At 53.0% G+C, this 56184-nt stretch carries 63 protein-coding genes and 2 pseudogenes (2 of these 65 running past the window's edge); 17 read left to right on the forward strand and 48 right to left on the reverse strand.

Features of this window, described 5'->3' with window-relative positions; translation table 11 throughout:
• The 10 genes from AC27KL_RS12425 to AC27KL_RS12470 form a co-directional block, all read right to left on the reverse strand.
• A protein-coding gene (locus AC27KL_RS12425) for an alpha-L-fucosidase (RefSeq protein WP_212951593.1) crosses the window boundary here: on the reverse strand, window positions 1–406 show its start. It extends 878 nt beyond the left edge of the window; only the first 406 of its 1284 coding nucleotides appear in the window; the start codon lies at window positions 404–406; its stop codon lies off the left edge, out of view.
• 220 nt (window positions 407–626) lie between these two features.
• Complete coding sequence (locus AC27KL_RS12430; protein WP_487169876.1) at window positions 627–2306, reverse strand: ABC transporter substrate-binding protein; 1680 nt, start codon at window positions 2304–2306, stop codon at window positions 627–629.
• A 36-nt stretch (window positions 2307–2342) separates the two neighbouring features.
• Entirely contained in the window at window positions 2343–3239 is an 897-nt protein-coding gene (locus AC27KL_RS12435; RefSeq protein WP_339321175.1) for a carbohydrate ABC transporter permease, read from the reverse strand.
• A gap of 15 nt (window positions 3240–3254) precedes the next feature.
• Window positions 3255–4127: an ABC transporter permease gene (locus AC27KL_RS12440; protein ID WP_339325175.1), complete on the reverse strand. Its 873-nt coding sequence runs from the start codon at window positions 4125–4127 to the stop codon at window positions 3255–3257.
• A gap of 221 nt (window positions 4128–4348) precedes the next feature.
• Window positions 4349–6670 carry an AraC family transcriptional regulator gene (locus AC27KL_RS12445; RefSeq protein ID WP_487169877.1) on the reverse strand — a complete coding sequence of 774 codons (2322 nt, stop codon included), beginning with the start codon at window positions 6668–6670 and terminating at the stop codon, window positions 4349–4351.
• Window positions 6671–6818: 148 nt separating this feature from the next.
• Window positions 6819–7370: a DUF4269 domain-containing protein gene (locus AC27KL_RS12450; RefSeq protein ID WP_487169878.1), complete on the reverse strand. Its 552-nt coding sequence runs from the start codon at window positions 7368–7370 to the stop codon at window positions 6819–6821.
• A 212-nt stretch (window positions 7371–7582) separates the two neighbouring features.
• The gene (locus AC27KL_RS12455; protein ID WP_487169879.1) at window positions 7583–8164 is read right to left on the reverse strand and encodes a histidine phosphatase family protein; all 582 of its coding nucleotides are present in this window, start codon (window positions 8162–8164) and stop codon (window positions 7583–7585) included.
• A gap of 12 nt (window positions 8165–8176) precedes the next feature.
• Window positions 8177–8668 carry a GNAT family N-acetyltransferase gene (locus AC27KL_RS12460; RefSeq protein WP_487169880.1) on the reverse strand — a complete coding sequence of 164 codons (492 nt, stop codon included), beginning with the start codon at window positions 8666–8668 and terminating at the stop codon, window positions 8177–8179.
• Entirely contained in the window at window positions 8652–9620 is a 969-nt protein-coding gene (locus AC27KL_RS12465) for an aminoglycoside phosphotransferase family protein (RefSeq protein WP_487169881.1), read from the reverse strand. Before AC27KL_RS12465 ends, AC27KL_RS12460 begins: the two co-directional genes overlap by 17 nt.
• 87 nt (window positions 9621–9707) lie before the next feature.
• Complete coding sequence (locus AC27KL_RS12470) at window positions 9708–10166, reverse strand: RidA family protein (RefSeq protein WP_487169882.1); 459 nt, start codon at window positions 10164–10166, stop codon at window positions 9708–9710.
• A gap of 220 nt (window positions 10167–10386) precedes the next feature.
• On the opposite strand from AC27KL_RS12470, the gene AC27KL_RS12475 reads away from it, so the two are divergent.
• The gene (locus AC27KL_RS12475) at window positions 10387–11892 is read left to right on the forward strand and encodes an ATP-binding protein (protein WP_487169883.1); all 1506 of its coding nucleotides are present in this window, start codon (window positions 10387–10389) and stop codon (window positions 11890–11892) included.
• 79 nt (window positions 11893–11971) lie between these two features.
• On the opposite strand, the gene lepB is transcribed toward AC27KL_RS12475, so the two are convergent.
• From lepB to AC27KL_RS12495, 4 genes are all read right to left on the reverse strand, one after another.
• A complete protein-coding gene (gene lepB, locus AC27KL_RS12480) occupies window positions 11972–12643 on the reverse strand; it encodes a signal peptidase I (RefSeq protein ID WP_487169884.1) in 672 nt (223 codons plus the stop codon).
• 51 nt (window positions 12644–12694) lie between these two features.
• The gene (locus AC27KL_RS12485) at window positions 12695–12970 is read right to left on the reverse strand and encodes a hypothetical protein (protein ID WP_487169885.1); all 276 of its coding nucleotides are present in this window, start codon (window positions 12968–12970) and stop codon (window positions 12695–12697) included.
• Between the two features lie 62 nt (window positions 12971–13032).
• Complete coding sequence (locus AC27KL_RS12490; protein ID WP_487169886.1) at window positions 13033–13554, reverse strand: GNAT family N-acetyltransferase; 522 nt, start codon at window positions 13552–13554, stop codon at window positions 13033–13035.
• 92 nt (window positions 13555–13646) lie between these two features.
• Window positions 13647–14156 carry a nucleotidyltransferase domain-containing protein gene (locus tag AC27KL_RS12495; protein ID WP_487169887.1) on the reverse strand — a complete coding sequence of 170 codons (510 nt, stop codon included), beginning with the start codon at window positions 14154–14156 and terminating at the stop codon, window positions 13647–13649.
• Between the two features lie 316 nt (window positions 14157–14472).
• Here AC27KL_RS12495 and AC27KL_RS12500 point away from each other — a divergent pair.
• Together AC27KL_RS12500 and AC27KL_RS12505 are read left to right on the forward strand one after the other, a co-directional pair.
• A pseudogene (locus tag AC27KL_RS12500) lies at window positions 14473–14562 on the forward strand (TetR family transcriptional regulator); the annotation flags it as partial.
• 102 nt (window positions 14563–14664) lie between these two features.
• Entirely contained in the window at window positions 14665–14991 is a 327-nt protein-coding gene (locus AC27KL_RS12505; RefSeq protein WP_487169888.1) for a hypothetical protein, read from the forward strand.
• A 45-nt stretch (window positions 14992–15036) separates the two neighbouring features.
• Here AC27KL_RS12505 and AC27KL_RS12510 read toward each other — a convergent pair whose 3' ends face one another.
• From AC27KL_RS12510 to AC27KL_RS12530, 5 genes are all read right to left on the reverse strand, one after another.
• Complete coding sequence (locus tag AC27KL_RS12510) at window positions 15037–15390, reverse strand: YrdB family protein (protein ID WP_487169889.1); 354 nt, start codon at window positions 15388–15390, stop codon at window positions 15037–15039.
• A 53-nt stretch (window positions 15391–15443) separates the two neighbouring features.
• Complete coding sequence (locus tag AC27KL_RS12515; RefSeq protein ID WP_487169890.1) at window positions 15444–15599, reverse strand: hypothetical protein; 156 nt, start codon at window positions 15597–15599, stop codon at window positions 15444–15446.
• An 89-nt stretch (window positions 15600–15688) separates the two neighbouring features.
• Window positions 15689–15814 (reverse strand): hypothetical protein, encoded by a 126-nt coding sequence (locus AC27KL_RS12520; protein ID WP_487169891.1) that lies wholly within the window; start codon window positions 15812–15814, stop codon window positions 15689–15691.
• Window positions 15815–15958: 144 nt separating this feature from the next.
• Complete coding sequence (locus AC27KL_RS12525; RefSeq protein WP_487169892.1) at window positions 15959–16963, reverse strand: serine hydrolase domain-containing protein; 1005 nt, start codon at window positions 16961–16963, stop codon at window positions 15959–15961.
• Between the two features lie 91 nt (window positions 16964–17054).
• On the reverse strand, window positions 17055–17606 hold the full coding sequence (locus tag AC27KL_RS12530; protein ID WP_487169893.1) for a GNAT family N-acetyltransferase: 552 nt from the start codon (window positions 17604–17606) through the stop codon (window positions 17055–17057).
• Between the two features lie 114 nt (window positions 17607–17720).
• Between AC27KL_RS12530 and AC27KL_RS12535 the strand changes: the two genes are divergently transcribed.
• Window positions 17721–18752, forward strand: a complete 1032-nt coding sequence (locus AC27KL_RS12535; protein WP_487169894.1) for an FUSC family protein — start codon at window positions 17721–17723, stop codon at window positions 18750–18752.
• On the opposite strand, the gene AC27KL_RS12540 is transcribed toward AC27KL_RS12535, so the two are convergent.
• The 14 genes from AC27KL_RS12540 to AC27KL_RS12605 form a co-directional block, all read right to left on the reverse strand.
• Complete coding sequence (locus AC27KL_RS12540; RefSeq protein ID WP_487169895.1) at window positions 18710–19345, reverse strand: nucleotidyltransferase family protein; 636 nt, start codon at window positions 19343–19345, stop codon at window positions 18710–18712. The two genes, AC27KL_RS12535 and AC27KL_RS12540, sit on opposite strands and share 43 nt — an antisense overlap.
• Entirely contained in the window at window positions 19342–20379 is a 1038-nt protein-coding gene (locus tag AC27KL_RS12545) for an XdhC family protein (RefSeq protein WP_487169896.1), read from the reverse strand. Before AC27KL_RS12545 ends, AC27KL_RS12540 begins: the two co-directional genes overlap by 4 nt.
• Entirely contained in the window at window positions 20345–20887 is a 543-nt protein-coding gene (locus AC27KL_RS12550) for a (2Fe-2S)-binding protein (protein WP_487169942.1), read from the reverse strand. The genes AC27KL_RS12545 and AC27KL_RS12550 overlap by 35 nt, the downstream gene beginning before the upstream one ends.
• 14 nt (window positions 20888–20901) lie before the next feature.
• Window positions 20902–21735 carry an FAD binding domain-containing protein gene (locus AC27KL_RS12555; RefSeq protein ID WP_487169897.1) on the reverse strand — a complete coding sequence of 278 codons (834 nt, stop codon included), beginning with the start codon at window positions 21733–21735 and terminating at the stop codon, window positions 20902–20904.
• The gene (locus AC27KL_RS12560) at window positions 21722–24049 is read right to left on the reverse strand and encodes a xanthine dehydrogenase family protein molybdopterin-binding subunit (RefSeq protein WP_487169898.1); all 2328 of its coding nucleotides are present in this window, start codon (window positions 24047–24049) and stop codon (window positions 21722–21724) included. The genes AC27KL_RS12555 and AC27KL_RS12560 overlap by 14 nt, the downstream gene beginning before the upstream one ends.
• Before the next feature lie 130 nt (window positions 24050–24179).
• Complete coding sequence (locus tag AC27KL_RS12565; protein WP_036713617.1) at window positions 24180–24614, reverse strand: GNAT family N-acetyltransferase; 435 nt, start codon at window positions 24612–24614, stop codon at window positions 24180–24182.
• A gap of 74 nt (window positions 24615–24688) precedes the next feature.
• Window positions 24689–25237 (reverse strand): 2'-5' RNA ligase family protein, encoded by a 549-nt coding sequence (locus AC27KL_RS12570; RefSeq protein WP_487169899.1) that lies wholly within the window; start codon window positions 25235–25237, stop codon window positions 24689–24691.
• Window positions 25238–25261: 24 nt separating this feature from the next.
• Window positions 25262–25570 carry a DUF6508 domain-containing protein gene (locus tag AC27KL_RS12575; protein WP_487169900.1) on the reverse strand — a complete coding sequence of 103 codons (309 nt, stop codon included), beginning with the start codon at window positions 25568–25570 and terminating at the stop codon, window positions 25262–25264.
• A gap of 82 nt (window positions 25571–25652) precedes the next feature.
• Window positions 25653–26054 carry a hypothetical protein gene (locus AC27KL_RS12580; RefSeq protein WP_487169901.1) on the reverse strand — a complete coding sequence of 134 codons (402 nt, stop codon included), beginning with the start codon at window positions 26052–26054 and terminating at the stop codon, window positions 25653–25655.
• A 46-nt stretch (window positions 26055–26100) separates the two neighbouring features.
• Window positions 26101–26403 carry a hypothetical protein gene (locus AC27KL_RS12585; protein ID WP_197070034.1) on the reverse strand — a complete coding sequence of 101 codons (303 nt, stop codon included), beginning with the start codon at window positions 26401–26403 and terminating at the stop codon, window positions 26101–26103.
• On the reverse strand, window positions 26394–26978 hold the full coding sequence (locus AC27KL_RS12590; protein ID WP_487169902.1) for a GNAT family N-acetyltransferase: 585 nt from the start codon (window positions 26976–26978) through the stop codon (window positions 26394–26396). The genes AC27KL_RS12585 and AC27KL_RS12590 overlap by 10 nt, the downstream gene beginning before the upstream one ends.
• 13 nt (window positions 26979–26991) lie before the next feature.
• Window positions 26992–27675, reverse strand: a complete 684-nt coding sequence (locus AC27KL_RS12595; RefSeq protein WP_487169903.1) for an HAD family hydrolase — start codon at window positions 27673–27675, stop codon at window positions 26992–26994.
• A 28-nt stretch (window positions 27676–27703) separates the two neighbouring features.
• On the reverse strand, window positions 27704–28108 hold the full coding sequence (locus AC27KL_RS12600; RefSeq protein WP_487169904.1) for a glyoxalase superfamily protein: 405 nt from the start codon (window positions 28106–28108) through the stop codon (window positions 27704–27706).
• A 191-nt stretch (window positions 28109–28299) separates the two neighbouring features.
• Window positions 28300–29439 (reverse strand): MFS transporter, encoded by a 1140-nt coding sequence (locus AC27KL_RS12605; protein WP_487169943.1) that lies wholly within the window; start codon window positions 29437–29439, stop codon window positions 28300–28302.
• A 368-nt stretch (window positions 29440–29807) separates the two neighbouring features.
• Between AC27KL_RS12605 and AC27KL_RS12610 the strand changes: the two genes are divergently transcribed.
• Together AC27KL_RS12610 and AC27KL_RS12615 are read left to right on the forward strand one after the other, a co-directional pair.
• Window positions 29808–30389 (forward strand): TetR/AcrR family transcriptional regulator, encoded by a 582-nt coding sequence (locus tag AC27KL_RS12610; RefSeq protein WP_339325177.1) that lies wholly within the window; start codon window positions 29808–29810, stop codon window positions 30387–30389.
• A 156-nt stretch (window positions 30390–30545) separates the two neighbouring features.
• Window positions 30546–31463 (forward strand): aldo/keto reductase, encoded by a 918-nt coding sequence (locus AC27KL_RS12615; RefSeq protein ID WP_487169905.1) that lies wholly within the window; start codon window positions 30546–30548, stop codon window positions 31461–31463.
• A 191-nt stretch (window positions 31464–31654) separates the two neighbouring features.
• On the opposite strand, the gene AC27KL_RS12620 is transcribed toward AC27KL_RS12615, so the two are convergent.
• Window positions 31655–32227, reverse strand: coding sequence for a TetR/AcrR family transcriptional regulator (locus AC27KL_RS12620; protein WP_487169906.1), 573 nt, complete (start codon window positions 32225–32227; stop codon window positions 31655–31657).
• Window positions 32228–32532: 305 nt separating this feature from the next.
• Between AC27KL_RS12620 and lpdA the strand changes: the two genes are divergently transcribed.
• Complete coding sequence (gene lpdA, locus AC27KL_RS12625) at window positions 32533–33906, forward strand: dihydrolipoyl dehydrogenase (RefSeq protein ID WP_487169907.1); 1374 nt, start codon at window positions 32533–32535, stop codon at window positions 33904–33906.
• 154 nt (window positions 33907–34060) lie between these two features.
• Here the strand turns inward: lpdA and AC27KL_RS12630 are convergent, their stop codons facing one another.
• Window positions 34061–35488, reverse strand: a complete 1428-nt coding sequence (locus AC27KL_RS12630) for an aminotransferase-like domain-containing protein (RefSeq protein WP_487169944.1) — start codon at window positions 35486–35488, stop codon at window positions 34061–34063.
• 113 nt (window positions 35489–35601) lie between these two features.
• Between AC27KL_RS12630 and AC27KL_RS12635 the strand changes: the two genes are divergently transcribed.
• From AC27KL_RS12635 to AC27KL_RS12645, 3 genes are all read left to right on the forward strand, one after another.
• Window positions 35602–36537: a DMT family transporter gene (locus tag AC27KL_RS12635; RefSeq protein WP_339321212.1), complete on the forward strand. Its 936-nt coding sequence runs from the start codon at window positions 35602–35604 to the stop codon at window positions 36535–36537.
• Window positions 36538–36704: 167 nt separating this feature from the next.
• On the forward strand, window positions 36705–37217 hold the full coding sequence (locus tag AC27KL_RS12640; protein ID WP_487169908.1) for a hypothetical protein: 513 nt from the start codon (window positions 36705–36707) through the stop codon (window positions 37215–37217).
• 285 nt (window positions 37218–37502) lie between these two features.
• A complete protein-coding gene (locus tag AC27KL_RS12645) occupies window positions 37503–37994 on the forward strand; it encodes a pyridoxamine 5'-phosphate oxidase family protein (RefSeq protein ID WP_487169909.1) in 492 nt (163 codons plus the stop codon).
• A 97-nt stretch (window positions 37995–38091) separates the two neighbouring features.
• Here AC27KL_RS12645 and AC27KL_RS12650 read toward each other — a convergent pair whose 3' ends face one another.
• Both AC27KL_RS12650 and AC27KL_RS12655 read right to left on the reverse strand, forming a co-directional pair.
• Window positions 38092–38382, reverse strand: a complete 291-nt coding sequence (locus AC27KL_RS12650) for a YfzA family protein (RefSeq protein WP_487169910.1) — start codon at window positions 38380–38382, stop codon at window positions 38092–38094.
• 148 nt (window positions 38383–38530) lie between these two features.
• Window positions 38531–38752 carry a hypothetical protein gene (locus tag AC27KL_RS12655; protein ID WP_487169911.1) on the reverse strand — a complete coding sequence of 74 codons (222 nt, stop codon included), beginning with the start codon at window positions 38750–38752 and terminating at the stop codon, window positions 38531–38533.
• Between the two features lie 262 nt (window positions 38753–39014).
• On the opposite strand from AC27KL_RS12655, the gene AC27KL_RS12660 reads away from it, so the two are divergent.
• Window positions 39015–40703: an RICIN domain-containing protein gene (locus AC27KL_RS12660; RefSeq protein WP_487169945.1), complete on the forward strand. Its 1689-nt coding sequence runs from the start codon at window positions 39015–39017 to the stop codon at window positions 40701–40703.
• A 117-nt stretch (window positions 40704–40820) separates the two neighbouring features.
• On the opposite strand, the gene AC27KL_RS12665 is transcribed toward AC27KL_RS12660, so the two are convergent.
• Complete coding sequence (locus tag AC27KL_RS12665) at window positions 40821–41177, reverse strand: winged helix-turn-helix transcriptional regulator (protein WP_339321215.1); 357 nt, start codon at window positions 41175–41177, stop codon at window positions 40821–40823.
• A 163-nt stretch (window positions 41178–41340) separates the two neighbouring features.
• Here AC27KL_RS12665 and AC27KL_RS12670 point away from each other — a divergent pair, with 163 nt between their 5' ends.
• Window positions 41341–41931 (forward strand): NAD(P)H oxidoreductase, encoded by a 591-nt coding sequence (locus AC27KL_RS12670; RefSeq protein ID WP_487169912.1) that lies wholly within the window; start codon window positions 41341–41343, stop codon window positions 41929–41931.
• A 435-nt stretch (window positions 41932–42366) separates the two neighbouring features.
• Here AC27KL_RS12670 and AC27KL_RS12675 read toward each other — a convergent pair whose 3' ends face one another.
• From AC27KL_RS12675 to AC27KL_RS12710, 8 genes and pseudogenes are all read right to left on the reverse strand, one after another.
• Complete coding sequence (locus AC27KL_RS12675) at window positions 42367–42957, reverse strand: hypothetical protein (protein ID WP_487169913.1); 591 nt, start codon at window positions 42955–42957, stop codon at window positions 42367–42369.
• A gap of 21 nt (window positions 42958–42978) precedes the next feature.
• Window positions 42979–43362 carry a VOC family protein gene (locus AC27KL_RS12680; protein WP_487169914.1) on the reverse strand — a complete coding sequence of 128 codons (384 nt, stop codon included), beginning with the start codon at window positions 43360–43362 and terminating at the stop codon, window positions 42979–42981.
• Between the two features lie 18 nt (window positions 43363–43380).
• Window positions 43381–43899 carry a GrpB family protein gene (locus AC27KL_RS12685; protein ID WP_487169915.1) on the reverse strand — a complete coding sequence of 173 codons (519 nt, stop codon included), beginning with the start codon at window positions 43897–43899 and terminating at the stop codon, window positions 43381–43383.
• Between the two features lie 39 nt (window positions 43900–43938).
• Window positions 43939–44535, reverse strand: coding sequence for a class I SAM-dependent methyltransferase (locus AC27KL_RS12690; protein WP_487169946.1), 597 nt, complete (start codon window positions 44533–44535; stop codon window positions 43939–43941).
• The gene (locus AC27KL_RS12695; RefSeq protein ID WP_487169916.1) at window positions 44535–44993 is read right to left on the reverse strand and encodes an NUDIX hydrolase; all 459 of its coding nucleotides are present in this window, start codon (window positions 44991–44993) and stop codon (window positions 44535–44537) included. The genes AC27KL_RS12690 and AC27KL_RS12695 overlap by 1 nt, the downstream gene beginning before the upstream one ends.
• A gap of 15 nt (window positions 44994–45008) precedes the next feature.
• Window positions 45009–45548, reverse strand: a complete 540-nt coding sequence (locus tag AC27KL_RS12700; RefSeq protein ID WP_487169917.1) for an HAD-IIIA family hydrolase — start codon at window positions 45546–45548, stop codon at window positions 45009–45011.
• A 271-nt stretch (window positions 45549–45819) separates the two neighbouring features.
• A pseudogene (locus tag AC27KL_RS12705) lies at window positions 45820–45915 on the reverse strand (HAD family hydrolase); the annotation flags it as partial.
• 20 nt (window positions 45916–45935) lie between these two features.
• Window positions 45936–46766 carry a helix-turn-helix domain-containing protein gene (locus AC27KL_RS12710; RefSeq protein WP_487169918.1) on the reverse strand — a complete coding sequence of 277 codons (831 nt, stop codon included), beginning with the start codon at window positions 46764–46766 and terminating at the stop codon, window positions 45936–45938.
• Between the two features lie 134 nt (window positions 46767–46900).
• On the opposite strand from AC27KL_RS12710, the gene AC27KL_RS12715 reads away from it, so the two are divergent.
• The 5 genes from AC27KL_RS12715 to AC27KL_RS12735 all read left to right on the forward strand — a co-directional run bounded on the left by AC27KL_RS12715 (window position 46901) and on the right by AC27KL_RS12735 (window position 53388).
• Complete coding sequence (locus AC27KL_RS12715; protein WP_487169919.1) at window positions 46901–48184, forward strand: Gfo/Idh/MocA family oxidoreductase; 1284 nt, start codon at window positions 46901–46903, stop codon at window positions 48182–48184.
• Between the two features lie 163 nt (window positions 48185–48347).
• Complete coding sequence (locus tag AC27KL_RS12720; protein ID WP_487169920.1) at window positions 48348–49946, forward strand: spore germination protein; 1599 nt, start codon at window positions 48348–48350, stop codon at window positions 49944–49946.
• A 30-nt stretch (window positions 49947–49976) separates the two neighbouring features.
• Window positions 49977–51197: a Ger(x)C family spore germination protein gene (locus AC27KL_RS12725; RefSeq protein WP_487169921.1), complete on the forward strand. Its 1221-nt coding sequence runs from the start codon at window positions 49977–49979 to the stop codon at window positions 51195–51197.
• A gap of 23 nt (window positions 51198–51220) precedes the next feature.
• Window positions 51221–52330 (forward strand): GerAB/ArcD/ProY family transporter, encoded by a 1110-nt coding sequence (locus tag AC27KL_RS12730; protein WP_487169922.1) that lies wholly within the window; start codon window positions 51221–51223, stop codon window positions 52328–52330.
• Window positions 52331–52497: 167 nt separating this feature from the next.
• Window positions 52498–53388 carry an AraC family transcriptional regulator gene (locus AC27KL_RS12735; RefSeq protein WP_339321225.1) on the forward strand — a complete coding sequence of 297 codons (891 nt, stop codon included), beginning with the start codon at window positions 52498–52500 and terminating at the stop codon, window positions 53386–53388.
• A 110-nt stretch (window positions 53389–53498) separates the two neighbouring features.
• Here AC27KL_RS12735 and AC27KL_RS12740 read toward each other — a convergent pair whose 3' ends face one another.
• Entirely contained in the window at window positions 53499–55472 is a 1974-nt protein-coding gene (locus AC27KL_RS12740; protein WP_487169923.1) for a glycoside hydrolase family 127 protein, read from the reverse strand.
• A gap of 26 nt (window positions 55473–55498) precedes the next feature.
• Window positions 55499–56184, reverse strand: the end of a protein-coding gene (locus AC27KL_RS12745) for a discoidin domain-containing protein (protein ID WP_487169924.1). The gene runs 3922 nt beyond the window's last position; the window shows 686 of its 4608 coding nt (coding positions 3923–4608); the start codon falls outside the window, past its right edge — the gene reads right to left on this strand; the stop codon is at window positions 55499–55501.

Below are 56184 nucleotides of genomic sequence, written 5' to 3' on the forward strand. Positions count from 1 at the left end.
CCGGATAATCGTCATGATACCAGTCGATCAAGGAATAATAGAAACCGACCTTCAGCCCCTCCTCGCGGAAAGCGTCCACGTATTCCCGAACGAGGTCGCGCCCCGCCGGTGTATTCGTCGCCTTGTAATCGGTCAGCTGGCTGTCGAACAAGCAAAAACCGTCGTGATGTTTCGTCGTAAGCACCGCATATCGCTGTCCGGCAGCTTTGGCCGCTTTGGCCCAGCTCTTCGGATCGTATAGCACCGGATTAAATTCTTCGAAATAAGGCTGGTATTGTTCGTTGGTGATCCGCTCCTGGCTTCGCACCCATTCCCCTCGGGCTGGAATCGCATACAATCCCCAGTGGATAAAAAGGCCGAAACGGTCGTTCATCAGCGGCAGCGTTCGTTCGAAACGCGGATTCATGTCGTATTACCTCCGTTTGTTATATAAGTTGAACCAAATTTTGTGCGGATGAAGGCAGCCGGGTGAAATGTTCTTTCGATCGCTGTTGCTCCCAGATTTCTTTGATTTAACTCATTCATGGTCGAAATCCGCTCACAAAGGCGAACGCTTCGCTTCTTCAGAATCCTTTCCCCCTTTTGCCTATTCCTTGTCACGTTTCTTTAGTTCAACTTATATAGGTTTATTTTTTGTTCTTTTCGTCGTAAGCCGTCTGGTAAATCTCCAGATATCGCTTCAGGTTCATTGCATCGAGCTGGCTGACGTAGCTGTCCCAATCCGCATCCAGGCTGGCGTCGCCAATGACGAAGCGGGCGATCATTTCATCCACGTAGTCATTGATCGTTTTCGCCAGGTCGGCGATTTCGGACGCCTGCTCGTTCGTCAGGAACAGCGGCGGAACCGTGCTGACATCCTTCGGTTTATACGGCTCATATTTATTCTTCGTCTCGTTGTACAGAATTACCTCTAAATCGTCGTCACCTTTTGCGACGGCAGACAATCTGAAATCGTTGGTACGCAGCGCAGGGCCGGTTTGCGCCCAGTTGACGTTTTGCACCGTGCCGTAGGATTTAAGCTCCGACCACACCGCAGGTTTGCCGTTGATGCCGATTTCGCCTTCCTTGGCGTCGCGCCATTCCTGATCCGGACGGCCGTACACGCTCCGCAGCGTCATCTCTTTTTCGTACAGCCCGTCGGCCCAGCGGAGCGCCAGCTCCGGATTTTTGGCTTTTTTGGTGATGATGAAGGCGCCCGGCGTCAAAGCCGTCGTGTCGACGGCGGCATACTGCACGCCTCCCGGTCCTTTTAACGGCGGAACCGCTTTGTATTCCTTCCAGCGTCCGCTGTCTCCCATGAGCTGCGTGAATACGCCTTCATGTCCGCCCGTGGATGCCCCCAAGATGACCGTACCCGGATTTTCCCCCTGCTGAATCAGCTGGTTTTCGTCCTGAGTGAACGATTCCGGCGCGATCAGGCCTTCCTTGTAGAGTTTGTTCAGATACCGCAGGCCCTCGCGCCATTCCGGCTTGTTGAAGGCCACGTCCAGTTTGCCGTCCTTAATGAACATATGCTTGCTGCTTGATCCGTACACCGGATTATAGATAAAAGAGTTCATCAGGAACGCGTCGATGGTCGAACGCCATGATTTTTGCGTGATGGACAGCGGGATTTCGTCCTTTTTCCCGTTGCCGTTCGGATCGTTTTCCTTAAAAGCCTTCAGCACGTTGTAGAGCTCGTCGGTCGTTTTCGGCATCTCGAGCCCCAGTTTCTTGAGCCACGGCTCATAGATCCACATTTTTTGGCTCATCGAGCAGTGGTAGCAATCGTTGACCTCGGGGAGCGCATAAATGTTGCCGTCGATCGCCGTAACCGTTTCTTTGATTTCCGGGTTGTCCGCGAACATTTTTTTCGTCTGGGTGCCCTGCTTTTCGATTAATTCGTTCAAAGGAAGGAACGCGCCTTGGGAGCCGTAAATCATCTGCTGCGTCGGCGAAACGTTCAGGCCCATGATGACGTCCGGATAATCTTCGCTCGCCAGCACGAGGTTCAGCTTTTCCTGCATGCTTTGTTCCGGAACGACCTCCCATTCGATATGGACGTTCGTTTTTTCCTCATACCATTTGGTGAACTCGTTCGTTTCGAAATTTTCCACCAGCGGGTTGCCGCGCACCATGATTTTCAGCGTTGTTTTTTCTTTAACGAGCGGATAAGTCCCCGGCGGCGTCAGCTCCACAGTGCCCGCAGCGGGCGGGTTGCTTCCTTTCATATCCGCGCCCTCCTCTTTTGCGCCCCCGGAGCAGCCTGCGAGCAGCATGCCGGCGGCAATGACGATCCCCGCGATTTTATTCAGCTTTTTATACATAACGCCCCTCCATCGATTTCAATTTTGGCTTCCGTTCTATCCTTTTAATGAACCGATCATGACGCCTTTCACGAAAAACTTCTGCACGAACGGGTACACCACCAGAAGCGGCACGGATGTGACGACGATCAGCGAATATTTGAGCAGCTCCCGCAGTCCCTGGCGCGCAGCGGCCGTTTTGGCGTCCCCGAGCATGTCGATATTGATCTCGTTTTGGACGAGAATGTCCCGAAGAATCAATTGCAGCGGATACAGCTCCGCCCGTTTGAGAAAAATCATCGCGTTAAAATACTGGTTCCAATGCCCCACGGCATAAAACAACGCAATGACCGCCAGAATCGGCCCCGAAAGCGGCAGCACGATCCGGAGCAAAAAACGAAAGTCCGAACAGCCGTCCAGCTGGGAGGCCTCCAGCAATTCTCCGGGGATCGTCGTTTGGAAATAGGTGCGCATGATGATGACGTTCCAGACGGACAGCGCCCCCGGGATCAGCATGGACCACACGGTATCGATCATGCCCAAATCTTTGACGAGCAGGTACGTCGGGATCAGCCCCCCGCTGAACATCATCGTAAATACGAACAGCAGCATGAACATGTTCCGCCCGCGAAAATCGACCCTGGACAGCGGATACGCCGCCAAAACCGTAAACAGCAAATTGATGCCGGTTCCCGCCACCGTATAAAAAATCGTGTTCATGAAGCCGCGCACGACCATCGTGTTTTTGAACACGGCCCGGTAGCCATCCAGCGTCGGTTCGACCGGCCACAACCATACCCGTCCCGACAACACGGCGCTGCTCGAGCTGAATGAAGCGCTTACAACATACACAAGCGGGTACAGCACGATCAGCATGACAAGCGTCAACACGCAATAATTCACGATCGTAAACAGACGGTCAGCGCCGGCTTCTTTTATTTTCATTGCATGCATAGTTCCGCCGCCTTTCTACCATAAGCTTTCCTGCTTCAATTGCTTCGCCGTCTGATTGACGATGATCAGCAGGATGAATCCGATCACCGCTTTGAACAGGCCGATGGCCGTCGCATAAGAGAAATTCATCGCCTGCGAGACAAGCCCAACCTTGTAGACGTATGTGTCGATCACTTCCGAGGTGCGCAGATTAAGCGGGTTTTGCATCAGCAATATTTTCTCGAAGCCCGTCTCCAGCATCTGTCCCGTGTTCAAAATGAGCAAGATGACCGCGATCGGGAGAATCCCGGGCAAATCGATATGACGCATCCGCTGAACCTTGGTCGCGCCGTCCATGACGGCCGCTTCATGCAGCGCCGGGTCGATGCCGGACAGCGCCGCCAAATAAATGATGCAGGCGAACCCCGTGTTTTGCCATACATGCGACCAGACGTAAATCGATTTGAACCACGACGCCTGCGCCATAAAATGGTACGGACCGAGCCCGAACCAACCGAGCAGCGTATTGACGAGCCCCGTCCGCGGATCGAGGAACTGCAGCAGAAGGCCCACCAGCACGACCAGCGAGATAAAATACGGCGCGTACGTGATCATTTGGACCGACTTTTTGAAGCGTTCGTTTTTGACGTAATTGAGACCGAGCGCCAGGATGATCGGGAACGGAAAACTTGCGATCAGCGCGTAAAAGCTGACCACGAGCGTGTTCCGGAGCAGCCTCCAAAATTCATGCGAGTGGAAAAAACGCTCGAACTGCGCGAATCCGACCCACGGGCTGCCGGTGATGCCTTTGGTCACGTTAAAATCCTTAAACGCGATTTGCGCTCCGTACATAGGCACGTATTTAAATACGATGATGTAAATCAGCGGCAAGGCAAACAAAGCGTACAGCTGCCATTTGCGCGTGATGTCTTTCCAAAGATTCAGCTTGGTCACCCCCTTTGTTTTGGATGGAAAAATCCGGCCGGTGACCACAGCTTAATTGAAAGCGCTTCATTGCGTAAATCTGCATGTTTTGCCGGTTATGCCGGGCTTTAGAAAAGGCATTATTCCGTTTTCCCGGCGGTATCCGTTTTTTAAGAAAAGGCTGCGTGCGGCGGCCGTTTGGGCCTTTACGCTTCACGCGGCCGGGAAATTTTGCGGTATTCGGTGGCGCTTACGCCGTTGGCCCGTTTGAACGCCCTGCTGAACGAGTTCAGCGACAAATACCCGGTCCGGACCGCGATTTCGCTGACGGGAATTCCGGTTCCGGCCAGCAGCCGCTTCGCCTCATCCATGCGGACATGCTCCAAATAATCGGAAAAGTTCATTCCGGTCTGCTCTTTGAAAAAATAAGACACGTACGCTTCCGAATTCCGGGCTTCCCTCGCGAGTACCGCAAGGCTTAAATCCGGATCCGGGAAATGGCTGTCGATGTATTCCATCAGCTTGGCAGCCAGCGTATCGTTATGGCTCCGTTTTTGTTCCTCATGCTTGCGGCACAGCTGCATTAGGGCTTGAAAAAGCTTTTGGACGGCTTCATCAGGCGACCATGAGGGATCGGAAACTTCCAGCACCACCTTCATCTCGTCGGTCAACGCATCCCGGTTCGCGAAGGAAGGCTCGCAGCATTTCATCAGCGTTCCGCTCAGCTCCTGGGCCAGCAGCTTATGGGCGACGACGGGCAGCGGACCGCTGCCTTCGTTTTTCTCCCGGATTTCCCCGATCAGCCGGGCCGTCTCCGGCTCGTTACCCGAACGCACCAGCTGGATCAACCGCTGTTCCACGTCGGAAGGGTAAAAATAAACGGGCGGCGGCACTTCCGCTTCCTCATAAAACAATATCGGCTGCCGATCGCTCCAGGCCGCGTTCACTAGAAGAAACTCCGCTTCGCCAAGGGAACGATAAACTTCGGTCAATCTCGTCTGGCACGTGCCCACGGCAATCCAAAGCCCGGAATGGCTGGTTTGCTTCACATGATCATGCAATTGCGCCACCAGCCGTTTGACCCCTTGCATAAAATCGTCCGGCGTCTCGCCTTCCCCGTGAACGAGCAAAGCCAGTTTGTTTTCGCCCAAATCATGCGCCTGAGCCGAGATTTGCACCTCCGGCCCGATCGATGGGATGGCGTCCCGGATGTTCAGTTTCACAATGTCCAGCTCCGTCAGCATCTCCTCGTTGTACGGAGCGTGGTAGCCCCGAATTTGGACGGCGGACACGGCGAAATATCCGCTCCTCAGCTCCATCCGGGCATGCTCCATGGCGGCTTCGACCTCGCCCATGGACGTATACCCGCCCTGAAGCAGACGATCAAAAAACACGCTGCGAAGCAAAGGGACCTGCGCCTCGAGCCTGCTGCTCAGCTCGCCATGGCTTTCGACCAGCGCGGAAACGGAGCTGCGGATGTCGTCCATCAGGTTACCGAGCGGGCGGTTTTTGCCGCCCCCGGGTTTCAGCGGCAGCAGCTGCAGCATTTTAAACACGGGCCTGCTGCTCCGGTAGGCCAGCAATGCCGCAACGGCGAGCCCTGCGCCCAACGCCAGCATAAATACGGTTAACGTCAGCTCTTTGATGTAATTGGCCTTGGCAAGCACGACCGTCTCCGGCTGGGCGGATACGTAGGTCCAACCGTTGTACTGGGAAGTCGTTTGCGTGATCAGCATCTTTTTCCCGTTCCAATCAAATAAGGAAAAACCTTCTTTAACAGGAAGCGCTTTCATGATTGCGGTCGTCGGATCCATGCCCACGTAACTGATCAGGTTGCCGTTTTGGTCCGCAACATAAGCAAACCCTCCCTGCTCGGCATCGATATGCCGCAGCATCTCTTGAATTTGCTTGTTGTCGATCAGCACGGTAATGACGCCTCCGCCGTCTTTCGTGCCGAAGGACTGCATGTAGCTCACGACCGAATATGGTTTTCCTTCATACAGAACCTGCCTGCCAGGCTTATAGGTTTTGTAATAATACCGCCCGAAAAGCTCGTCGTACCACTCCTCGTAGGATTTGCCGTCATAACGCAGCTGCAGGCCGTAGAACTGCTTGGCATCGTACACCTTGCGGGGCGAAATGAACATGCCGCTGTTTTTGTACGCGATAAAATAATCGATGATAAAATGGTTGGTTATCCGGTAATCGAACAAGCTTTTTTCCAGGTCCCAGAGCCGGAAAGGGTTCGTTTGCTCGAACGGGGCTTTGACGAACTGAAAGGACTGTATTTTGGACTCGCTGGCCATCTGCTGCGCAATCGTCTCCACTTCGGCAAAACGGCCGTCAAGCGCCTCGCGGATTTGGCCGAGCGCCGCCGCATTGCTTTTCATCGTTTCCGATTCCACGAGCGACGATGTTTTATGGTAGGCAAACCACCCCGCAAGCAGAGACCCGAGCAATATAAGCACGTATGGAACAAAAAATCGAAGGATCAACGTCGCGCGTTCACTGGAAGCATTCACAGCCATATCCCACCTTTGGATCTGTTTTACGGATCATGCCGGCCGCACGCAGCGGCCGTTTCCTTAACGATTATAAAATGCGGCAGACCTTTTGAAAACGCATTCATCAAAAAAAGAAGCCGGCCGGACTGTAAGTTTTCCGGCATGGCTTCCCCTATGCGGGTTCAAACCCTTGTTGAACAAGGAACAGCCCAAGCTTTTCCTCGTCCCAATCATGCATGTCAAGCATCCGCTGATACGGATCTCCTTCGAGGCTGAGCAGTCTGGCAAAGGCGGGTTCGGTTTTGACGCCGCTGCTTTTTAATTTTCTGACGTCGTCGCGGAATACGGGTCCCAGCCGTTTCAATATCCGGTCTTCGACGACCATATGTTTATAGGCGTTCTGCTGCGTCACCGGCCGGTTCTGGGCAAATATCTCGACGGGCCACGAGCCGAACCGAAAATTGCACACGATGACCTTGTCGCCATGCATGCGTTCCCGGCTTAACGCAAAACGCTCCAGCGCGCCGTATGCCGGGATCAAAACCTGCTCCAGCGCCTCCGGTTCCCGCATCTCGCAAATGATATCCAAATCGCTGTCTTCGACATCGATCTCGATCGGAATGGTTCCGGCGAGGACCGGGCTGAATGCCGCCAATGTTTTGAAAATGCCCAGCCGGTCGAGCGCCGCAAAGGCCTCCCGCTGCTTCGCGTTTCCTGTTTTCAAGTATGAAATATCCATAAAAGGTTGACTATTCCGGGTATCGATCGTGATCCTTCCTTTCCGCCTTCCGCTGCCGGTCCCGATCCAGCGCTTCCTGCACGTAATGGCGTTTCGGGAGCTTATGATTGATGTTTAAGCAGAACCGCCAGATTGCAGATCAGCAGCAAAACGATCAAGATGCTCATTGAAGTCCTCCTTATGCCGGACGCACGCGGTCAATCCGCCCAGCATCTTGTCACTTCCGTCAGTTTAAGATCTTCGAACACCAGTTTATACACATCCGGCATCGATGTCGATCTCCAAAACGCAAAGCCGAATTTGGAATCAAAAAAGTTCAAAATCAGCGTCATGATATCCCCATGCGTGCCTAATGCCAATTTCTTGCCGGGATGCCGCCGCAGAAGCTGCATAAAGGCTTCCGTCCCTCTGCGCTGCGCTTCTTCGCTCGACTCCCCTCCGGGGAGCGCATACCGGAAATCATCGTACAACCGCTTTTTGCAATCGGCAAACTGCTCGCCGGGGATGTGAACATGATCCGCCGCAAGCGTTCGTTCCCTAAGCTCGTCGATAATCGCAATTTCTTTTCCGGCCGCCTGTGCGGCAGGCTCCAGCGTTTGGATCGCGCGCACGTAGGGGCTCGAAAAAAACGCATCGATCTCTTCCCGCTGCAGCAGCTCTTTGACTTTTACCGCATCCTGCCTGCCTTTTTCGGAAATCCCTCTTGTTTTTTCCTCGCCCGGCACGTAGTGCGACTCCGCGTGCCTGACCATATAAATGACCGTTTGAATGGATCTCACCCCCGTAAAATATCATGGCCTGCCCGATTCGAACACCTGGATCGGACCGTCCCAACCGTCTTCCCTGATTTCATCGTACTGTCCGCCGGTATACCTTTCGATAACGTTCCGCCAGAACCGCTGCGCAGGTACGTTCGTTTCCATTTCGGCAACCTTCCATTTCCCGGGCAATCGATCGAACAATTCAAATGCCGCCTGTTGTCCTGCCCCCGAGCGGCGGTATTTTCTCAAAATAAAAAATTCGGCCATTTCGTACACGGGAACGCCTTCCTGGATGCCGGTTCGCCGTACCAGCGCAAAACCCGCCAGCTTGCCGCCAACCCGGAACAAATAAGGATACCTTCCTTCTTCGGTCCAGTAATGGTCCAGATACATATACTCATATAAGCCGTTTTCGTTCAGGTCATCCTCCGGGTCGAATTCGCTGAAATCGTATTTGTACAGCTCCAGCAAGTTTCGGAGCGTGGATTTGTCGGCATACGCCGCCTCATGAACCGTTATCATCCGATCTGTATGCCTCCTTTCTTGTGTGGTTTGTGTACCAGGCGGGAATCAACGTTTCAAAATTGCGATGTTCCTCCAAGACGCGGCCGATTCTGTCCAACATATCATTCAATCCATCCGGGTGCGCCTTCAGCGTCCAAGCAACCGAACCCACCAGGTTCATGGCCAAATATAGGGAATAAAGCCGCCAAAATTCGGCGTCCGGCTCCCGGCCCTGATGGTACCCATGGATTTGGCCGACGGCAAACGCAGTGCTGATGTCCGCGGAGAAAAAACCGATTTTCAAAAAATCATGGATCGGATCTCCCCAATCGCAGCGGTTAAAATCAATGACGCCCGATAAATGCCCGTCCTTGACGACCAGGTTCGCCAGATGAAAATCGTCGTGCTGGAACCGGTTCGGCCGGTCCGTCATCGCGTCCAGATGTTCTTCGATAAAAGCCAGCAATTGGGCGTCTCCCGGAAACCGTATGCCGCAGCCCCAATATTGCTCCTTATTCCGTTCGTGTTTTTTCCTTTGCCGTTCATACCACGGTCCAACCGAATCCGGCGCTTCATATCGGTGGATTTTGAGCAGTTCCGCTCCGGCCTGCAAGCCGATTTCATATTGGGTTTCCTCCGGATAGGAGCAAACGACGTCCGCCCCTTCATCCCCGTCAATATACGTAAATACCATGTATCCCAAATTTGCTTCTTCCCAGCGCCCCAGCTCCAAAGCCCTTGAACAAAGAACGTTCTCCTGCCGCATTCGCTCCAGCGCTTTGTATTCCATTTCCTTGCGCGGATATTGATGAAGATCGAAAACCCGTAGCAGGAAACGCTCATTTCCTTTCGTTACGACGTATTTTCGATCTGCGGAAAAACCTTTGGCAATGAGTCTCGGTTCGCCGCAGCCTGCAAGCAGCGGAATCCTTCCGACTCGCGCACGAAGCTCAGCCGTCTTGTCTGCCAAGTTAGCCCCCCCCTTTTTTTTCGATCATTTAAAACAAGACTTTCGGTCTTCCGGCTGCCGTTTGATTCGATGGCCCTTTTTTTGTCTCTATTCCTCGACTTCAAAGATCGAGTCGATAATGATCGGTAAATTATCCCTTACCGACACCGCTCCGAAGACGGAGCGCGCATGTTTCCCTATATCGCCAAACACGTCGATCATCAGGTCTGAACAGCCGTTCAGCACGAGATGATGCTCCTCGAAATGAGGCTCCGCGTTGACGAAACCCTGTATTTTGACCACCCGCTTCACTTTATCCAGCGTTCCAAGCGCCGATTGGACGACGGCCAGAATTTCCAGCCCCGTGCTCCGGGCGAACCGGTAACCTTCCTCGGTGGAAAAATCGCTCCCCAGCTTTCCTTTCGGATTCCCGGACGGGCCTTTTCCCGAAACGAACAAAAGCCCGCTCTGCAGGATAAAATTGACGTATTTGGCCGCCGGCTGGCCTGCCTCAGGCAGAACGATGCCAAGCGAAGCAAGCCTCGACTCCATGCTTTCAAAAGCCATCTCTTTTCCACTCCGTTTCAAAAGATTGATGTTTTGCTAGATTCGACAATTAGCGAGAAAACCCTTTGCTTTAGAGGTTAAAATGGATCTCCACCCAGCTTTTTGCGTATGATTTGATGCGATAAAGGAACTATTTTAACCTGTTATGTCCAGCAATTTTTTCAATTCCGAACAAGTTTTGAATCTTCCATTGAAGACCGTTCGGGATCATGCTTATAATATGGTTACAATCCGACAAAAAACTGGAAAAAAAGAGAGGAGATTTGTAGTGCTACGTGATCATGTCCAAAATGATGATCCCATCTTTCGGCACGCTGCTCTTGGAATGGCTCTCATATCGCTTCACGGAACCTTCATCATGATCAATCCCGCGTTATGCGATCTATTGGGACATCCGCAGCACGACATCGATTCCACAGCTCCCCTGGACCATACCTACAAAGATCTTTTGGCTGACATCCGACGCTTCGGCGAAGCGCTTACAAACGAACGGAACATTTCAGGCCGGTTCGAGCGCCCGCTCGACCAAGTCTCCGGCCAGCGGTTAACGGTCACCATCCATGTCTCGCTCATCCGCGACAAGGATGCGCTTCCGCTCCACTATTTGGTCCAGTTTGAAAACCGCACCCCGCTGCTTGAAATCGAAGAGAAACTGAAAGCCACGGAATTCGCGCTGACGGATATCCACAATTCTTACTACGAACTGCTGGAAAAAATGCCGCTTGCCGTTTTGATCACCAAAAAAGGGATCATTCAATACGCCAATCCCGCCGCCCTCCGGCTGGTGCACGCCCAAGACCGAAGCGAAGCGCTCGGCTTATCGACCAACATGGTCGTCGATGCGACCTATCACACGGCGCTTGAAGAACGGCGGAAGATCTATGATGTCAAAAAAGCGCTAAACCCCATTGTTTATCTCATCAACTGCATGGATGGGCGTCAAAAATACGTGGAAGGGTTCACGCTTATCATCAATTATGAAGGGGAACATGCCGCCGTCAACGTATTTAAGGACATCACGGATCAAAAACAGCGGGAAGAATATATGATGCAGTCCGAAAAATTGACGATGGCCGGGCAGTTGGCCGCGGGCATCGCCCATGAAATCCGGAACCCGCTGACGTCGATCAACGGCTTCATGAAGCTGATCCGATCCTCCAAGCGCAGCCCCGAAACGTATTATGAGATTATCGAGTCGGAACTGAAGCGGATCGAACTGATCGTCAACGAGCTGCTCGTTTTGTCCAAACCTCAAGGGAAACATGTCAGCAAGCCGATCAACGTCCTGCCGATGTTGGAGCAAGTGATTACGTTAATGAATGTTCAGGCGGCGTTAAAAAACATTGAAATCACGCTTGAGCGCGCCGATGTACCGCAGTGGATCGTCGGGGAGACCAATCAGCTCAAACAGGTGTTCATCAATTTGCTCAAAAACGGCATGGATGCCATGGACTCCAGCGGAACCATTCGGGTGTCCGTCGATTCCACGGAGCAAGAGGTGTGGATCCGCGTCCAGGATGAGGGCAGCGGCATGACGCCGGAGCAGGTTCAGAAGCTCGGACAGCCTTTTTTTACCACGAAGGACACGGGAACGGGACTCGGTTTTATGATTACGCAAAACATTATACATAACCACGGCGGCTCCATTCAGATCGAAAGCGAACCCGGACAAGGGACGGCCTTCACGGTGAAGCTGCCAAAAACGATGACACCGGAATATACATAGTTTGCAATACGATCAGGATAAGCAGCCCTTGCTGAAATAAGGACTGCTTTTTCGTTATGTCAAAAGTCAGGCACGAAGTTTATTTTGCCGGCGGATCAGCCGGGTACCCAAGCACCTTCCCTTGGATCGAACCGATCGGCAAAGGGCCGAAATGCCGGCTGTCGAAGCTTCGAAACCAATCGTCGCCAATCACGAATACATGCCCATCCGGAAGGCGCAAGGCGTCCAGCCGATTCGATGCCAGATCCTTGATCGCATGTTCGAGATTAAGCCTCATTGGATCATCCGGATTCTGTTCCAGCGCCTTTTTCAGCCCTTCCATATCGGAGCCCAGCCGGTGGGCCCTTCCGTAAAAGGATTCGAGCCTGCGGTGATCGACGTAAATTTGCCCCGATTTGATTTCGACCGTTTCTCCCGGCAGGGCCACGATTCGCGAAATGCTCCATGTTTCAAGCGTAACCCGCGGGTATGTTTTATGGTCGAATTCCGGATTTTGAAAGTATACGATTTCTCCCCTTTTGAAAGGATGCTGCTCGTAATAATTCGGATCGATGACGGTTCGTCCCTCTAAATCATGGTCGCCGCGGTCCATGTTGTCATAACGATGATCATAGATGATAAATCCGTCCTTCATCTCAACCACGGGAATATCGGGAACGGCGGCTTCGTCCTTGAGGGGCGGGCCTTCCTCGTCTTGACATCCTGCGAGCAGCAGGATGAACAGCCCGGCATATCGTATCGCTCTTTTCATGGGTCACCTCGCCCGTAAGTTCGGATCAAACCAGTTTGACGCCCGCTTGGTTTACGGCCCCGTTCCGGCCGATGAAACGCTCCAGCCCAACGCGGATTTTTTGACGTATACGAAAGGTTTGGATGACGCATCCACGAGGTAAAGATCGCCGTATCGGGCATCGTTTTTGATGTTTCCCTCTTGGATCGGCTCCAAACAGGCCATCATGGGATGAAACGATAACAGCAAATGCTTGCGGACGGCGAGTTCGGGCGAAGGGGACGGGAAAAAGACAACGTAGAGCAGGGCAACCGCGATGATCGCGATCCACCATTTCTTTTTCTTCATGATGGGGTGGGCCTCCTTTTCATATTTTGATACACGCATATCCATGCAAATATTGTAAGCGATCATAAAAACACCTCGGGATACACGAGCTCTCCCTGGATCCGGCCGAGCGCGCCCTCCTGCAGCTCACAAACCATAAAGACGTCATCGGGAACGTCGAACTGTTTTAATTCGAGGCCATAGGGGCGAGCCGGCTTAAACCCGAATTTCGGATAATACGCCGGATGGCCGATTAACAGCACAAGCTCATACCCCAGCTTCCGGGAGCGCTCCACACCTTCCTGGATCAAAAGCCCGCCGATACCTTGTTTCTGATGTTTCGGGTCGACGGCGAGCGGAGCCAGCGCAATCACGCCGGTCTGTTGGTCCCCGTCAACAACCTTCGCCTTGCTTAACAAAATATGGCCGACGATCACACCGTTTTGCTCGGCCACGAGCGACAGTTCTGGGATAAACCCTTCGGACTGCCTGATTCTTTTTACTAATTCGGATTCGTCTTCGCGGTTGCCGAAAGCTTGAAACAACACCTTCGCGACTTGCTCGGCATCCGCTTGCGTTTCCGTTCGAACGGTTACGGTTGGCATCGCTGTGTTTCTCCTTCTCTTTTTGCGCGCTATCATTTCAGAAAATAAAACGGCCCGGCCTGGATCCATCTCCCTCCGACCGGGTCTCGTTGTCACTTCATGCTGCCAATCAACTCGCGCAGCACCTTTTTGCTTTCCTCATCCTTCGGGCGCGGCATTCTGCCGATCTCCCGATACACTTCTTTTTCTTCGAGAAGCTGACGGGGGTTAAGGACGCGTGCCGAGATGCCGTAAAGGCTGAACGTCTCGGTCTGCAGCGCATCCGTCCTCCATACCCATTCGGGGAGTCCGTTCAAGATGATATGGCCGTCCTCCGTATAGGTCACGTAACAAATCTGGATATCGGTTTCATTTTTCCGAAAATCCGTCTGTCTCCCGCTGATCGGGAATTTCTCATAACCGGCATCGGCAAGCTTCTGCTCCAGCAGATCCCGGCATTCAACGAAAGCCACAAGATCAAGATCCTCATGGGGACGCGTAACGCTGCCGAGCAAAAAGTCGATGGCCCAACCTCCGCGAAGCCAAAACGGCCGGTCCAAAGCACAAAAGATGGCGGCGATTTCGCGCAAAGTTTCCAGCTGGGCTTTCGATTTATCGTCCATTTTCCCGTTTGGGTCAAAAGCCGAACCGCTATGTTCATGTTTTATCGGCAGGAGGACCGCCCCTTTCATACATCAGTATTTTGCAAAATTCGATTCCGGCCGCTCCCGGGTACAATATATATATGAACTAAACCTTTTCGCTCAATATATTGCTGATTGAAAGTCGTGCCTTGGATTTTCGCAAATTCCTTACATAACATTATACTTGGATTACACTGGGTGATAAAGACACTTTCACAAGATGCTTCCATGCGGGTCACTGTTCAAGTATGCTACCTGAACATCCAAACGGGAACGCGGTTATCTCTTTTCCGAAAAAGGCTACCATGGAACCAACACCAAAGAAATTGCCGCCGCGGCAGGCGTTTCCGCCGGGAGCTTTTATTCGTATTACAAGGATAAACGTGCTGTATTCCTGGATTCACTCTCCATCTACTTCAACACGCTCCTGGAACGGATCGAAGCATATCTTGCCGGAATCAATTTCAGTACCATCAACAAGCACGAAATGATTCGCGAGGTCATCGACAGCCTGATTTACTCCCATCAAGTTTTTACCGGGTTTCACAAAGAACTGCAGGTGATGTATCATTCCGATTCGGAAGTTCAGTTACTTATGGACGAGCAGTTCGACCTGGGCCGCCGTAAAACGCTGGAATATCTTCTGATGAACTCTGAGGAATTAAAGGTAGACAACGTCGAGGCAGCGTCCATCGTTATGTTTGAAGCCATCAACAGCGTTGTCGACATGCTCGTGTTCTCACCGCAAAAAGTCGACGACGATCTCATAAAAAACGAACTTGCAAAAATGCTCGTCAATTATTTATATCATTGAACATTCCCCTAAATAGAAAACGCAGCCTTTAAGGCCGCGTTTTTTTCAGCATTTTGGAATCAAAACTCCTGCATGTTCCATTTCAAAACAATAAAACGGTTGATGACCGCAAATGCGGCAAAAATGACCGCAAAAACAGTAAAACCCGATTGGATGAGACAAAGTACCGCCGCCGCGAACAAAACCGCCTCCATGAAGCACCGCAAACAGCGGAACACGGCCCGAAGCTTTTGGTGAAATAAACAGCCCCCATACGATCGCGGCCGCGACAGGCAGTCCAAGGCCGACCACAAACTGCAGGAAGAAGCTCCCCTTCAAATGGAATCCCCAATAACCTAAAGAAAAAAGGAGGATAAGCTCTAACACAAACCGTACGATGAGAGTGACCGCTTTGAACATGGATAACCGCCTCTTTTCGATAAAGATGAAATCCGCTCCCCCGACAGTACCCGTCAAAAAAGATCGCTAACGATCGGAATCCCTTCCTCCAGACGTCTGCGGCTTTCAAGCAAATATGCGGCCGTCCAGTCATCCAATTTCGTCCTATCGAAGCTGCGGTGCATGCCGACGCAAACGATAAACTCGCGCAGCCGCAGAAACCGTTCCATTTGCTTGAGCGATGCAAGGTCCTGCGAATGATGCTTTTCATAACCTTGTAATGTGGGTGAACCTGAGAATATATGAAGTTCCGCTTCGCTCAATATTCGTAAATAAAGTTTTGAAATCCGCCAATATATGTAACTTCCCCCAGAGCCGCATCAAAAAACGATGCACCGTCCGTTAGCAGTCGATCGTTCATCAGCGCCCTGAGTTCTTTCTCCACTCTTTTCAGCTCCTGTCGGTTGCCATGGGTCAGCTTGTCTTATCCTGGACAGGGTCAGCCTCGCCTCATATTAGACGGAGCACGCCCCTTCATACTCCCGAAAAATTGCGGTAAATCAATAATCGGACTATCTCCCATCATCGTTCATGATCTTACAATGGATAACGCCGCCTCATGCAAAATCGGCCGCAGATGCCTCAATTCGTTATGCTCCCTGCCCAAGTGCACCCCGTTCGTCAAAAATACGACGGTCATCTCGTCAACCGGATTGATCCACATGCTCGTCCCGGTAAATCCCGTATGCCCAAAGCTGCCTTCCGGCCAATTCGGGCCGCATGACAGCCCTTCATCCGAGGCGCCCTGTACCTGCCATCCCAGCCCGCGTCCCTGAAAAACAGACTTCAAGCATGCATCCACCGTCTCCTTGGAAAGCAGCGAATAACGTTCAGGGTAAAGCCATATTTTCGCATACCGGGCCAAATCCTCCGCCGTCGAAAACAAGCCCGCGCTGCCAGCGACGCCCCCGAGGCGGTAGCAGGTTTCGTCATGCACTTCCCCGAGGATGTATTTTTGGCCGTCCCACTCGGTTGGGGCGATCCGTCCCTGTAAGGTTTGCGGCGGGTTAAAATAACTGTCTTTCATGCCAAACGGCTCAAAAACATGCTCCCTGGCCCATTCGTCCAGCGGCTGCTGCGTCAACCGGGAAACGATCCAGCCGATCAAAATCATGCCGATATCGCTGTAGTTCACGCGCTCGCCGGGGCGGGATTCAAGCTCCAGCTCGAAAATTTGCCGGATGTCCAATGGTTTGTAACGATCTTTGAAATCCGGAACGCCGGAAGGCAATCCCGAAACGTGTTTTAGACAGTGCTCGATGGTCACATCCGGATGGCGAAACTCCGGGATATACATTTGGATCGGGTCCTGAAGCGAAACCCGCCCCGACTGGACCAGCGTCATGATCGCCGGCAGCGTCGCCACCACCTTCGTTAGCGAAGCCACGTCAAAAATCGTATCCCGCGAGGCTGTTCCGTAAGCGGCTTGCCACCTAAGCTTGTCTTTGACCTGAATGTCAATGACCGCGCCGGGTATTTTGTTCTCCGCCACCCAGCCTTCGATTAATTGATGCACGTTCTCGATTCCTTTCATATCGCCACCGTCTTCCATTCGAGATTCGAATCTTTTTGATCATGTCCATAAGCCGCGCATTCGGGGTATTCAGAACCCCTCTTACATATCATTAGGAACGCGCCCGAAATTCCTCTTCCAAAAGCGCCATCAAAATCATGTCATGAAACCGGCCATCAAAATAAAGCGCATCCCGTTTCACGCCTTCCCGGCTAAAACCCAGCTTCTCATACACATGAACGGCCCTGGGATTAAACGCATACACTCCGAGCTCGATCCGGTGCAGGTTCAAATCTTCAAAACCGTGCCTGAGCATCAACCGCATCGCTTCCGAACCGTACCCTCGATCGCTGTGCCGCCCGGAAACCATGATGCGTATGTTGGCGCAGCGATTGACCGGATCGATTTCGTTCAGAACGACCTCCCCGATCAATTCATCCGTTTCCTTTAAGGCGATCATCAAATCGACGCGATCCTCATGAACGCGGCCGATCTTTTGCAGCCATGCCGACGTGGATTCCTTGGTGAAACGCTCCTGCGTTCCGGTCAACCTCATCGCCTCAGGCTCCTGCAAAAGCCCGAAGTAAGCATCCAATTCGTTTTCCCGTACGGGTCGAAGCAGGATCCGGTCCCCAGTCAATCGCGTTTCAAGCAGCCCTTCCATCCCTTATCCCCTCTCAGCTTGCAAAATGTACTTCAAAATAACGATGCCGGCGAATGATCGGCTTCCATCTGCGGCAACAATAACCTAAACAATTATAAAACGGAGTCCAGCCTAGTGAAAAGCAATTTAACGGATATCATTAAAAATAATGGAACGGTATGGAAAATGCCGTTAGCTGCGGCGCTGTCATGGGAAGCCGCCGAATGGGCCGGGTCCAACCATCCTTACTTGGCCCCGCTGACGGCTATCTTATGTTTTCAAATTACGGTCAGCCAATCCCTGCGATTTGCCTGGCAGCGTATCATCGGAACGATCGCCGGCGTTGCGGCGACCGCATGCATCGCGCCTTATATCGGCTTAAGCGGATGGAGCATCGGGCTATTAGTGCTGCTTGGGGCCGCCATCGTCAAGAGGCTGAACTTGGATCATGCCCTTGCGGTTCAGGTTGCCCTCAGCATTTTGCTGGTATTGTACTTTCAAAGCAAAATGCCGAGTTATCCCTTTGACCGCGTGCGCGATACCGTGGTGGGTGCCGTCGTTGCGGTTCTTATTCACGTGCTGTTGTTTCCTCCCGATTCCATTCAAACGGCCAAACAAAAAATGACGCGTTTTGCGGAGCGTTTATCCCGCCAATTTTATCAAACGGCCGAATGGGTACAACATGGCTGCCCTGCAAGTCAAGTAAAAATAGTAAACGACGAACTGCAAACCATGTTTCAGGAACTGCATCAAGCGACCGTCGAAACGGACAAGGCGAACCAAAGTTTGCGTTACAACCCGCTTGCCTCCAAAAAAAGGACCGCCATGGACGAATTGACCCGGCAAATGGACCAGCTCCGATCAAGCTTTGCCAATCTGTCGGATATGGTCCGCATTTTCAAAAAATGGGCCGAAAGCGGCCTTTTTACGGAGGAAGACCGGCGGATATGGGCGGATCACTTGAACACGTTAGGCTCGCTCGTCAACGGTTGGAGGACCATGCTCGATGATCCCAAGCAGGCGACGTTCAAACCGGCCGAGGCCGCTTTGGCGATCAAAGCGCCTTCCCAATTGGCGGACGATCAGTACCTCCTTGCTTTGTACATGAACGCGGAACAAGTCGTTCAAGATTTCCAAAAAAGCGTTTTTTTCAACAAAGACGCATAATCCATCCCGGTATCTACGTCCAAAAACAAGTCGGGGTCGTCGAATTCGACGCAAATTCCCGGCCGATCCTCGCGGATCAGGCGCCTGGCTCCGACATCGCCCTGCAGCGCAAGCAGATCCGGAAACATGCGATGGCTAAAAATGACCGGTGGTCTTGCCAGCCCATTCAGCCCTGCGGCTGCGTAAAGAATGCCGTCGTGACGCTGACGTTGATAACGATCGAGCAGTTCGTCGATCATCGCCGCCGTGATGAAAGGCTGGTCGGCCAGAAGTACCATCGCCGCTTCCGCTCCCGTCGACATGGCGGCACGTATGCCGCATCGCAGAGAGTTGGATTGCCCTAGACGGGCATCCGGGCAGCTGATCAAAGACCATCGCCGGCGGTTCCGGTCCTCGTAGAACGAGTGATCGATCCAATCCGCCCGCGTATTGCCGGAAACGACCCATACATGGTTCAAACCGGAAGCGAGTGCCGCAGCCAGCCCGTAATTTCCGAGACGCATCGGCCCCAGCGGCAAACGAAGCTTATCGGAACCCATCCGCTCGCTGCGGCCTGCTGCCAGATATACGCCGATTATACGGTTTTGTCTCATAAGCCGCTTCGGCGCTTTCTTTTTGCGTTATGAATCTGGATGATTTCCGCAAGCACGCTTACGGCAATTTCCTCCGGCCCCTCCGCCCCGATCGCGAGGCCTACGGGAGAGCGTACGTACGACGGGACAGCGGCGCCGTCAAACAATCGTTCCGTCCTTCGCTTCGGCCCCAACATGCCGAGATACCCGGGCTCAAATCGGGACAGGAGGCGGATCAGCTCCATGTCCCTTCCAAAATGATGGGTCATCACCACAACATAATCGTTTGAAGTGATGCGAAGCGCTTCGACCGTTTCCTCCGGAAATCCAACGACGAGCTCTTCCGCATCCGGAAAAAAACGCCGGTCGCATAATGCCGGCCTCCAATCGGCAACGGCCACGGAAAACCCGGCGGTTGCCGCAAACGATGCAAGCGGTCTGGCATCCCGCCCCGCACCGAAAATGATCAATCTTCGTTTGGGTGAATACATATGGACGAATATGTTCTCATTCAGGGAAGGGAACGCCTTCATTCCGCTTTTCCCCATGCTGCCGGAAGACGCCATGCGGAACAATTCCCCGGGGACATCGCCCTTCCATTCACCAAACAGCTGGCGGTCGGCAGTAAAAAAGCCGTACCCGGAAATCGACCGGTCCGGGTTGAAGGCTTTGATATGGATTACCCCGCAAGCCTGATCCAAATATCCCTTCAACGTACGCAGATGACCGGCGAAAACATCGTTGACGGGCTCCATCGCTACGTGAACGATTCCGCCGCATCCCGGCGTTTCGCCCCAGGATAAGGGATCAAAAGACTGCATGTCGAAGGCGTAGACGCGGGATTGCCCCGTCTCCAACATTTCCGGCACGCGTGCCGCCAGATCGGCTTCGATACAGCCTGCGCTCAGCATCCCGATTTGCGATCCGTCTTCAACAAACAGCATGGACGCCCCTTCTTTTCGGTAGGCGCTTCCCTCCACATGGACGACAGTGGCCAGCACGCTTCGCCGGCCGCTGCGCTCAACGGCTTCCAGGATGCGGTGTATCTCCTCCAAACCCGTCCTCCTTCCCCTCGTTGCCGGTTGCCGGTTCCCCCCCGTTTTTCGAAGCAAGGGCCGCCCTGACCGCTTCATGGATTTCTTCATATGAGGTGCATCTGCAAATATTCGATTCAAGCCATATTCGGATGGTTTCTTCATCCGCTTCCGGATGGGCATCCAGCAGCCCTTGGCCGTTCATGATAAATCCGGGCGTGCAATAACCGCATTGGAACGCTTGCTTATGAACGAAGGCTTGCTGCATAGGGGAACCGGCCAAGCCTTCGATGGTGGTGATCTGTCGTCCCTCCGCTTCGACTGCAAGCATGATGCAGGATTTGAACGGCAGGCCTTCCATGAGGATCGTGCATGCCCCGCAATCCCCATTTTCGCAGCCGGGTTTGGAACCGGTTAATCCGAGGTGGTCCCGAAGGGCATTCAGCAAAGTTTCCGCCGCCCGGACTCTCACCGTCCTTTTTTCGCTGTTAACCCGCAGTTCGATCGGATAAACACTCGGAACGTTCATGTTCATTTGCAAGCTCACCTTCCTTCCAATGAAACCAGAGCTTCTTCGATCGTTTGTTTCAGCACGAACTGCCGGTATGCAGCGGATCCTTCCGCATTCGACAGGACCGGAGCCGGCAGCTGTTGGACGGCCCGTTCCGCCTTTTCCTCGGGACGCAGCGTCGGATCGTTCAACGCCTGCTCGATTGCGGGAGACCGGAAAGGGAAAGCGCAAACGCCGCTGTACGCAGTACGAATGAATCCGTCTATCTTTAGGGCAGCCAACGTGACGAGAGGGTAAGCGACGTTCCCGATCAGACGTTTTTTGACATGATAATACGGCAAAGATACGTATTTGCGATCTGTAATGATCTGCATAAGGAACTCTCCGGGCTTCAATTGGATTTGTCCCGCGAACGCTTCGTGGATTGAAACCTCCCGCTTCCCCTCCGGTCCTCCGATGACCATTCGGCTGTCTGCCAGCAATAAAGGAAGCACGGCCTCCCGATAATGGATTTTTCCGCAAATGTTTCCTCCGAGCGTAATTTTGTTCCGCGATGTTTGGTCGGCGACGCCTTGCGACGCCGCGCTGAGCAGCGGAAACGGATTGGCCGCGGACAATGCCGATAACGTGACGCAGGAACCGATCACCAACCGGTCCTTATCGAATTCAAGTATGCCGCATTCCGGAATGGATTTTAGATCCACAACCGCTTGAGGTTGAATGGAATTTCTTCGGGCCATCGTAATGATTTCCGTTCCGCCCGAATAATACATCGGTTTTTTTCCCCGCGAATGCAGCTTCATGTATAACTCCGCAGCCTCCGTGGCGGAAGCCGGCCGGTAATAATCGAAATCAAACGGAATCATGGACCGCCCTCCAGATTCTTTCCGGCGTTAAGGGCAGCCGGTTTAATTCGACGCCGGCAGCGGCCGACAAGGCGCTCGCCAAGGCGGCAGGCATGCCGATCACGCCGTGCTCGCCGATGCCGCGCAGTCCGTAAGGCGCTTCCAAATGCGGCGTTTCGACGAAATCAACGAAATACGACGGCTGCTCCCCGTACCGAATCAGCTTATAGGTTCGAAACTGCGTATCTAATATTACGCCGCGATCGTTGAACAGAAATGTTTCCCTGCTGGCCAAACTAAGGCCCATGCTCATGCCCCCCGTCAGTTGGCCGCGCGCGAACGCCGGATTGATCACCTTGCCGGCATCGATGACCGTAGCCGCTTTGACGATCCGGTAGGTAAAGTCCCTCGTGTTGAATTCCACTTCGACCGCCTGGGCGCCGACGGTCCATTCCGGCCCGGGATTTCCCCTTCCCGTCTCCGGATCGAGCTCGGTAATTCCGCGCATCGTGTAACTTCCGCGGCCGATGACCTGGCTGCCGACGATCCGTCCGTCCGGAAGTTTGTAGCCGTGGGCAATCGCATCGATGCCGATCCCGTCGGCCGGGTTATCCTTGCAGTAGACCCTTCCCCCGCCCACTTCCAATCTGTCCCCCGGGCAATTCAAAACGGAGGAAGCCGTACGCTTCAGCTGGGCAATCGCATCGTCGGCCGCCGTCATGAGCGCGTTCCCGACCAGAAAGGTGCTTCGGCTTGCGACCGTTTTCCAAAGCTCGGGATCGGATTCGGTACGGACCTCGTTTGCGATATGAATCCTGCCCTCATCCATTTTCAGCCGTTCGGCCAGCATTTGCGTGAGCGCCGTGCGGGTTCCCTGACCGATCTCCACCGCTCCGCACAGCACGTTTACGCTGCCATCCGCGTTAAAAATGACGACGGCTCCCGCCCCCGCGTCTGCCGGCGTATTCGAATTTTTCCAGAAACAGGACACCCCTGTCGCCTGCACGAGATGGCCGTTCGATTTCACGCGGCTCCTCTCATCCCACTGGACGATGTCGTGCAGCTTGGCAATGCATTTGGGCAAATCACCCACATTGCTTCGATTGAGCAGCGTTTGCGTCGGCGTCGTATCGCCAGGCCCGATCGCGTTATGGAAACGAAACTCAAGCGGGTCCATTTGCGCTTTTTCGGCCAAGGCATCCATGGCCCTTTCCAGCGCGAAGGTCAGCTCCAAGTGCCCGAATCCCCGAAACGAAGTTGAATAAGGATGATTGGTGTACATGCATAACGAGTCGCAATGAAGGTTGTCGATGCGGTACGGGCCCGAGCAATCGGTGGCTCCGGCCCGGCTCATGATTACGCCCCGATCCGAATAGGCGCCGCCGTCGAACAAATGCAAAATGTCGGCGGCGGCGATTTTGCCGTCCCGGGTACAGCCCAGCCGAACCCTGGATTCGAGGCCGATATGAACCGGGGACGAAACCATATCCGTTTCCCTGGCATTCAGGAGTTTTACGGGTCTTCCTCCGACCGCCCTGGACGCCAAAAAGGCGAGAAACTCCAATTGAACGGCAGCTTTTCCGCCGTATGCGCCTCCGACCAAGGGGGTGTGGACCTGAACCTTTTGAAGAGGGACGTGAAAATAATGGCTGATCTGCTTTCGGATGATATAGGGAGATTGCGAAGCGGAATGAATGATGACGTTGCCGTCCGGCCGGATTTCGGCGATGCTGCACCTCGTTTCCATGGCGGCATGGTCCGACTGCGGCAAACGGACAAAAACTTCGACGGTATGGGCGCATTGCTTCCAGCCCTCCGCAATATTGCCTTTACGGATTTTGGTGCGGTTGGCGACGTTCGTGCCGGGTTCGGGATAAACCTCTTCTTCTCCATGGTAAGTTGCGAGACGTTCGTGGATAAGCGGGGCGTCTTTTTGGTAGGCTTGGCTTGGGGAATGTACGACGGGCAGAGGTTCATATTCGGCTTTAATCCGCAAAGCGGCCATTTGGGCGACATATTCCGAGTCGGCGACGACCAAAGCAACCGGCTCGCCGTAATATCTGACTTTGTCGATGGCGATCGGCGGCCGGTCTTCGAGCGGAGACCCGGTCAACACCGGAAAATGCCGCCCTGTCACTACCGCCCGTACGCCGGGAATGCTTAAGGCCTGCGAGGTATCGATCGAGATGATTTTGGCATGGGCATGGGGACTGACCGCGAGTTTCGCATACAACATCCCCGGTTTTGCGATATCGTTCACATAGCGGGCCGTTCCGGTCGCTTTTTGCCATGATTCCTTTCTCGGAACGGTTTTTCCGATTGCTGAACCGCTCATGGCTCCCCTCCTTGGACCTTGAATGGGCGTATAAATTCATTTTCCACAGCTATGTATATGGGAAACGAGTGGCCGATATATCTAAATGATTGGGGGATGTTCCTTTCCGGATGCGGTGCCAGAAGGGGCGCTACAGCAGTTTCCTGAATCCTTCGACCTGTTCGTCGCGGTAACCGAGCTTCTCGTAAAACCGGTGCGCTTCCTTGCGCTGTTCTCCGGACACAAAAATGATATAGCCGCAATCATGGTCCCTCGCGATTTGCTCGATGGCTTCCATCAGCTTCTTTCCGATGCCCTGCCTGCGAATGCGGCTTGAAACGATGACGTTTTCGATGACCATAAACGGTTTGCAGCTTCCGACAAAGTCGAGGCATATAATCCCCATCAGCGATCCGGCGAGCTCTCCTTCATGGAATGCGCCCAAAATATGATAGTTTCCGCTGCTTTCGGCGCTTCGGAAAACCTGAAGCATCCTGTCCCCGTTCGTCGGAATTCCCATCAGTTCTTCGTAGAGCCTGGCAAGCGCCGGAAGATCGGATTCGGCAATGTGTCTAATGTCTGTCATGATGTCGTCCCTGCTTTCTGTCTTTTGTTTTTTGTTTTCGTAAAATCTTGCTTGTCTTCTTCCTACATTAAGAATCATATTAACGGCTTCGTCAACATGGCGGCGCAATCCGTGCAGCGGTTATTTAGGTATTTCAGTTTGATCAGGGACACTTCCCGAATCTCGGCGATAAATGTTTGGATGCTGCCCGTGCAATAGAGCAAGGCTTCCGGAAGTTTCCGTTCATCAAGCCTGCTTGCGATCGTGCAATGCGGCACCCATGCGTTAGGCGCATAGAGCGAATTGGCTTCGTCCGCATACCGGCTGAAATATTGATGATGTTCGGCGTGAAATTTCAGCAGCTCGGCGGCCGGATTGGGGGCCAGAAAAAGCGTCCCCGACCCGATAAACGTACCCAGCATGCCGAAGTTTAACGAAAAGCCCGCCCTTGCGTTGTAAAAACGATCAAACATGTCCATGAACTCGGCCTCATCCAGATTCGAATAATCCGCAAGCGTCAAATGCGGCCGCCGGTTCGGGACCTCATCCACGTATCCCGAGATGCCCCGATCACGCATTTCTTCCCAGATCCGTTTCAGCGCTTGTTCCGTCTGTTGATCGAAGCGGAGAACGACGGCATACATATCGGATTCGCACCTTTCCCTGGCTTACTCCTGCATCTCTTCCCGAAGCATTTTCAGCCTTTTTAGAATTTGCGTCATTTTGCCGTTTTCAAGGACTCGTATCCATACCCCTTCCGTAAATCGGTCCCCGCGCACGTAACTTGTGACAAGTTTTCTTAGCGTCTCCAGATCCGCCTGCATCAAATGGTCTTCGATGTCCCGGTCGATATCTCGATAGATTTCATGCTCCGCGACCCACGAACTCCAATCGAATACCATCATGAAACCCGTGTTGGACAGCTCTTGCACAAAATTCCGGACAACCTCCGTTTCAAAGCGGTAACGTCCGGACACAGCAGACTACGGCTGGTTCGGATCTTGAAGAACATTCAAAAAAGGAAGCAGCCGATCCAGCTCCGCGGACGTGATCGTTGCATCATAGGGCATAACATTTCCTCCAGTCTAAGTCATCGTTTGGAAGCACGACATTTACTGATTCCATACGGTGTACATCAACCAGGCTACAAGCAGGTACACCGGGACCGACAGCATAACCGAAAGCCATCTTCGCTTCCTTTGGATCAAAATGGCCGAACCTGCGAATAAAAGCGGAAAAGCGAGTCCCCACAAATGAAACCGCGGCGTCGCAGCCAAATATAAAGCTAATGGAAGCACCAGCACCGCGGCCAGGTAAAGCAAAACACTTTTCCGAAAAATAAGACCGGTCACCGAAAGGATAACCGCAGCGAAGATCATCATCCAATAAAAGTTGAAAAAGACCACTGGCTTGCGCTCCATTCTTAACGGAAATTGCCTTTCTGCTCAGCTTGCCTGCCATTCTATCCCATGTGCATCCGCGTTGCCATCGTTATAAGGCTTATGGCTTAATCCCTGTTTGATTTTTTGCTCCGGAAAATGGAGATGCCGCCGAATCCGCTAATCACCGCAATATAGAATCCGACATCATACCACCAACCCGAATTATAAATTTCATATACCCTAATATGGGGTTTAAACAATCCTATAATTAATGAAATAGGCGCGATCCACCCATGCCAGATTCCCCAGAAAAAACCTGCGGCATGCTGGGGCGTATTCGTGCCGTCTCCGGGGACGCAACCTGTTAAAAGCGAAATCGCGGCAAACACCAACAAAAGCGCGAATACGTATTTCTTTTTCATTTCCATCCCCCTTCGTGAGCCCTGGCGTTCGCTTCATGAATGACGGCATAAAGTTTCAAATCTTCGAACTTGCCTTTTACGAGTATATTTTTTCGTAAGACCCCCTCGAATTCCATTCCGCATTTTTCCATCACCCGGCTGGAGCCAATGTTAGACGGATGACACCGGGCTTCGATCCGCACCAATTGCATCGCCTCGAAGCCGAAGCGGATGATTCTTCCCGCTGCTTCGCTCATCAAACCTTTGTTCCAATGCGCCCTGGAAAGCGCATAAGCCAATTCGGCCTTTGCATGCTTGGGATGCCAATACACAAAACCGACCGTGCCGATGACGGCTCCGGTTTCCTTGTCTTCGATCCCCCATGGCGCGATATCGTTTTGTTCGTACAACCCGAGAACACGATCGACGTACTGGATGGAATCCTCGATTGTCTGATGCGAATACCAGGTGGTGTATTTCGAAATTTCTTCGTCGGAACAGTAGGCGAACACGTCGCCGACGTCTTTAGCCGTCAATTTCCTTAATATCAGCCGCTCGGTTTCCAATACCGGGTTGCCGGGGTTTGGCGGTTGCGGGTGCATGCTCATCACCTTTCTACGCTTTGTCGATCAACGCGATGATTTCATCCAGGCTGTCGATCCGATGCTCAGGTTCGTCCAGATCGCGATGCCAATCCATAAATCCTCTCAGCCAAACGGCCTTTAAACCGGCGCTGGTTGCGCCGAAAACATCGTTCCGCGGATGGTCGCCGACATACCAGCTATTCTCCGGTTTGGCTTCCAGTCGGCTTAAGGCCAGCTCAAATATGCGTTTATCCGGTTTATGGAACCCCGCTTCGCCCGATACGATCACAACGTCGAAATATTCCCGGATTTGCGCCTTGTCGATTTTGGCATGCTGCGCATGCGGCGAACCGTTGGTGATCAGGCCGAGTTTAATGTTTTTCCGTTTCAGTCGCTCCAAAACGTTCAAGGTTCCGTCCATCAGAACGGTATAATTGTAAAATTCGGCGAACCAATGGTTGAGCAGCTCTTCGGCGGTCGTATCCGGATTTTTCAGCGGGAAAGAAGCCAGGCATTCCTGAACCATTTCCCGTTTGTCGCGGTAGCCGTCCCGATCCGACACCCGCATGAATTCGATGAATTCTTCTTTTTGCCGGGCATCCCGGACGGATGCGAACCGGTCGATAAAATGCTCGGAATAAGCGCGAAAAGCAAGCTTCCGGTTAATCAACGTGTTGTCGAGGTCAAAAATAACGGCTTCCGTTTTCATGGGCATGTTCCTTTCCATCTTCATTTGGCTGCGTTCAAGCGCCTACGAAGGGCTCCTGAATATCGGCAATCTTCGGTTCCACAGGCTCGTAAAACGCGATTTTATTGCCGAACGGATCGATCACGCAGCACTCCAGGGTGTGCCACGGCGTTTTCTCCAAACCGGGCCTGGAGTAACGATACTGCTTGCCGATCAGCTGCCGATGGAAGGCTTCGATGCCTTTCATTTCGACGCGGATGGCGGCTCCCGGGCTGCAATCCCCGTAATGCTCGCTAAGATGGATGGATGCTTGATGCAAGGAGATTTGCGCATACAGCGGCAGGTTCGGTTCGAACCGGTGCTCCCAATCCAGCTTGAAACCGAGGTAATCGATATAAAATTCTTTGGCTTTCCTTTCATCGAATATGCGGAAAATCGGAATGATTCCTTGGGCTTGCACGCCAACCGCCTCCTAAATCTTTCGATCTGCAAATCACTCTATGTCATCATTGGTTGAATTTATTCTACCAACAAACCACAATTTTCTAAATATCTCAAATTAAATCGGTGGTTGCCAATTTCATTTGTCTCTTCCATGAAAAATCCCCGCCGGTCCAAATGAATCATTCATGGCGGGGACTGCTTCCGCGCTTAGCCCCGGCGGGTGCAAGCCCAAAACAACAGCGCCAGCGCGCTTACGGACGCACCCAGCGTGCAAACCCCGGTCCATCCAAAACAGGAATACACTGCCGTGGAAGCAATGGATCCGGCGGCGCTGCCGATCGAATAAAAAATCATATATCCGGCGGTCAACCGGCTTCTTGCTTCGGGGCGCACGTTAAAAATCAAGCTTTGGTTCGTGACGTGCACCGCCTGAACGGCCATGTCCAGGAGAAGGATGCCAAACACCAATAAAAGCAGGGAACGATGGAGCAAACCGATCGGCAGCCACGACAGCAGCAGGAGGGCAAGCGCGATGCCGGTCGTTTTTTGGCCAAATCCCATGTCGGCCCAGCGGCCTGCCCTTGCCGCCGCAAGCGCCCCTGCGGCCCCTGCGAGCCCGAACGAGCCGATGGCCGAATGGGAAAGGGACAGCGGCGGACGGCTAAGCGGGAGGACGAGCGAAGTCCACAGAATGCTGAACGAAGCAAAAATAAGCAGCGCCAACATCGCGCGAATGCACAAAATCCTCTCCTGCATAAACAAGGCGAGCACCGATTGCAGCAGCTGCACGTAGTTTAACCGCGGTTGATCCCGATGTTCGCGGGGCAGCGAGCGCAGCAGAATGCAGGCCACGAAGAACAGCATCACGGCCGAAGACAGGTAAACGGAGCGCCAACCGGCAATATCGGTTAACGTCCCGGCGAAGGTACGGGCGAGCAAAATGCCGATGACCACGCCGCTCGTCACCAAACCGACGATTTGTCCGCGTTCGGAAGGTGCCGCCAAACTCGAAGCATACGCAACCAGCGTTTGCGTCACGACGGCAAGCAGCCCGACCACGGCCAACCCGGCGAACAAAACGGCGGTGCTGCTGGCCGTACCGGCCACGATCAAAGCGAGCACGGACAACAGCATCATGCCCGGGATGAGTTTTCGCCGATTCCGCAGGTCCCCCAGCGGGACAAGCAGAAACAATCCGAGCGCGTAACAAAGCTGGGTTACCGTGATGACGATGCCGACGGAAGAATGCGGAAGTCCGAATTCGCGGGCCAAAGCATCCAGCAGCGGCTGGGCGTAATAAATGTTGGCGACGGATAACCCGCAGGCCACGGCAAACAGCAAAGCCATCCGGCGCGAGAACGAAAATGCAGGCCTCTTTCCTCCCTCACCTTCCCCGCCATGTTCGCGGATTTGCGCGGCTGGGGCTTCCATTGGTTTTTCAAAAACCTCTGTGTTCATCAAATGCCTCCTTTATTTTATACCGAAAAGTATATTATACCGATCAGTATGTTATGATGAGCTTACGATAACCTCCTTTTAAGTAAACTGTCAAGAGAAAGAGGACCAACAAATGGACGGATGAAATCGGGAAAGGCAGTTTTGTAGAAGGTTATTAGCGCTTTTCGTCTCTGTCTGGACAGGCAAGTCTTTTGACATTTCAGCATCAGATCGGCTACAATCATTTTATACTGAACGATATGAAATGGGGTGCCGTTATGGTTCGGCAGCGGGAATTTGATGTGGACAAGGCATTGGACGCGGCCATGCAGCTGTTTTGGGAAAAGGGGTACGAAGCGACCTCGTTAAGCGATTTGACTTCGGCCATGGGAATCCAGCGGCCAAGCATCTATTCCACGTTCGGGGATAAAAAGGAGCTTTTCGAAGCGGCTTTGCGTAGGTATACTTCAGCCCATGCCGCCGGTATCCGCGCGAAGCTGCAGCATCATCCGTCGGTGAAGGAAGCGTTCCGCGTTTTTTTTGAGGGATTGGTGGAAGAAGAATATGCGGGGACAGGCAACCGGGGCTGCTTCTGCATCAATACGATGGTCGAGCTGGCGCCGCATGACGCCAAGTTCGAAATCCTTACCAGGGAGCATGAAATGTATCTGGCGGCGATTTTTCAGGAGACGATTGAAAAGGGGCTTCGTTCAGGCGAACTTCAAGCCGGGCTCGATGCCAAAGCCTTGGCTCAAACGCTGGTCGTTTCGTTGATTGGGCTGACCGTCATCATGAAAGCCCGTCCGGAGCGCGCATTTGTCGAACATTCCGTCGAAACGATGCTCTCGCTGATAAAATAAACTTGAATCCTTTCCGGGTACGTGCAAAAATGAATTGGAGACTGTCTGCTTTGCTTATCCATCAAGCGTAAACGCATACAAGACCGCAAACTCCCGGCGGCAGCGCCGCCGCGGAGCAGAAACATCATTCCATTATGAGTCTGGAGGACAGCATTCATGAAAACGATTAAGCTTGGAAGCAGCACGCTGGAAGTCCCTGTCGTTGCCGTCGGCTGCATGCGCATCAATTCCCTCGACAAAAACGGCGCGGAGCGTTTCGTGCAAACGGCGCTGGAATTGGGCGCGAATTTCTTCGACCATGCCGACATTTACGGCGGCGGCGCCTGCGAGGAAATTTTTGCGGAAGCCATACATATGAACAGCGACATCCGCGAAAATATCATTTTGCAATCCAAATGCGGCATCCGTCCAGGGATGTTCGATTTTTCCAAAGAGCATATTTTAAATTCGGTCGACGGCATTTTGAAGCGGTTGAAAACCGATTATTTGGATGTTTTGCTGCTGCACCGTCCGGATGCGCTCGTGGAACCGGAAGAGGTCGCCGAGGCATTCGATCAGCTGGAAAGCTCCGGCAAAGTGCGCCACTTCGGCGTATCGAACCAAAATCCGATGCAGATCCAGCTGCTGAAAAAAGCGGTGAAACAGCCGATCGTCGCCAACCAATTGCAGCTCAGCATCACGAATGCGACGATGATCTCCAGCGGCATCAACGTCAACATGGAAAACGAATCGGCCGTCAACCGCGACGGAAGCGTTCTCGATTTCTGCCGTTTGCACGACATTACGATTCAGCCTTGGTCTCCGTTCCAATACGGATTTTTCGAAGGGGTATTCCTCGGCAACGATAAATTCCCTGATCTGAACCAAAAAATTGATGAAATCGCCGCCAAATACGGCGTCAGCAACACCACGATCGCCATCGCCTGGCTGCTGCGCCATCCGGCCAACATGCAGCCGGTCATCGGCACGATGAATCTCGAACGCTTGAAGGATTGCATCAAAGCAAGCGAAATTACGTTGTCTCGCGAAGAGTGGTATGAAATTTACCGCGCGGCCGGAAATATTCTGCCGTAAACCGTGATAGGGCATCCGCCAGCGATGTTCCATACCGAAAAAAGGGGCCCGGGTCGTTTGAACGACCGGCGCCCCTTTTTTATTTGATGAGCCAAAGTTCCGCTTCTTCCCTCGTTTCAAAACCCCGAAACGCGTTGCCGTATCGATGGCAGTGTCAGAACACCGGGCCGTTTGGGCTTGTGCTGGATGCCTTACATTTGCTGATCAATCAGACGTTTGGCGGCGCCGAGGAAATGATCCGGAACATACGCAGCCCGCTCCAAATATGCCGACATCATGGCTCCGTTATATAACATCAGCAGCTGGGCGGAAAGCGTTTCAGGATCTTGGGCTCCGGCCCGTTCGGCCAATTCCCGCAGCCGGCGGCGCATCTCCAGATGGTATGTCGCAATCGGCTGTTGGGTCGGGTGGTTTTCGTCGGGAAACTCCACGGCCGTATTCAGGAACGGACATCCGCGGTAACCCGGCTGCTCGCTTCTTGCGCCCAAGCTGTCCACCACGTCGTATAGCTGATGCAGCGGCGCGTCGGGATGCCGCCGTTTCGCCTCTTCGAACGGTTTCATCAGCTCTTCGTTGCATCTTGCCAAATAAGCCACGACCAGATCGTCTTTGGTCGCGAAATTCCGGTAAAAGCTCGCTTTCGCCACGCCGGATTCCTCGATGATCCGATCGATGCCGACGGCCCTCACGCCTTCCCTATAAAACAGTTTGATGGCCGTGCGCAAAATCCGCTCTTTAGCCGTTTCTTTTTTCTGCATATTCATTGCTGCCCCCTTCCTTCCGGCATCCAACCCGTTGACATGATACAGATCTGTCTGTATGATAATCGTGAATACGGTACAGACCTGTCTCATTCATTTTAAAAAAAGTCCCGTCTTCCGTCAATCTCTACGCCATGGTTGGAGCGAGGCGCGCACGACCGCAGAAACATCCTGGCGAAAGGCGCGTTACGCGCGTCCGCTTTTCCCAGCCCCATTACGCTTGACGCGGGTTCCGGATGCCGTCCGAGACCGCGGCTGGCGGATCGTGATTTGGAAACAAAAAAATACGGCCAAAGCAGGTGAACGTTGTGAACATTGCAAACGAAACAAAAGAGTTCGACGTCTTGGTGATCGGTTCGGGTCCGGGCGGATACACCGCCGCCAAACGGGCGGCGGAAGCCGGGCTTCGCGTCGCTGTCGCGGAACGGGAGCGGATCGGGGGCGTGTGCACCAACGTCGGGTGCATCCCGTCCAAGGTTCTGATCTCCGAAGCCCATCGCTTTGAAATCGGCGGCCGGTCGAACCTGGATTTTGCGGAAGTGCAAGCCTTTAAGGAAGCGGTCGTCCAGAAGCAATCGGGCGGCGTAGGTTTTTTGCTGAAAAACAAATACACGGAGACGTTTCGCGGCGAAGCCTGTTTGCTCAGCGATCATGAAGCGATCATCGATCAAGGCGGGACGTCGACCCGCATCCGGTTTGAACACTGCATTCTCGCCACCGGCTCCCGTCCGATCGAGCTGCCGGCATTCCCTTTCGGGGGAAGGATCCTGTCCTCGACGGAAGCGCTGGGGCTGCAGCAGGTGCCTGAAAGCCTTATCGTCATCGGCGGCGGATATATCGGCATCGAGCTGGGGCAAACCTTCGCCAAGTTTGGATCCAAAGTCACCATTCTGGAAGGCGGCGATCAGATCCTTCCCGGATTCGAAGCCGAGTTGACCCGTCCGGTGGCCAAAAAGCTGCAGGAAAATCAGGTCGACATCTTTACCGGGGCCATCGCCGAACGGGTCGAGCAGCAACCTGACCGGGTAACCGTTCATTTCAAGGAAAACGGAAACCCGCGCCAAGCGACGGCCCAATACGTGCTCGTCACGGTCGGCCGCCGTCCGAACACGGACGGGAATTTGGGGCTTGATCGGGCGGGCGTCAAACTCGCGGAACGCGGGCTGATCCCGGTGGACGAACAAGGCCGGACCAACGTCCCCCACATTTTTGCCATCGGGGATATCGTCGCCGGTCCCGCCTTGGCGCATAAAGCTTATTACGAGGCAAAAGTAGCCGTGGAAGCGCTGAAGCATCATCATGCGAAGGTGGACTACCGGGCGCTGCCGCTTGTGGTCTTTTCCGATCCCGAAGTCGCAAGCGTCGGTTGGAGCGAAACGGATGCACGGGCACGCGGAACGGAAGTCGTCACGGGAAGAGCCTCCTATGCCATCAACGGCAGGGCTTTGGCGCTGCGGGCCGCCGAGGGGTTCGTTAAAATCGTGGCGGAAAAAGAAACGGAGCGAATCATCGGCGCGCAAATCGTCGGCGCGGAAGCCTCCAATCTGATTGCCGAACTGGCGCTGGCCATCGAAATGAGCGCCACCATCGAAGATATCGCGCTTACGATCCATGCCCATCCCACCTTGGGAGAAATCGTGATGGAAGCGGCCGAAGCCGCTATTGCCAAAAGACGCAAATAAGCAAGCTTCCCGTTTTTTGCGCCAGACGAAGCATCCGGGGAAGACAAGCGGGAAGCATCGAAATGAGACATAGTAGACAAAAAAGAGCCTCATTCAAGTTCACGAGCTTGAACGAGGCTTTTGGCCATTCCCGAGAAGTAATATGGAACCTCCGCTATTTTTCTCCGGACAGCTCCCTGTACAGCCCCACAAACCGCCGGACGCCTTCCCGCAGCTGCCGTTCGTTCAAAAACGAATAACTCATGCGGATCCAAGGTTTCAGTTCCCGGAGCGGATCGCAAATCGAGCCTGGGACGAAAGTGATGGAACGTTCCCTGCTCGTCACAAGCAGCTCCTCCATCGGGGTCGATTCCGGCAGTTGGACCCATAGATTAAAGCCCCCTTCGGGGCTTCTCCACTCCCAGCCCGTTCCGGCCAGCTCTTCCTCCATGATGTCCTTGCGGACCGCCAGCGCCGTCCGAAGCTTCTCCAAATGCCGCTGCATCCGCTCCGAAAAGAAATAATGCAAAAAGATCTTTTGGTTCAGGAGCGGCGTGCCGCTGTCCGACAGCGATTTGGCTTTGATCAAATAGGTCATCAATCCCGGCCTGCAGGCCACCGTCGCGATGCTCAGGCCCGGGGCGACGTATTTGCTGAAGCTGCGGATATAGATCGTATATCCCGAAGTATCGTAAGCAAAAAACGGCGGCGGGGGTTCATTGCCGAAATAGATGTCCGGGCAAGGATCGTCTTCGATCAGCAGGCATTGATGTTCGGCCGCGAGATCCACCAGCCGCTTCCGCTGCTCCGCAGGCACGGTGTATCCCGTCGGGTTTTGAAAGGTCGGATTGATATAAAAAAGGCGCGGTTTGTATAGGCGCATGAATTCTTCGACCTGATCCAGCCGATAGCCGTCCGGGTAAATCTCAACGGGGACGATCCGCGCCCCTTGCCTTCTGAACACATCGATCGCCGGACTGTAAGTCGGCCTTTCGAGCAGCACGGCGTCCCGCGGCTTAACCAATACCCGGGCGATCAGGTCGATGGCCTCCTGCGAACCGCAGGTGATCAGGAGCTCGTCCGGGGTGAGGTCGAACCGGTACCGGCCGGCGAAATAGCGGCACAACGCTTCCCTCAGCTCCGCGTCCCCCTGCGTGGTCGCATACGTGCCCAGCACTTTGGGATACAGATCGAACACTTTTTTTACGTATTCGGAAAAATATCGGTTCGGCAGCAGGTTCGGGTCGATCAGCGCTTTGGAAAATTGATACGCGGCCTCTACCTGGTGGATTTCGGAGAGATGGCTTTCATGAACGTAAGCCGAAACGATCGGGTCCTGCTGTGCAGCAGGGGACAGCAGGCTGCCCGGTTGAACATAATAACCGGATTTATCCTTTACGTATACTTTATGGTTTTGCTTCAGCCATTGATAAGCTTTGAATACGGTTAGCCGGTGCACGCCGAATTCGGCCGCAAGCGCGCGAACCGAAGGGAGTTTATCATGCGCCTTCCATTCCCCGCGCCGGATCCGATCCAAAAGATAGTCGTACACTTGTTCAAAAAGTTTATCCGAATGAACATCGGAAAGGATCTCTCTTTTCAGATGACTCCCCCCTTTCCTTCGATTATAACCTATATGTCCGCCATCTGTTCTACTCGATTCCATCTGTTCTGTTCCACCCCTTTTATGATAAAGCCATACAAGGAGGAATGGACATGATATTCGTCAATTATTTGCTGATGTGTCTCGTATTCGGGACGACCTTTCTGGCAATCAAAGTCGGGATCGATGCAGGAGCGCCGCCTTTTTTCTCTGCGGGTCTCCGTTTTCTTTTGGCAGGAAGCATTCTTTTCGCATTTATGGTCATCAAACGAAAAGCCTCGTTCTCCCTGCTGCTTCGCAAGGAGATGTTTTTGACGGGAATGGCGCTGACCTTCGGCACGTTCGCCACCCTGTATTGGGCGGAACAACATTTAAGCTCCGGGATTGCCGCCATCCTGTCGGCAACGGCCCCGCTTATGGTCCTGCTGCTCCAATCGGCCCTGGCCCGGCAGCGCCTTTCCGTTCACGCCTTGGCCGGCTGCCTCATCGGGTCGGTGGGCGTCGTGTTGCTGCTGCTGCCCGGCCTGACGGTCAACTTCAGCAGACTGTGGGTGATCGGCTGTATCTCGGTTTTGGTGGGCCAAGTATTTTACTCGGCTGGTACCGTCTACTCGCGCCGTGTCGTAAAACGGTTTGAGGATACGTCCCCCATCGCTTTGAACGCGGCCCAGATGATGTATGGCGGAGGAATGCTTTTGCTGTTGGCCTTGTTCGTCGAACCGATCGATATCGGTCCATGGCTTGCGCCAAAAGCCGCGTTATCGCTGCTTTATTTGATCTTCGCCGGCTCCATGACGGCCCATACGATTTTCTACTGGCTGATCGCCAAAACGAACCCCGTATTCCCGTCCACCTGGCTTTACGTGTCGCCGCTTATCGCCCTTTGCCTTGGTGCCGCGTTATACGGCGAGCCCATATCCGTTTTGTCGGTCATCGGCGGAATCACGATTGTCGCCGGCATTGTCGCCGTCAATCTGGATTCGCTAAAGACGCTTTTGTCCAAAGGCAGGCCGCAGCGCAACAAAGCCGGCGAATCCAAAGCAGTATAACGAAAAAACCCGGAAGTTCTGAAGGAAGAGCTTTCGGGTTTTTAAACAGAAAATCGAAGCCCGAATGCAAAAATAACTATTTGACAATATTTAACTAAAAACATATATTCAATACATTATTAACCAACTCATACATAACAAAGAAAAACGGGGAAGAGACTGATTTTATGAAGAACAAAAGTGCTTTTTTTGCGGTAATATCTTTAGCTATGGCTGCAACAGCGGTAACTGCTTTTGCCTCGCTAAGTACAACTCAGGAGGATGTCATTCCTGAAGCCGATGTAATAGAACGTCCCATTCGTAGTCCTTTTGTCGAAGACCACTTCATAAGCCCAACTGTTATTGATACGTCCAACCCCATTGGCGACCCCGTGACGGGAGGCGCGGTTGCACAAAAATTCTTTAAAATAAACAGTGGTTATGGTCATATGAAACTTTTAATGAAAAACTATAGCAGCCAACCCGTTACTGTTACGTTGACACATCATGCAACCGGACTTTTATATTTTGTTAGAGAAATTAAAGGAAACGACCAAATAACATGGGGAAATTTTGAAGAGGGTTTCGAGCAAGGCATGCGCAGTGGAGAATATACGCTTCAATGGAGTGGCGGCGGTACTCCCGTTAATGGAGAATTTGTTGGAAAAACGGGTTCAGCCATTTCCGATGTTCGAGAGTAATTCAAGTTTTGCTGTTGATTTCATCGATAAATTCGTGTGTCAGGACTGGGAATTAAACTCCCAGCCCTCTTTTGTCGTAAGCCGTTCTCTTAAGCCCTGTCCGCGCTTTGCCGCGAGCACCGTTTGGGCCCCTCTCCGGGTGAGGACCCTGGCGGTAGGTTACATATAGGCTTGTTCATACGGGGATTCAAATCAGGAGTTGATGCAATCAAAAACCCCTTGGTTTGGCAGCGTGTAAATAAGTGTAATACTAATAAATAAACACACTAGGAAAAGGTGAACAAAATGACAAATTCAACTCCGGAAAACCAAGAAGCGATCGAGAAAATACGTGAATTGATGAAGGGCATCGACACGGCCATGCTGACGACCGTCTCGGAAGAAGGGCTGGTTTCGCGTCCCATGAAGACCCAGGACATCGAATTCGACGGCGACCTGTGGTTCCTGACCAAGAAAGATACCGACAAATTCCATGAGCTGCTGCAAAACCGGCAGGTCAACGTTGCCTACGCCGGCAAGTCCTTCGTCTCCATCCGCGGTGAAGCTGAGCTAGTGAACAGCACCGAAAAGCTGAAAGAATTGTGGAACCCCGTTTACGAGCAGCTGCTGGAGACGAACGTTGACGATCCTAATCTTGTTCTCATCAAGGTCCAAGCCGAAGCGGCCGAGTACTGGGATGCCGGCAACAAGTTCAAAATGGCCAGGTTCCTGTTCCGCAGACTGATGGGTAAAAGCGCCGAAGGCACCAATATGAATCGAACGGTGGAATTGGATTAGGATAAAAAAACGGACGCCGGTTAAGACCAGCGCCCGTTTTTATTTTCAGATCACAGTGCATTGACATCGACAGTACTCAACTCATCTTGGCTGATCCTTAGCGAGAAAAAACCTTTTTGATTACACTTATTATTCCAGGAACAAGAAAAAAGACGCCAAAAAAGACAGTGAGTAAATTATATTGGGGCGTTTCGTAGAAATGAAACCATTCCGTGAAAATAGGAGTGTCAAGAATCCTTCCAAGTATCGTTCCATCCGTATCCCTGTATTTAAGGATCCAACCTGTTGCTTCAGAGGTAATAAAGAATATTTGTGATAATACAAATACGCCAATAGAAGACACCCAATATCTTCTCAGAAATGGTACAGTCGTTTGTTTCCGAACCAAAATAATCTCATCCTTATCTAGTACTATTGTCTATATATAATAAATACGGATATTTAAGAAATTAAGTTTCAAAATTCATGTATTATATTGTCGTAAAAATACTTAAATTGCAGAATGCCCGAGGAACGAGGAACAACCATATGTCGCTTCAATCGCGAATCGCTGCTCTCCGGTTACTTTCCGGACTCGGAACATCAAACAAAATTTTTCGATTTGCTGAGAGACGCTGCTGTTTGCGGACGCCATTTTGATTCAGAAAATCATGCGGCAGCATCGGCTCGATATCACCGAGTATCAGGATGTAACCGCATATTTGGGTGAAGAAGCCCGGGAGATGTATTTGCAAGGCGACTGCTTGTTCCATTAGCATGAATGAGGAGCTGCCAGACATTCAGGCGGTGCGCTTGTTCATGCTGTTTTTGTGTTACTGTATACCTCTCACTATTGCCGGCTTCAGCCATACGCTACCCTATAAATCACTAAAATGCACTATAATTTGGCAGGTTGTCTTCTTTCTTCCCCTGGCATACACTCTTTTTTGAAAACGCATTCATTACATCGTACTCCGTGATTTCGTACCGGCATTATTTTGCGTAATCCAAAAAAAAAAGGAGATGAATCTTGTGAAGAAAATGAGATGGACCATCAAGCTTTTGCTGGCTCTGGTCATGGTGGTGCCCACGCTCATGGACAGCCAGCGCGCTGATGCATGGACCGGCATGCCCATGTCCAAGCTCCACGTAAGCGGCAACCAACTGGTGAACAGCAGCGGACAGCCCGTCCTGCTAAGCGGTTGGCATCAGCCCTCGGGCTCCTATTGGACCTACCAGTCCAGCAAGTACTACCTGGATCGGAACGGAGGGAACCGGCATGCGGCAATATTGGAGTACTTGAAGGATATCACCGATACCTTTACCGATACCTCTGCCAAATACGGCAGCACCCACGGCTGGTACATGAATCAGGTCCGGCTGTTTATCGACCGGGAAGACATGGGCGACGTGGCCGCCGGGACGTATAATTTTGCCGGTTTGCAGAGCGTTACGCAAAACGTCATCATTCCGTATATCGCCTATGCCAAGACAAAGGGGCTGTATGTCACGCTGGGGCTCGATTTTACCCTTTCGAACAACCAGGCGACCACTCCATCCAATCTGAACAAGTTCAACGAAATCTGGGGTTACCTTGCCTCCCAACCGGCGATCAAAAGCGCGGACAACGTGATGTTCGAACTGATCAATGAACCGGTCCTGTCCGATGTCAACGGGCAATGGGGCGGAAATCCCTCTCAACCCAATTTCGCCGATTATTGGAACTCCCTTAAAAAATTCCAAAACTCCCTCATATCCACCATACGCAGTAAAGGTGCCGACAACGTGATATGGGCGGCGGGGCTTGGCTGGGATCAATACTACCAGCTGTGCGCGTCCAGTCCGCTGACGGATCCCTTGAACAATATCGGGTATTCCGTCCACTGGTACCCAGGGTACGGTGCCCATGACGATTATGCGACTTTGCAGCAGCAGTGGGATACGAATATTAAGCCCTGCGCCGATCATTATCCCATCAACATTACGGAGACCACCTGGTTCAAGACGCAGCCCGGCGATTCCTCCTACTGGGAGCTGTTCAACGGGTCCAATGAAGGTTTCGGCAAAAACACGAAGGCCATATTCACAGCGGCCGGCAATGTCAGCATGACCGCCCATATGAACGGATTTTTGCTGGAGCCCGGCCCAAGAAGTTCTTTTGCTGATCCGACCGCAGGCCTCAAATATGACGGCAATACCGCACGGGACGGCATGGCCCGTTTTCTCTTCGAATGGTATTATGAACGCGCGCAGCTGAACCCTTGGAACGGGATCTGGAACGGGGTTTTGTCCGGCTCGACCTATAAGATCCTGAACCGCGCTTCGGGCAAAGCGATTGACGTGCCGGGCGGACAGAATACCAACGGGCTGCAGCTTCAGCAGTGGTCAGACAATCAAGCGACAGCCCAGCAATGGGTTGCCGATGATCTGGGGACGTACAACAACGTGTACAGGCTGCGAAGCGTCAGCTCGGCAGACCAAAAAGTCATGGATATCCGGAACGGCACGAAGAACAACGGCGAAGCGGTCCAACTCATGCAGGACTTGGGGAATACAGCACAGCAGTTCAGATTGATCAAACTGAGCAACGGTTACTGGAGCATCCTGAATGTGAACAGCAACAAGGCCGTTGAGGTTGCCGGAGCCTCCTCCGCGGATGGAGCGAAGCTTCAGCAAAATCTCTACCGGGGCAATCCGAACCAGCAATGGCAGCTGGTGAAAATCAATTAGTGCTGATACCGAATATCCTGATGATGTTTCACTCAAAAACGAGCGCGGGCCTTCATAGGCCAACGCTCGTTTTTGAGATGCGCCCGGAACGCCGAATCGGCTGGTAAGGTCTTCCCCTCATTCCGAACAGGAACACCTCCAATCACGCAGATTCATATACTTCTCACCCCACTCATCCAATTGATCCAATATCGATTTCAGCGACTTTCCCAGCTCGCTCAGTTCGTAGACTACTTTCGGCGGAACCTGATTGTAAGACGTTCTCGTTACGATGCCGTCTTCCTCCAGCTCCTTGAGCTGCTGGATCAGCATTTTTTGCGTAATCTCGGGAATCGCCTTTTTTAATTCGCTCGTTCTTTGCGGTCCGTCCCCACAGTTCAAATGGCATAAAATCAACAGCTTCCATTTTCCCCCGATCACCTGAAGCGTCGCCTCTGCGGGTATGTTAAACGTCCGTGCGGTCTGCATTTCCATGGGCTGCCCCCCTCCTGTCGATTCCGTTGAACGATTACTTTCCGGTGAGTATATCACTTTAAAGTATCTATATCACCAAAAAGTAAGTACTTCCCATTTATCACAGCATACCTGATAATTTTACCGTAATCTTATGAAATTTGAGAGAGGGAAGGTGACATCGATGAAAATTTTGACGGTTGTATCGCATCCGCGGGTGAACTCCTTAACCTTTTCCGTGACAGAGAGATTTATCCAGGGACTTGCCGACGCCGGGCACGAAACCGAGGTGCTGGATCTGCATCGCAGCGGCTTTAATCCCGTGTTGTGGGAAGCCGACGAGCCGGATTGGTCTTCGGATCACAAAGTCTATTCGCCTGAGGTGGAAGCGGAGATGGCACGAATGAAACGGCACGACGCGCTCGCCTTTATTTTCCCGATATGGTGGTACGGCCTGCCGGCCATGCTGAAAGGATATATCGACCGGGTATGGAACAACGGGTATGCTTACGGCGCAAGTCACCTGCATCATCAACAAGTGCTGTGGCTTGGTCTGGCGGGAGCCCCGAAAGAGCACTTCGAGAAGAGGCAGTACGATACGTTGCTCTCCCAGCATCTGAACGTCGGCATAGCCGATTACTGCGGAATTTCGAACAGCCGGGTTGAGATCCTGTACGATACGCTGGATTCCAGGCCGGAAGTTATCGATACCCTCCTGACGCGAGCTTATCATTTGGGACGGCATTACGACAACGTTTCAGAGGCTGTGAATTAACCGGGGGGCGCTGCGGAAATCCGGGTCCGGCTCGAAGGCACAGTCTTTGCTCAGCCGCTCGGACAGCGGGCACATGACTCTCAAGCGGTGGTTTTTCAGGTTATGGTGAAGAATCGGGCAATGGTTTGAAAAAGCATCGTTCAGCCCTGTCCGGCCTTGGCCGGATGGGGCTTTTGTTAACCCTTTTGTTTCTCCCACTTCTTCATTAAGGCTATCCAAATCCTCTAACAAGATCTCAAGCAAAACACGAAAAATTCGCCTTGGCTTGATCGATATCTGGCAACATCCCCGCCCGCCTTCAGCAATAGAGTTACCGTACCCTCTTCCGAAGCGTCATAGGCGTACAAGCCGCGACTTGAAACCGATACATATTTTCGACCAACGAATCCGAAAAAAAAGCCGTACGGATGGCCATCCATACGGCTATTGCTGCTCTCAGTCGGTCTCGCCAAGACATGCCTTCACCGACCGCTCCAGCACGTCAATGACCTCGTCAAATCGCAGCATTTCCAGCGCCTCGTCTTTGGTTTCATCCTTCAACGCAAAATCGGACCGCAAGTCCCCGATCAGTTCCGGAAGATACGTATAGTCGATCTCGTCGATGCGGACGGCTTCCGTTTCAAGTGGCTTCCAAACCAATGCATAATGATCGATAAGCCTCCCGTTCAGCCGCCGAAAATCCCTGTAATATTGCTCCTGGGCTTTTTTCTTATCCGGCTGGGGCAGCCATTTAATTTTTTTGTAATAAATCTCTTTCACCCAAATGTCGTCCGAGATCAAATGATAGAAATAACCGAGAAAAAAGGGATCTTTCATGTGGTGCTCGTATTTTTGGCAAAAACCGCGGTAATCGCAGGCAAATTCCGAATCCGTCTGGAGAATGATGAAATGGGACTCCTTTTTCGGCGCATTCATGTATTTATGGACGTCGGGCGCAATGCCGCCCAGTAAAAATTGATCGTCATCGATGCCAAGCTCCCGGGCCAGCAGCGTGGAGATGCAGTAGTGCATCACTCTCGATCCCAAACGTATCCCCCCCCATTCCGGCTAGTCATTCGGCTGAATGACCCCCCACATGTTTCCGCTTGGATCGATAAATTTAAGCACCCATCCGAAGCCTTCATTTTGGTAAAACGTAATTTCGACGCCGAGTTCATGCAGATAATCATGCAAAACGTGGATCTGGTCCGTGTTATACAGCAAAACCGGCATCGTTTGGCCGTTCACCGAGAAATTCGCGTCGGTTACGTCTTTTGTCTCCCATAACATGAGCATAGGCCCTTCCTGAAGCGTTAGAAACGCATGTCCATGTTCTTCGGAGACACCCAGCACTTGAAAGCCGAGATGGGAGACGTACCATTCTACGGCTTCGGATACACGTTTGACCGGAATTTGCATATGCTCCAATTTTTTAAGGACGGCTTTACTCATATCGAACACCTCGATGATTTAATTTTCATTTTCAGTCCGTGCCAACTCGATGATTTTGCGGATAAACGAACCTTTCGCTTCGGTATATTTCACCCGGTCATGCGGGTACTGCTGCGCGAGATGCTGTTTCAATCGAAAATATTCCTTTAAAGCCTCCGGATGGCGGATCAAATAATTACGAAACAAGAGCTGCGTGTTCCAATGTTCGCCCCCGTGCCGATAGACATGCAAATGATGGGTCCCCGCCCGCCATTCGCCCCGGCGGAAAAACCTTCTTTCCGGAAAGTGCGGATGATCGACAAAATGGTATCCGATCCTCTCCAATCTGTCATGGTGCACAGGAGTGATTTCGTCCAAAGCAGCAACGCCGGCCATGATGTCGATGATCGGCTTCGCCCCGAGGCCGGGGACGGCCGTGCTGCCGATATGCTCGATCCCGAGCACGATGCCGTCCAGCGCCTCGGCGATTTTCATTTTTTCTTGCTCGAATTCCAAAGCCCATTGCGGGTTATATTCGCTTATAATCACTTGTTCCATCTGTCCGCTCCATTCTGCCTTTGTTGCATACAAGATTCTCTATTTGGCTTTTCGTATTTTCATGATAAAAAATCGGATGTTCGAAAAACGATCGTACGTTTCCACCTTCTCCGTCTCCATGCGCCAATGGGGAAGCAAGTCCAGCAGCTTGTCTTTGCGGTCATCCTGATCAAAATCCATATACATCAAAGCGCCGCCGGGTTTCAATATTTCGCCGATTTTCTCGAATGTACTTCCGAAAACTCCGATTTCGTTCAAGGTGGAGCCAATCATCGTCACAAGGTCAAACTCCCCTGCCGGCAAATCGCAGGTTACAAAATCGCCGCAAACCACCGTCGAAGGATTCGGATGCCCTTCCCGCGCCTGCCTGTAACCAAACAGTCCGCAAATGTCCGGATCGATGTCAACGCTTGTCAGCTCGCCGAACCCATGTAACCGGTAACCCAAATAGTCATCCCATTCTCCCACGCCAATGCCGATGTTGCAGGCTTTGATTCCCTTAAACGCTTCAAAAAGCCTTATAAAAAAGTCGCGCGTCTCCAGCTCAAGATACAGGCTTGGGGCGGACAAATTCCATTGGTAGGCTTCCGGCTCCCGCATGTTCAAATAATATTGCAAAAGATTCGCATCGTTCATCACGCTAGTTCACTTCCTAGTTCCAAAAACCTCTGAATGATAGGCCGATCCGGCGGGCTGATCGAATCCGGAAGGCGGTCTAAACCAAAAAAATTTAATGCTTTGACTTCCTGTCCGTCTTCGGCGATCTCTCCGGAAAAACGGCTGCATACGTAAGCCGCAGCGACATTGTAGACCTCGTCCCCGTGCGGATATTTGTAATAGAGCTCCTGCCCCGAAAATACGCCGAGCAGTTCAAGCTCCTCAGCCAGAAGTCCCGTTTCCTCGTACAGCTCCCTTTTGGCCACTTCTTCCATCGATTCGCCGGGCTCAAGGGAACCTCCGGGCAAACCCCAGCATCCGTTATCCTTTCGAAGCCCCAACAGCAGACGGTGATCTTGAATCAACAACACGCATGCTCCCGCCATGATTAATGGGCGGCTTCCGACTACTTTTCTTAAGTCCATGATATAGCCCATGTTCGCGCCTCCTGCTTAGTCCATCGTCCGCCCTAATATCCATTGAACGGCCTCCAAAATATCCGCGGCCACAAAATCCGGCTCCGTTTCCTTCCAGCGGTGGCGAAAAGCGCCCAATGAGCCTTCGCCCCAGCCTGTTTTCACCAAAATCTTTTGAGCCCCCACTTGATGCGCGGCCAGCAGATCCGTGCTCCCTACATCCCCGATGACGACGCATTTCGTTAAATCCAGGCCATGCTCTGCCGAAGCCCGATGCAGCATCCCCGGTTTCGGTTTCCTGCATTCGCATTCTTCCGACATCCCGTGCGGGCATATGTAAGCCCCGTCAAACCCGTAGGCTTTAAACTGGTTTTCAAATTGCTCGATCGTCGCCTCTCCCCGGGAAATCCGGTGCTGATTCGTAAAAGCAAACACCTTGATGCGGTTTGCTTTCAATAGATCAATCGCCCTTTGCGCATTCGGATATAGCGTAAAATCGTCCGGGTGAAGAAAATGGCCCGTCCCTCCGATCGTTCCGTCGCGGTCGATAAACACCGCTTCGATTTCGCTTCCCATAGTTTGCGCGGCCTCCTAACCCTTTTTCAATTCTTTTAGCGTTTGGTTGATCTGACCCAACGATTGTTGCATCTGTTCCATTCGCCGAAGTCCGGAATACTGGTTTCCGATCACTCCGGCGAAAGCGACAATCAACACAATGACAAGCAATAAGATCACCAAAGATCTCCCCTTTCTGCTCATGAACGGCATAAACGACGAAACCCGGCCTTGAATCTCGGATGTCGAAGGTCGGGTTCTCGGTTTGTAAGCGTTTTGCTTTTATGTAAAGGGGGTTGACTCCCAGACGGTGCAATGACCTCTGGAATATTTCGGCATCGGGCTTCCGAATCCCTTCCGTTTCGGAGATCAAAATTTCGTCGAAGTAATCCCGATTCCCAAACCAGGTTAAAGATCCTTGACGTTTGCCGGCAAAGCCTGCTGAAGCTTGCGGTATCGCAAGGGCGAACAGCCGTTCATTTTCCTGAACAGCTTATGGAAATTCGCGACCGTCCCGATGCCGGTTTGTTCCGCCACCTCGATCATTTTAAGGTTCGTCTCCCGGAGCAGCCGCTGCGCCTCCCGGATGCGCACCAGCTGGACATATTCGGCGAAACCGAATCCCGTGCACCGCTTGAATGTGCGGCTCAGGTAATACGGACTCACGAAAAACCGTTCCGCCACATCTTTCAGATGCAGCTCCTCCCGGTAATGGGTGCCGACGTATTCGGCGACCTCCGACATCGTTTGGTGCAGGGTGGACGGCTGCGCCTCCGGCTCCCCCCGCTCCGCTTGCGCGCGGAACACGTGCACCAGCAGCTGCTTCAGAAGCGATTCCAGCATGACGTCCCGCCCCGGCGAGCAGCCCTTCGCTTCGGCGACCAATTCCCGCACGAGCGCCTCCCCCTTGTACTGCTCCTGCGGAGGAAAGGTTATGACCCCGCTCCGCCCGGTCAACCCTAGTCCTTCAAGCAGCCCCGCGGCGAAATTGATGACGACCCGTTCATGCTTCGGCGCCCCCGCATCGATCGTCCGGTGAAGCTCCTCCTTTTCGATAAACACGAAGCTTCCCCGTTTTACCCGGTAGGTCCGGTCCCGGATGAAATAATCCCGCTCCCCGCTAAACAAATAATAAAGCTCATACCCTTGATGCATGTGCTGGCTTGTCATGCTGTAAAAACCGGTTCGCTCCACATGATCGATCTGAATCGTTCCGGCCGAGTTATGGAAAATGTTCATACCGCGCCTCCAATAGTGCAAAAATTGCGACTTTTCAAGCGAATTGAGCAATATTTATAGACGATTATACTCTATTTGCTGCGTTACAGTAGAAGAAAAGGACCTATCCTTAGTTCTAAAAAAGGAGGCTTCCCATGAAAAAAAAGTACGCCCTCATCGGCACCGGCGGCCGGGCGGTTTTCTTCTACGGCGCACTGGCCAAAGACTTCCGCGAGACGTCCCGCCTTGTCGCCTTCTGCGACACGAACCAAACGCGGATGAACTACGCCAACAGGCTGCTGCGCGAGCGGTTTAACCATCCTGAGGTTCCAACCTATAAAGCCCGCGAATTCGAGCAAATGATTCTCCGCGAGCAGCCGGACACGGTCATCGTGACGACGATCGACCGAACGCATCATACGTACATCATAAAAGCGATGGAGCTCGGCTGCGACGTCATTTCGGAAAAACCGATGACCGTGGACCAAGAGAAATGCCAGGACATTTTGGACGCGGTCAAACGGACCGGCAAGCAGCTTCGCGTCACGTTCAACTACCGTTACGCCCCGCACAACACCAAAATCCGCGAGCTCATCATGAACGGCGCCATCGGGGACGTGCATTCCGTTCATTTCGAATGGCTGCTTAATACGGAGCACGGCGCGGATTATTTTCGCCGCTGGCATCGCGACAAACGCAACAGCGGAGGCCTGCTCGTGCACAAATCGACCCATCACTTCGATCTGGTCAACTTCTGGCTCGGCTCCCGGCCCCAAACGGTGTACGCGCAGGGTTCCTTAATGTTCTACGGCAAGGAAAACGCGGAAAAACGCGGCGTGACCGAATTCTACAGCCGGGCCCGCGGCAGCGAAATCGCAAAAAACGACCCGTTTGCGCTCGACCTGGAGAAAAGCCCGGAGCTCCAAGGACTATATGCGGACGCGGAGCATGAAGACGGCTACTACCGGGACCAAAGCGTGTTTGGCGACGGCATCAGCATCGAAGATACGATGGGCGTCTTGGTCCGCTACAAAAACAAAGCGATCATGACCTATTCGCTGAACTGTTACATGCCTTGGGAAGGATTCCAGGTCAACCTCAATGGCTCCAAAGGCCGCATCGAAATGAAAGTCGTGGAGAAATCGTACGTCAATTCCGGCGGCAAAAAGGAAGACGAGGGGGCGCTGCAGACGAAAAGCATCAAGGTGATCCCGATGTTCGGGGAAGCGTACGAGGCAGAAATCGTCGAAGGCGCGGGCGGCCACGGCGGCGGCGACCCGGTCATGCTGAACGACATTTTCGGCGTGCCGGCGGAAGATCCGTTTAAGCGCGCGGCGTCGCACATCGATGGGGCGATGTCGATCCTGACCGGGATAGCGGGCAACCGGTCGATGAGCACCGGACTTCCGGTGAACGTCGACGACTTGGTGAAGTTTTAACACGAACGAATGACTATCCTAATAAAATACGTTAATGGACATACCTCCTAGGACGATTTCTAGGGGGTTTTTTATATGCGCCCGGCCTTGCCCAAAGTTTAAACGCAGGCAAAAAGGAAATCATGGAATCAAGCGATCAAATCCCGAGGGTGAGGATGCACACATGAGGCTTTTTACAAAAAATAAACAATCCGGGAACCCGCAGCCCGAAGCCGGTCCTCAGCGGTCAACCGAAAGCCCGGCAGCCGAAACGAAACTTACCGGAAATCTGGACGACGATTTGCGGATCATCAAGGAGCGCACGGGCGGGAGTTCCGATTTGATCATTCGCCTGATTGACAGCATGTTCGGCAAAGAACTCCGCATTGCGGTGATTTATATCGAAGGGCTCGTCAATGAACAGGTCATGAACAGCTCCGTCATGCAGTCGCTCACGGCCAAAGATTTTATCGATCCCCATCATCTGGCGGCACCGTCCGAGGTGCTCGGCATGATCAAAAACCGGTTCCTCTCGATCAGCAACGTGACGGATGTTCACAGTTTGGACGAGCTGCTAACAGCCGTATTGGCGGGCAACACGGCCATATTGGTCAGCGGGGCTACTCTCGGCATCTCGGCAAGCACGGCCGGCGGCGAGCAGCGCGGGGTCAACGAACCGCAGTCCGAAACGGTCATTCGGGGGCCCAGGGAAGGCTTTACGGAAAATCTTCGGACCAATACCGCGCTCATCCGCCGCAAAATCAGAAATCCCGACTTGTGGATCGAGAGCCGCAAAATCGGCCGGATCTCGCAAACCGAAGTGGCCGTCATGTATTTGCGCGGCATTGCCAACGACAAAGTGGTGCAGGAAATTTTGCAGCGCTTGGACCGCATCGATACGGACAGCATCCTGGAGAGCGGCTATATCGAGGAATTTATTCAGGACGAAACCTTCTCCCCTTTTCCGACCATGACGAACACGGAACGTCCGGACGCGATCGCGGGGGCGCTTTTGGAGGGGAAGGTCGCCATTTTGGTCGATGGGAGCCCCTTCGTATTGCTGGCTCCCGTAACGATCTTCAAGCTGTTTCAATCCAGCGAAGACTATTACCAGAAATTCGATATCGCCACTTTTTTGCGCTTGCTGCGCGTCATCTCTTTTGTGGTCTCCATGCTGCTTCCCTCGCTTTATATTGCAATTACGACTTTTCATCAGCAGATCCTGCCGACCACTTTGCTTGTCAGCCTGGCTGCGCAGCGCGAAGGGGTTCCTTTTCCTGCGTTCGTCGAAGCGCTGGCCATGGAAATCACGTTTGACGTTTTGCGGGAAGCCGGAGTTCGCATGCCCCGGGCCATCGGCTCGGCGATATCGATCGTCGGGGCTTTGGTGTTGGGCCAGGCGGCCGTTCAGGCCGGATTGGTGTCCGCCGCGATGGTGATCATTGTCGCCTTTACAGCGATCGCAGGTTTTGTCGCGCCTTCCGTAAGCATTTCGAACTCGGCCAGAATTCTGCGTTTCGGCTTCATGATTTTGGCGGGGACCCTGGGGCTGTTCGGCATCATGGCCGGCCTGATCGCCCTGCTGATCCATCTGTGCGGGCTGCGCTCCTTCGGCATCCCGTATCTTTTGCCCTTGGCGCCTTTTATTCCCGCCGACCAAAAGGACGCTTTGGTCCGCGTTCCATGGTGGGCGATGCTGCGGCGGCCAACCCTGATCGGAAAGAAAAACCCGAAGCGGGAAAAAAGGTTCCAAAAACCTTCGCCGCCCAAAAACAAAAACTAACGCCGACTCAAAAAAGAGGTGGAAAGAAGCATGAAACGCTGGCCCTTCCTGATCCTGCTGCTGCTCATCGTTCCTTTGTTCGTCACGGGATGCTGGGACAGCAAGGAATTAAACTCGCTGAGCATCATTTCTGCCACGTCCATCGACCGGGAACGGGATCGTTGGGTCGTTACCTTTCAGGTCATCATTCCGCAGGCCATTGCCACGCAAACCGGAGGCGGGGGCGCCGGCAGCCAGGCGCCGACCACCATATTTTCCACCAACGGGAGAACGATCCGGGAAGCGATGCAAAATGCCAGCCTGGAAACGTCGCGGATGCTCTTTTTTGCCCATAACTCCATCCTCATCCTGAGCGAGAAGGTCGCCAGAGAAGAGGGCGTCGGCCAAATCCTCGATTTTTTCCTTCGCCCGTTCGAAAGCCGGGAAACGATGTCGATCCTCCTGACGAAAGGAAAAGCGTCGGATTTGCTCGAAGTGCTGATCCCGCTCGAGAAAATTTCGGGCAACGCGGTCAAACGGGTCATCGACCAAAGCCAAAGGAATTTGTCCCAGGTGCAAAACATCAAGCTGATCGACTTTGCCGCCAGGGTCGCCGACCCGAACGCAAGCGCCATGGTGCCGGAGCTTGAGGTATCGGGCAACCTCAAAGGACAATCGTCCCTGGATGCCTTAAAATCCCCCCGGAACGAAGCGGTCATCAAATTGGGCGGGCTGGGTGTATTCAGGAGAGATAGATTGGTCGGATGGTTGAACAGCGAGGAAAGCAGGGGCGTGGCCTGGCTTTCGAATCGCGTCAAAAACCTGATCATCGTATATCCTTGCAGCGCCAAAGGAGGCGAACAGGCCTCCTTATCGAGTTTCCGGGTGCTCAAATCGTCAACGAAGCTGTCTTCGGAGATTCAGGGCGGCAAAGTCACGATGAAGGTACAGATCAACGCGAAGGGGGTCCTCGACGAGACCCGCTGCAAAATGGACCTAAGCAATCCGCGGGTCATCGCCGAACAGCAGCGGATCATCGCCAAGGAAATCAACGGTGAGGTCGTCTCCACCTGGAACCGTCTCCGGACGATCGAAACCGATGCGCCCGGATTTCTGGACGTCATTCATCGGGAACATCCGGACGCATGGAAAACAATCGCCCAATCCAAGCACCCGCTCGATGAGATCACGATTCGTCCCCAAATTCGCGTGAACATCGAGCATACAGATATGATCAACAAACCGTATTCAACCTTGCTTGAACAAAAATAGGAGACCTTGAGGAGGTGCAATCCGTGGAAAAAATCGATAAATATCAGCTGATTTCGATGACCATCTTGTTTATGATCGGCAGTACCCCTTTGTATGAATTGGGGATCGGCGTCCAGCAGGACGCGTGGATCGTCATGGTGGCCGGGTTGGCGGCCGGATTGCTGCTGTTGGCCTTGTATTTGTACATCCAGCGCAATCATGCCGGCATGGATTTTTTCCAAATTTTGAATACCCATCTCGGAAAGCTTGTCGGAACGGTTTTATCGGTCTGTTACGTCGTTTATTTCGCTTACGAGTCGATGCGCAACACGAGGGAGTTCGGAGACATCATCAACATTTCCTTTCTCCCCAACACGCCGCTCTCTTTGCTCATGCTCGTCATGGTATTGCTGTCCGGCTATGCGATTTCCAAAGGGGTCGAAGTCTTTTTTCGCGTCGCCGAATTTATGTTTCCGTTCACGATCTTTGGATATGCCGCGCTGTTCTGTTTGATCATCGGCTCGAACATCATCCACTTGGACCGTCTCCTGCCGGTCATGGAACACGGACTGCTCCCGATCCTGGAACAAGCGATTCCGGAAGTCATCAGTTTTCCGTTCGGCCAGATCGTCGTCTTTTTGATGTTTTGGAGCCATTTGAACGAAAAACGGAAAATGGTCCGGGTATCCGTTTATTCGTATCTCTTCGTCGGGGTCCTCCTGCTGCTGTTTAACGTTCTGAATCTGGCGATTCTGGATCCCTCGATTACGTCGATTACGACGTTTCCGTTATTGCGGTCCGTCCGTCTGATCCAAATCGCCAATTTTCTCGAACGGCTCGACCCCGTGATCATTCTCCTCATATACATCGGCATTTTCGTGAAAATGACGGCGTTTTATTTGGGGGCCGTGCTGGGCCTCGCCAATCTCGTCCGGATCAGCCGCCTCAAGCTGACGGTCGTCGTCGGGGCCGCGATCTACGGCATGAGCTTTTTAGCCCCGAATTTTATTTATCACGTTTGGATCGGCTTTGCCCAAAACTTGAAATACCATTTCCCCGTCTTTCAAATTTGTATCCCCGCGCTGCTGGCGGCGATCATCTTCTGCAAGTCATGGAACCATAAAAAAAAGAAACGGGCGAAACAACCGTCATAAGCCGGTATTCCGCCCTTTCCCTTTTCCCCTCAACCGAATGCCTGCCATGCTTCCGATCAAGCTTTCCTCTTCCTTTCCGTCTTCGCCCATTATAATATAATGGAAAAGATGTGAAGCAAGCGTTTACATCTCATGCATACCTTGTAACCACGATAGAAGGAGCCCATATGGAAACGCCAATCTTTCACTTTATTTCCCCGCCGATCCCATACTTTATCGATTGCGGCAAAGCCCAGTTCAACGCCGGGGAAAAACATATCAGCCGCAGCGGCATCGGCGTCTTTGATCTCATCGTCGGCATGAAAGGAGCCCTGTCCGTCGGGGAAGACGGAAACGAATGGGTGGTGCGGAAAGGGGACATTCTCGTATTAAGGCCGGACGGCCGCCACTACGGACTTGCCCCGTGCACCGAAGAGACGGTAATTACGTGGATTCATTTTCAAACCTTCGGCAGCTGGCAGGAAGGAAGCTGCATGGACGACTGTCTGGCGGGACAATCCGGACTCATTGAAAATCACAAGAAAAACGCCTACCTGAACCATTGCGACGTAAACTCCATTTTTATCCCGAAGTATTCCAAAATATCGGAGAAAGCGCTGGAGGACATCGAGCAGTTTTTCCAGCTGGACCAGGAACCCAAGTCTTTGCGCAACTGGAAGCGCCAATCCACCTTTCAATTGCTGCTGCAGCATCTGGACCGGGACCTGACGTCGCTCTCCGATGCGACCGCGATCCAAATCGCCGACAAGATCGAGTGGTACATCCGCCAGCATTACAAAGAGCAGGTCAGCAATTCGTCCTTGCGCGAAGCCTTTAATTACCATCCCAACTACCTGGCCAAAAACATGCTGAAAGTGTACGGCATGACGCCAATGGAGTATTTGCAGCACTACCGGATCGAGCAAGCGAAAAAGCTGCTGCTTCAGACTTCATGGACGGTTGCGAAAATCGCCGAAGAGACCGGTTATCAGTCGGTTTCGTATTTTTCGGCGACCTTTGCCCGCAGGGAAGGGATCTCCCCTTCCGAATTCAGGCGAAAATTCATTACGCATGGTTGACCCTTGCATTGAGGGTTTCCATCCCGATTCAGGTTACTGTGCGGTGCCCGGATAAATGATGAAAAAAGCGGCATGGCCGGCTGCTTCGCCTGCCATACCGCTTACATCCGTTATTGTTCCCTCACCCACACCCTCATTTCGCCCTCGCCGCGGTTGGCCCACGCATAATACGGAATGAACTTGGCCTTGACGGGACGATAATCCGGCAGTTCCCGCCCGCTGTAGAGGCTTTCGCCCCACTTCTCCTCGTTCAAACGCAGGGCATCGGCTTCGATCGCGACCATGCCGCCAAGCAGCTCTTCATCCAGCATGCTGAGGCCGGCCTCTTTCGGAAGCACCAGCTGATGCAAATGTTTCCCGTTATCCGCCTCCTCCAGGCAGTACACCAAAGGTCCCCGCTGAAGGGCGACCCTGCCTGCATTCGCTTGGACGGCAGGGTGGCTGTGAACCCTCATGACCGGCATTTCCAAAGACAACGCAATGACGTCCGAAGGCCTCCACTCGCGCTTGATGACGGCGTATCCGTTGACGACCTCCAGGCTGTCCGCAGGGATCGCCTGGCCGTTCACGCGAACCGATGCATTTCCGCCGCACCAGTGCGGAATACGGAGCGCCACCGCAAAGTGCCGCGTCTTTTCCGGAGTCACTTCGATGGTGATATCGCCTTGCCAAGGATACCGGGACTCCTGCTTCAGCATCACATGGGTGCCGTTCACCTTCAGGTTGGCTTCGCCCCCGATGTATAAATGGTGATAAATCGTATCGCCCTGCACCGAATAAATGTAACTGCCTAACGAAGAGAGCAGCCGGGCGATATTCGGCGGACAGCAGGCGCAGCCGAACCATTCCTGGCGGACGGGCTTCACGTGGTCGTAATTTTTGTTTTTGCCTCCGCAGGATTTCGGGTTCACTTCAAGCGGATTGACGTAGAAAAAATGTTTTCCGTCCCGCGACATCCCCGCGATCACCGTGTTGTAAAGCGCCCGTTCCATCACGTCGGCAAACTGCGCGTCTTGCTTGATCTGCAGCATGCGGCGAGCGAAAAAGATCAGGCCGATCGATGCGCAGGTTTCCGCATAAACGGTATCGTTCGGCAAGTCGTAGTCGTAGGAAAACGCTTCGCCGTGAACCATCGATCCAATGCCGCCGGTGATGTACATTTGCCGGGATACGATGTTGTCCCACAGCCGCAGGCATGCATCCAGCATCTCTTGGTCGTTTTTCCTTGCGGCCACGTCGGCCATGCCGGCGAGCATATAAACAAGCCGCACGGCATGCCCGACCGCCTTATCCTGCTCTCGGACGGGGAGATGGCTTTGGTTGTATTCCAGGTCTGTCGCCATGTTCAGCCCCGGAAAATGCGTTCGTCCCCCGCGTTCATGCAGCTGCTGTTCGAAAAAGCTCGGCTTTTGCCCGCGTTCATTCAGAAAATAGGCGCTTAAGTCCAAATATCGTTCATTTCCGGTCGCTTCATAAAGCTTGACGAGCGCCAGCTCGATCTCCTGGTGGCCGTCATAACCGCGCAGCTTGCCCGGTTCGTTCCCGAACACGCTGTCGATATAATCCGCGAACCGGATCACGACGTCCAGCAGCTGCCGTTTCCCTGTTGCCCGGTAATAAGCTACACCCGCTTCGATCAGGTGCCCCGCGCAATACAGCTCGTGGCATTCGGCGAGATTGGTCCATCTGGCCCCCGGCTCTTTCAGCGTGAAATAAGTATTCACGTAACCGTCTTCCTGCTGCGCGAGCGCGATGATGTCGATCATGCCGTCCGCCAGCTGCTCCAACTCCGGGTCCGGCCTTGTTTCCAGCAAGTATGCAGCGGCTTCCAGCCATTTGGCCACATCGCTGTCCTGGAAAACCATGCCGTAGAATTCGCCGTCCATGAGACCGGCCGCGATTTTGAAGTTGGCGACGGCCCCGCTTGGCTCGGCGCTGTTCACCCGGTCGTTCAGCGCTTCCCATTGGTAGGGCACGACCACGTTCCGGACCAGATCGATGTAATAGCTCCAAAACGGATCTTCGATTTTGTAATTGAACAGGCGCGCATTCCGCGCCGTTTCCGTCGTTTCGGACTGATGCATAAGATGTTCCTCCCAAGTCGTAAAAACTATTTTTGAATGTTAAAGGTGTCCAAGGCTGTCTTCAGGCGCTCTGCAGCTGCCTTTATATCTCCTTCGGTCGCCGATTTGTCGTCAGCGGCGGTTTGTGCCGATGCGAGAGCATCCTTCAACGCTTTCCACTGCTCCGGCGCGGCCTCATATTGCTCCTCGTGATCCAAAACCCCGCGCGCCTGGCCGATCAAGGATTTAAGCTCCGTCTTGTCGTACGTGACGGTAATCCGGCAGCTGGCCGATTGTTCGGTCCCTTCCACGCGTCCGAGGACGACGAAGGAATGCGCCGTCGTCAGCTCGTTATACGGAACCTCGTTCCAGGTGACCGGTTTGGTGCCTTTCGTTTGGTCCGCAAACGTGACGTTGACGGTGGTCGGAAGCTGCGGAGCGACGCCGATGACGGTTTCGGCTTCCACAGGATCAATGCTCAAAACCGGCTTGTTCGAGCCGCTGCCCGGATTTCCGGCAACCGCCTCCGGACCGAGTACCCGCCACTCCTTCACGCCAGTCCAAGCTCCGGACTGCCTGATCAAATGGAGGCGGAGTTTCGTCGTCGTGATTTCATCGAAGGTGACGTCGTTAAAACGGTCCTTGTTCATCGCTTTTCCGGACAATCCGGTCACCGGTTTGAATTCTTTTGCCGTTTCGTCCCAGTACTCCAAGGAATAACCGGCCGGAACCT

The organism is Paenibacillus sp. YAE3 (assembly GCF_057546105.1).

Coding starts and splice junctions, on each gene's coding strand:
- AC27KL_RS12580 (WP_487169901.1), bottom strand. CDS start 26,054: ATGGCAGGCAAGCTGAGCAGAAAGGCAATTTCCGTTAAGAATGGAGCG.
- AC27KL_RS12655 (WP_487169911.1), bottom strand. CDS start 38,752: ATGCTAATGGAACAAGCAGTCGCCTTGCAAATACATCTCCCGGGCTTC.
- AC27KL_RS12635 (WP_339321212.1), top strand. CDS start 35,602: ATGATATTCGTCAATTATTTGCTGATGTGTCTCGTATTCGGGACGACC.
- AC27KL_RS12495 (WP_487169887.1), bottom strand. CDS start 14,156: ATGGACGATAAATCGAAAGCCCAGCTGGAAACTTTGCGCGAAATCGCC.
- AC27KL_RS12540 (WP_487169895.1), bottom strand. CDS start 19,345: ATGAGACAAAACCGTATAATCGGCGTATATCTGGCAGCAGGCCGCAGC.
- AC27KL_RS12710 (WP_487169918.1), bottom strand. CDS start 46,766: ATGAACATTTTCCATAACTCGGCCGGAACGATTCAGATCGATCATGTG.
- AC27KL_RS12585 (WP_197070034.1), bottom strand. CDS start 26,403: ATGGAAATGAAAAAGAAATACGTATTCGCGCTTTTGTTGGTGTTTGCC.
- AC27KL_RS12565 (WP_036713617.1), bottom strand. CDS start 24,614: ATGACAGACATTAGACACATTGCCGAATCCGATCTTCCGGCGCTTGCC.
- AC27KL_RS12470 (WP_487169882.1), bottom strand. CDS start 10,166: ATGGCTTTTGAAAGCATGGAGTCGAGGCTTGCTTCGCTTGGCATCGTT.
- AC27KL_RS12715 (WP_487169919.1), top strand. CDS start 46,901: ATGAAAAAAAAGTACGCCCTCATCGGCACCGGCGGCCGGGCGGTTTTC.
- AC27KL_RS12640 (WP_487169908.1), top strand. CDS start 36,705: ATGAAGAACAAAAGTGCTTTTTTTGCGGTAATATCTTTAGCTATGGCT.
- AC27KL_RS12660 (WP_487169945.1), top strand. CDS start 39,015: ATGAGATGGACCATCAAGCTTTTGCTGGCTCTGGTCATGGTGGTGCCC.
- AC27KL_RS12665 (WP_339321215.1), bottom strand. CDS start 41,177: ATGGAAATGCAGACCGCACGGACGTTTAACATACCCGCAGAGGCGACG.
- AC27KL_RS12490 (WP_487169886.1), bottom strand. CDS start 13,554: ATGCCAACCGTAACCGTTCGAACGGAAACGCAAGCGGATGCCGAGCAA.
- AC27KL_RS12445 (WP_487169877.1), bottom strand. CDS start 6,670: ATGGCTGTGAATGCTTCCAGTGAACGCGCGACGTTGATCCTTCGATTT.
- AC27KL_RS12645 (WP_487169909.1), top strand. CDS start 37,503: ATGACAAATTCAACTCCGGAAAACCAAGAAGCGATCGAGAAAATACGT.
- AC27KL_RS12620 (WP_487169906.1), bottom strand. CDS start 32,227: ATGAATATGCAGAAAAAAGAAACGGCTAAAGAGCGGATTTTGCGCACG.
- AC27KL_RS12720 (WP_487169920.1), top strand. CDS start 48,348: ATGAGGCTTTTTACAAAAAATAAACAATCCGGGAACCCGCAGCCCGAA.
- AC27KL_RS12605 (WP_487169943.1), bottom strand. CDS start 29,439: ATGGCTTTGCTGTTTGCCGTGGCCTGCGGGTTATCCGTCGCCAACATT.
- AC27KL_RS12680 (WP_487169914.1), bottom strand. CDS start 43,362: ATGAGTAAAGCCGTCCTTAAAAAATTGGAGCATATGCAAATTCCGGTC.
- AC27KL_RS12700 (WP_487169917.1), bottom strand. CDS start 45,548: ATGGGAAGCGAAATCGAAGCGGTGTTTATCGACCGCGACGGAACGATC.
- AC27KL_RS12460 (WP_487169880.1), bottom strand. CDS start 8,668: ATGATAACGGTTCATGAGGCGGCGTATGCCGACAAATCCACGCTCCGA.
- AC27KL_RS12530 (WP_487169893.1), bottom strand. CDS start 17,606: ATGGAAGGGCTGCTTGAAACGCGATTGACTGGGGACCGGATCCTGCTT.
- AC27KL_RS12595 (WP_487169903.1), bottom strand. CDS start 27,675: ATGCCCATGAAAACGGAAGCCGTTATTTTTGACCTCGACAACACGTTG.
- AC27KL_RS12550 (WP_487169942.1), bottom strand. CDS start 20,887: ATGAACGTTCCGAGTGTTTATCCGATCGAACTGCGGGTTAACAGCGAA.
- AC27KL_RS12560 (WP_487169898.1), bottom strand. CDS start 24,049: ATGAGCGGTTCAGCAATCGGAAAAACCGTTCCGAGAAAGGAATCATGG.
- AC27KL_RS12725 (WP_487169921.1), top strand. CDS start 49,977: ATGAAACGCTGGCCCTTCCTGATCCTGCTGCTGCTCATCGTTCCTTTG.
- AC27KL_RS12740 (WP_487169923.1), bottom strand. CDS start 55,472: ATGCATCAGTCCGAAACGACGGAAACGGCGCGGAATGCGCGCCTGTTC.
- AC27KL_RS12570 (WP_487169899.1), bottom strand. CDS start 25,237: ATGTATGCCGTCGTTCTCCGCTTCGATCAACAGACGGAACAAGCGCTG.
- AC27KL_RS12485 (WP_487169885.1), bottom strand. CDS start 12,970: ATGAAGAAAAAGAAATGGTGGATCGCGATCATCGCGGTTGCCCTGCTC.
- AC27KL_RS12690 (WP_487169946.1), bottom strand. CDS start 44,535: ATGAACGATGCGAATCTTTTGCAATATTATTTGAACATGCGGGAGCCG.
- AC27KL_RS12670 (WP_487169912.1), top strand. CDS start 41,341: ATGAAAATTTTGACGGTTGTATCGCATCCGCGGGTGAACTCCTTAACC.
- AC27KL_RS12555 (WP_487169897.1), bottom strand. CDS start 21,735: ATGATTCCGTTTGATTTCGATTATTACCGGCCGGCTTCCGCCACGGAG.
- AC27KL_RS12430 (WP_487169876.1), bottom strand. CDS start 2,306: ATGTATAAAAAGCTGAATAAAATCGCGGGGATCGTCATTGCCGCCGGC.
- AC27KL_RS12615 (WP_487169905.1), top strand. CDS start 30,546: ATGAAAACGATTAAGCTTGGAAGCAGCACGCTGGAAGTCCCTGTCGTT.
- AC27KL_RS12435 (WP_339321175.1), bottom strand. CDS start 3,239: ATGCATGCAATGAAAATAAAAGAAGCCGGCGCTGACCGTCTGTTTACG.
- lepB (WP_487169884.1), bottom strand. CDS start 12,643: ATGAAAAGAGCGATACGATATGCCGGGCTGTTCATCCTGCTGCTCGCA.
- AC27KL_RS12735 (WP_339321225.1), top strand. CDS start 52,498: ATGGAAACGCCAATCTTTCACTTTATTTCCCCGCCGATCCCATACTTT.
- AC27KL_RS12510 (WP_487169889.1), bottom strand. CDS start 15,390: ATGTTCAAAGCGGTCACTCTCATCGTACGGTTTGTGTTAGAGCTTATC.
- AC27KL_RS12505 (WP_487169888.1), top strand. CDS start 14,665: ATGATTCGCGAGGTCATCGACAGCCTGATTTACTCCCATCAAGTTTTT.
- AC27KL_RS12610 (WP_339325177.1), top strand. CDS start 29,808: ATGGTTCGGCAGCGGGAATTTGATGTGGACAAGGCATTGGACGCGGCC.
- AC27KL_RS12515 (WP_487169890.1), bottom strand. CDS start 15,599: ATGGAACGGTTTCTGCGGCTGCGCGAGTTTATCGTTTGCGTCGGCATG.
- AC27KL_RS12475 (WP_487169883.1), top strand. CDS start 10,387: ATGGTTACAATCCGACAAAAAACTGGAAAAAAAGAGAGGAGATTTGTA.
- AC27KL_RS12525 (WP_487169892.1), bottom strand. CDS start 16,963: ATGAAAGGAATCGAGAACGTGCATCAATTAATCGAAGGCTGGGTGGCG.
- AC27KL_RS12695 (WP_487169916.1), bottom strand. CDS start 44,993: ATGGGCTATATCATGGACTTAAGAAAAGTAGTCGGAAGCCGCCCATTA.
- AC27KL_RS12590 (WP_487169902.1), bottom strand. CDS start 26,978: ATGCACCCGCAACCGCCAAACCCCGGCAACCCGGTATTGGAAACCGAG.
- AC27KL_RS12685 (WP_487169915.1), bottom strand. CDS start 43,899: ATGGAACAAGTGATTATAAGCGAATATAACCCGCAATGGGCTTTGGAA.